The following is a 57,671-nucleotide window of genomic DNA, read 5'->3' on the forward strand; positions in this document are numbered from 1 at the left end:
TTCAATTTAGACGGCGATGGCTGCACGACCGATGCATTAGCGCAAAAGCTACAGCTTTTTGCCGATCACTATCTTCCGGTGGAAAGTGACGGGATCCCCTGCGGAGATCTTACCGACGTCAGCGGCTCTGGCATGGATTTTCGTAAGACCAAGACCTTGCAACAGGATCTGCTGAAAGATCGCTGCCAGCAGCGCGTGAAAGGTTACGATCACGCCTATCTGCTGCACAGCACCTGTCATCATGCACAACACCCTGCGGCGATCCTCACCTCAGCCGATGCTAAACTAGAGATGCAGGTTTTTACCGATGCCCCAGCCCTTCAGCTCTACAGCGGTAACTTTTTGGCCGGAACGCCCGATCGTCGCGGAGCACAATATGTCGCTTATGCCGGTGTGGCGTTAGAAAGTGAGTTTTTACCTGATACCCCGAATCATCCTGAATGGCCACAGCCGGATTGCTTTATTAAACCGGGTGAGGTTTATCAAGCCGCAACGACGTATTGGTTTGTGGTGAAGGGATAGCAGCCAAAATACAGGTATGGCGTAAATTACGTCCGCCCAAAATATTGAGTCTTGCATCTACACCGTGCAGGCGTCCGTGTTAGGGGGCCAATCGCCGCCCCCTAACAACCCGGCTTGGCACCGTTCTTCAGCCTGCTTCGCAGGTTCCCTCATCTCGTCATTCCGGCTTTAACGGAACGAACGGCAATCGCCATCCTGGCTCCTCCGTTCTTTCCTCTATTCGGCTGAAGAACAACGTGCCAGATAAGACAAAAGACGAAAGACAATAACTTTATCTGTTTTTTAGTTTAAGTATTGGGAGAAAGAGCAACGCTAACAGGATGTTAGCGTTAGGGGAGGAGGCGCCAAGGATGGCGCATGCCGACCCGGCGCGGAGATGGCGTCTCGGATAAAAGCGCGAGAGTGCAGAGACCACGCGCTGGTGGTCTCTGCCCGTATGCCTTCACCAATGCGGCAATGAAGCTCGGTATGAACTGGCAGACGGAATATTACGCGAATACACCATAAGCCATCGGCATACCGAATCTCATGCCTGCACCACAGAATCCTTAAAACCCATTCTTAATCCCTTTCATATCAGGCAGCTTATGCGCTATCCCTTTATGGCAGTCGATACAGGTTTTTCCGTCCTGAATGGCTTGGTCGTGCATTTTTCCTGCTACGGTTTTCTGTGCCGTGAAATCCATGTATTCAAAGTTGTGGCAGTTACGACACTCCTGAGAATCATTGGCTTTCATACGTGCCCATTCATTTTCAGCCATCACTAACCGGTGTGCTTCAAACTTTTGCGGCGTATCAATCAAGCCAAAAGCTTTAGCGTACAGCTCTTTACTGGCTTTGATTTTACGTACAATTTTAGGCACCCACTCATGTGGAACATGACAATCTGGGCAGGTTGCACGCACACCGCTGCGATTGGTGTAGTGAACGGTATCCATATATTCCTGATACACGTTGTCGCGCATTTCATGGCAGCTGATACAGAACTTTTCCGTATTCGCCATTTCCATACCGGTATTGAAACCGCCCCAGAAAATAATCCCGGCGACAAAACCCAGCAGCAACAGTGTGCCTAAAGCCAAACGGCTTGGACGGCGCCACCATTGCCACACGCGGCGAATCATGCCCGGTTTTTTCTGCTCGGTTGGCTTGTTGTCTACTTCTTTATTATCCAGCATAGCGGCTCCTGTTACTGCCCAAAGCCCGGTGCGGCCTGGAAGCTATTACCTACAATCGGTGGTGCATCACTTTGCGGTACGTGGCATTGCAGGCAGAAGTAACGGCGTGGCGCAACTTCTCCCAACACTTTGCCGTTAGCATCCATAAAGTGAGTTGGGCTAATGCGCGGCGCACCGGTGGTACGGTAATGTTCAACGCCGTGGCATTGCAGGCAGCGGTTGGTATTTTTGCTAATCTGATAGCCATCTACGCTATGCGGGATCATCGGCGGCTGATTGACATAGTTCAGCGCCATACGCTCTTGCTGCTTAGGCATTTTAATCTGCCCTTCTGCCGTTCCCGAAACTTCCGGTGATTGGCTCAAATCGACGTCGCTGGCCGCATATACAGCGCCAGCCACAGACAATGACAGCACGACGGCCTGTAACATTGCCCAAAGCGAAGCGTGCTTTTTCAGGACATTGCTCTTCATTCTTTAGCTCCCGAACGATGAAATCGGTTCTTAAATTCGAATACGTGCTCGGCACACACATCCATGCAACGCCCGCAGCTGATGCAATCTTTGCTCAGTACCAGCGGGCTATGATCGTTATTTAATACAGGCTCACGTAACACCTGAGACTCTGGACAAACGTGAAAACAGTCCATACAGCGCGTGCATTTCTCTCGATGTTCAGCGCTAACACGGATAACCGCTTTAGCGCCAATCACGCCATACAGCGCGCCCATTGGGCAAATATGGCCACACCAACCATGCTCCGTCACCAGCAGGTCAAACAGGAACACCGCAAGAATCAGCCAAAGTCCACCAAAAGCGCCGAAAATCAGGCTACGCCCAAGCAGCGCCACCGGATTCAACCATTCCCACAGCAAGGTGCCACTGATGGCACTTCCTGCCAGCACCGCCAGCAAAATGCCATAGCGTAGGCTTCGTGGCAGTGAGGCTGATTGGCGGATATTCAGCTTACGCCGCATCCACGCCGCGAGATCAGTGACCGGATTTAACGGACAAACCCATGCACAGAACGCGCGGCTGGCTATCAAGGAATAAGCCACCACAATGACCAATGTTCCAGCCAAGGCCGTGAGCGCAGGCCAATGCCCCGCAAACACACTTTCCAACATCATTAATGGATCGGTCAAAGGAACGGTTTCAAGCAGTAAACTGCCGCTGTAGTTTCCTTTTAAAATCCAAATTCCCCACCACGGCCCTGATAAAAACATCATCAAAACCGCCAGTTGGCTTAAACGGCGTAACAGCAGCCAGCGATGGCTGCGGATAATACCGTGACGTTGGCGTGCTTCAAGACCGGCCTGATTTGCACTGTTCGCCATCATTCACCTCCCTGCGGCATACGTGAAGGTAGCTGGGTGCCAGACGGAACTAATGAGTGTCCAGCCTTCGCTTTCTCTTCCCATCCCAAACGGTAATGCTGCCCAAGCTCTCCGCGTGCAATCGAGAGAGGCAACACTTTGATCGCCGCCTCATCCAGTACGCAGGCTTGTTCGCATTTTCCGCAGCCGGTGCAAGCATCACTGTGAACCGTCGGCAAGAACTTCGCATGCACGCCGGTTCGCTCGTTGCGATGTAGCTCCAGCGTGATAGCTTTATCAATCGATGGGCAAACGCGATAACACACATCACAGCGTAAGCCTTGCCAATTCAGGCAATTCTCATGATCGAGCAGCACCGCCAATCCCATCCGCGCATCATCGATGTCGGTCAATTTGGGATCGAGCGCCGCGCTCGGACAAGCCACCACGCAAGGAATGTCTTCACACATTTCACAAGGCGTTTGTCTCGCAACAAAATAAGGGGTGCCTGCCGAAGAAGGCGACAAAAGCGTCGCTAACTTCAGCGTGTCGTAAGGACAAGCCTGAACACACTGCCCGCAGCGAATGCAGGCGCGCTCAAACTCACCGTCCGGCAAGGCTCCCGGTGGACGTAACGCTAGGCCATCACGCGCCTGTGATTGCTTTTGCTGCAATCCCAGAACCAACGCCAGCCCGGCTAACCCACCCGCACTGCGCACCGCATCGCGTAAAAAGCGACGACGCGCAGGCCCTTTATCTCGTTGTTTCGTCATCAGGTAACGCTCCTTGCCTGATTAGGCAGTCACCTTTTCAACTTTTACCGCACATTTTTTGAAGTCAGTTTCTTTAGACAGCGGATCGGTTGCATCCAGCGTCAGGTTATTCACCAACTGAGCGGCATCAAAGAACGGCATATAAACCAGTCCTTGCGGCACACGGTTACGACCACGGGTTTCAACAATAGAAACCAGTTCGCCACGGCGAGAAATCACCTTCACTTTATCGCCACGACGCAGGCCGCGTTGTTTTGCATCCAAAGGATGAATAAACAGCACCGCTTCAGGGAACGCACGGTGCAGTTCAGGCACACGGCGCGTCATCGAACCGGTATGCCAATGCTCCAGCACGCGACCGGTAGAGAGCCACAGGTCGAATTCTTTATCTGGCACTTCAGCCGCTGGCTCAAATGGCAGTGCGAAAATTACCGCTTTGCCGTCTGGTTTGCCGTAGAAACGCACGCTTTCGCCTGCTTTAACAAACGGGTCAAACCCTTCGCGATAGCGCCACAGGGTTTCTTTACCGTTCACCACTGGCCAGCGGATACCGCGCGCTTTGTGATATTCATCGAACGGAGCCAGATCGTGACCATGACCACGGCCAAATGAGGCGTACTCTTCAAACAACCCTTTCTGCACGTAGAACCCAAAATCACGCGATTCATCGTTCAATTGATCGGCAGGGATCTCTTCTAGCTTGAATTTGTTCACGTTGCCGTTGGCATAAAGCACATCAAACAACGTTTTACCCTTCAGCTCTGGCTTACTGTTGATCAGTTCCGCAGGCCAAACCTCTTCTACTTTGAAGCGTTTGGAGAACTCCATCATCTGCCACAGGTCAGATTTCGCCTCACCTGGTGCTTTTACCTGCTGATGCCAGAACTGAGTGCGGCGCTCGGCGTTACCATAAGCCCCCTCTTTTTCCACCCACATGGCAGTTGGCAGAATCAGGTCGGCGGCCAAAGCGCTGACGGTTGGGTACGGATCGGAGACCACGATGAAGTTACGTGGATCACGCCAGCCCGGCATGCGGTCTGCGTTGATGTTTGGCCCAGCCTGCATGTTGTTGTTACACATCACCCAGTAAGCGTTGAGCGTGCCGTCTTTCAGCGCACGGTCTTGCGCCACGGCGTGCAGACCCACTTTTTCTGGAATGGTGCCCGCAGGCAGTTTCCAGGTATTTTCAGCGATCTGGCGATGCTTCTCGTTGGTCACTACCATGTCTGCCGGCAAGCGGTGGGAGAACGTCCCCACTTCACGCGCAGTACCACAGGCTGACGGCTGACCGGTCAGAGAGAATGGACCACAGCCCGGTTTGGAGATTTTGCCGGTCAACAGATGGATGTTGTAGCAGAGGTTATTCGCCCAAACACCGCGCGTGTGTTGGTTGAAGCCCATCGTCCAGTAGGAAACCACTTTGACTTTAGGATCGGCATACAGCTTAGCCAACGATTCCAGAGAATCCTTTGGCACACCGGTCATTTCAGCCGTTTTCTCCAGCGTGTACTCCGCCACGAATGCTTTGTAGTCTTCAAAGCTCATTGGCTCGGAGGCATCGCTGCCCGGATTTTTCGCGGCTTTTTCCAGCGGATCGGTTGGGCGTAAGCCGTAACCGATGTCTGTTGCGCCCTTACGAATATTCACGTGCTGCTTCATGAATTCCTGATCGACCGCATTATTCTGAATAATGTAGTTTGCGATGTAGTTCAGAATCACCAAGTCAGACTGCGGGGTGAAGATAATCGGGTTATCGGCCAGCTCAAAGCTGCGGTGTTCAAAGGTAGAAAGAACCGCCACTTTGACATTTTGGTCGGTCAAACGACGGTTGGTAATGCGCGACCAGAGGATCGGGTGCATTTCCGCCATGTTTGAGCCCCACAGGACGAAAGCATCCGCCTGTTCGATGTCATCGTAGCAGCCCATCGGCTCATCCATACCAAAGGTACGCATAAAGCCAACCACCGCAGACGCCATACAGTGACGCGCATTCGGGTCGATGTTGTTAGAGCGGAAACCTGCCTTGAACAGTTTGGAAGCAGCATAGCCTTCCCAAACGGTCCACTGGCCCGATCCAAACATGCCCACCGACGTTGGGCCTTTTTCTTTCAGAGAAGTTTTAAACTTCTCTTCCATCACGTCGAAGGCCTGATCCCAGGTCACCGGCGTGAATTCGCCCTCTTTGTTGTACTGACCATTCTTCATGCGCAATAAAGGCTGCGTTAGACGGTCTTTTCCGTACATGATTTTTGGCAGGAAATAACCTTTAATGCAGTTTAGGCCACGGTTAACCGGCGCATCTGGATCCCCTTGAGAAGCCACGATGCGACCATTTTGTGTTCCAACCAGCACACCACAACCAGTACCGCAAAAACGGCACGGCGCTTTATCCCACTTAATTTCATCAGCCCCACCGACAACCGCTTGCGCGACGGTCGGAATGGTCAGCCCCGCAGCTGCTGCTGCAGCGGCGACGGCGTTGGCTTTCATGAAGTCTCGACGACTGAGTTTCATGGCGTATCCTCACCTTGCTCATCCTGCTGGTGATAAACCAGCGACACCGCCAGCACACCTGCCACATTGCGCGCTGACTCAATTCTGTCTAGCAATGCGTTTGAATCTTCGCTTTGCATGACAACCACTAACTTGCCTTTTTCTTGTTCTGTCGCTGCCACTTCAGTTTCTGGCATGGCGGCCAGAGCTTCTGCGACGGCGGGTACGGCTTCCGGTTTGGCTTGAACAACCAATCCACATACGTGCCACATCTCATTGCTCATACTTCATTCCTTGCTACCGCGTCGCGCATTTCAGGCCGCGCCGCTGGCGTTATTCGAATAGCATCAATCGGGCAGCCACGAACGCATTCGCCGCAGCCGGTGCATTTATCTAAATCAACCGTGGGTTTTGCAATTCCGCTTAGATGAGGCGCAAAGCGGATAGCATAAGGCTCGCAGGCATCCTGACAGCTGCGGCACTCAATGCCTTTTTGCGTTAGGCAGTTCGTCTGAATTTCTGCCTGAATCGTCCATGGCTGTGTGCGTTCAAGTTCAAAAAGCGGTAACTCGCAGGCATCAGCGCAACGATGGCAGAATGTGCATTCAGCGCGGTGGAAATCGATAGCAGGGAACCCACCATCGCCTGCGATTAATACGCCGGTTTCACACTGTTCAATACAGGAATGGCAACGCGTGCAGCCTGCAATGAAAGCAGGCTCTGGGATTGTCCAAGGTGGACGCTGTGCGCTAGCGGGCTTTCGCCAACGAGCACTAAGTAGATTGCGCCGAGAAAGCGTAGTCATGGATACTCCGGTGACATTGCTCATCCATCCAGATGAAAAACACGTACCAATAAAAATGAAAGATATTGCTGGTCAGCGATATTGTTTTAACTTGTTGTTAGTAATAATTCTTATTTAACTTATGACCAGAAATAGAGGTTTTTTCTAAGCATAAAGTATGCGGATTAAAGGATGAGTTATAATCCCCCTAAATAGGTAATTGTGGGTATCGATTGCGCGAGATCAAACCTTTTGCTGAGTTTTCACGCACTGTATAGACCCTGCGACCATATTTCGTTATTTACTGATTTATATAACGATTGTTTGGGCCCTCTGTTATCAATAAAGAGAACGGTACTAATAACCCATTTATTAAGCACCTGCGCAAAAATGATGATGTCCTACCGCCCTTTTTATCGCTGTCATACGAAATAGGTATATTAGATTGCTCGTAAAACGTTCAGTTACCAGCACCTTGGCTAAAACACTGGCCGCGATTGTGATCCTCTCGGTTCTCTCAACCGGCATCGCACTTGTTACCGTAGCAAGCAGTTTAAACGATGCTGAGGCGGTGAATATCGCAGGCTCGCTGCGCATGCAAAGCTATCGTCTGGCCTATGATTTAACCAATCATCCTGATGATGTTGCTCTGCATCTCGCAGAGTACGAGCAATCGATGCAGGCTCCAGCGTTGAAAAAGCTCGACCGATTTTATGTTCCATCCTCTGTTCGTGAAGAGTATAGACACCTACTGGAAACTTGGCTTTTATTAGACCAGCAGCTTAAAGCGGGTAACAGTGACCAATATCTTGCTCATGTCGCTAGCCATGTCAGCCAAATCGATCATTTCGTCTTGGTACTTCAGCATTATTCTGAGCAAAAAATGCAGCAAGTGGCGGCGATCAGCTTGCTAGGCGTTTTGATGATCATCGGGCTGGTTTGGTTTGCGATCCGCACCACGCGCCGTGAGGTTGTATCTCCGCTGAATAAGCTGCTGAATGCCAGTCAACGTATGCAAAGCGGCTATTTCTCTCCGATGCAGTTGGACGTTAACCTTCCCAACGAAATTGGTGTGTTATCAAAAACTTTCATCAGAATGTCGAGCGAACTTGAAAAGCTTTATCGCTCTCTTGAGGACAAAGTTCAGGAGAAGACAGAGAGTCTGACACAGGCGAATAAATCATTGGGCGTGCTTTTTGATTGCTCTCAGGCACTGACCGTCAGCGAAATCACCCAGCCCAGCTTCGAAAAAGTGCTTAACATCGTGCGTACCAGTGAAGCTTTGGATTTTCTAGAATTAGAAGTTCATGACAGCGGTAATGGTCGTTGGCTATTACACAGTGGGCTACTGGATGACTCAGTTTCCACTTCAGCCATACCGCTGACGCTGGATGGGCATCGGTTAGGGGAATTACGCTGGCCTCAGCATCAGCATCCCCAGCAGCAGCTAATGCAAAATGTCGCTAACATGCTTAGCCGAGGGGTCTATTTCAACCGCGCGCAAAAGCAGCAGGTTCAGCTATTGTTAATGGAAGAACGGGCGACAATTGCGCGCGAGCTGCATGACTCGTTGGCCCAAGCGCTCTCGTTCCTGCGTATCCAGATAACGCTACTCAAACGTTCTATTCCCACCGAGAACACCCAAGCGCAGGCAATCATTCGTGATTTTGATCAAGCGTTGTCTGACGCCTATCGCCAACTGCGTGAATTATTGGCCACTTTTCGCTTAACTATTCAGGAAGCTGATTTGCGTGAGGCCTTACATCAGTTATTAGCGCCATTAAAATTGCAAACTGACGCCGTTATTACGCTAAACTGTGCCCTTTCTTCGCAGTCACTCAACGCTCAGCAGCAAGTTCACGTCTTGCAAATTGTGCGCGAAGCCGTACTCAACGCCATCAAACATGCTCAGGCAAAACACATCGAAATACGCTGTCACTACGGGCCAGAAGGCGAAAGCGTGATTAGTATTCAAGATGACGGCATTGGGATAGCCAGCCTTGAAGAGCCCGATGGACACTACGGTCTAACAATTATGGCCGAGCGAGCGACGCGACTGGGTGGTGAACTCACCATCCGTACGGTAGTTCCAGCAGGTACAGAGGTCTCGTTGATTTTTCACCACTGAAGATCAACGGCAACTCGTAATTAATTAAAATTTAAGGTAGTAGGCGACGGATAACTGCCATCTATTATTTATTTCGGAGCATTTTATGGGAAATGAAAGCTACGCAGTCATGATCGTGGACGATCATCCGCTTATGCGCCGCGGAATTAGTCAGTTACTTGAACTCGATCCAGCCTTTAATGTGGTTGCAGAAGCCAGCAGCGGCAGCGAAGCGATAGCATTAGCCAGTCGCGCACAACCCGACGTGATCTTATTAGATCTCAATATGAAAGGGCTATCAGGCTTAGATACGCTGAAAGCACTGCGTAACGAAGGCGTTGATGCACGCATCATTATTCTCACCGTTTCAGATTCACGCAGCGATGTCTATGCGTTGGTTGATGCCGGCGCTGATGGTTATTTACTGAAGGATAGCGAGCCAGAAACGCTGTTATCACAGATCCATCAGGCAGCAAGTGGTAAAAACGTCTTTAGTGACATCATCAGCGAATACTTAGCATCACGCACTGAGTTAACCGACCCATTTGCCGATCTGACTGAGCGCGAACTCGATGTACTGCAGGAAGTGGCGCGTGGTCTGTCTAATAAGCAAATCGCTTCACAGCTGCATATTTCCGAAGAGACGGTAAAAGTGCATATCCGCAACCTACTGCGCAAGCTCAACGTACGCTCGCGCGTGGCTGCAACCGTTTTGTACTTAGAGCACAAAAACCAATAATACCGACAATGAGCGATGACCAAAAGGTTGTCGCTCACCCTTCTCAACGAATCCATGAATTAAATCGCTGCCAGCAGTTGTTCAGCATGCTTTTTAACCCACATTTCGTTTAGCGGCCCCCAACTTTTTAACTGATAGTAACCGTCGTTGTTACGTACACCTTCTTGAACAAAATCCAGTTCAACGCCCATTCCCGGCAACGCTTTGATCACATCCTGTAAGGTTCTACGCGGCCAGCCTGTCACCTGTATAAGGTGAGGAACATTCGGCTTCTCCAGATGGCTAATCAGCCAACAGAGATATAAACGTCGCGCAAACACGGGGTTAAAGTCCATTTGTTCTCCTAATTTACCCACCAGTGGCAGAAGTTTGAGCCCTAGGTGATTAATGACACAGATATTGTAGGTAATTTCGCAAGAAAGAAAAGGAAGCAAGACAGAAATCAACGGTCTTGCGATGTAACGCTCCCGAAGAAATAGTGAAATACTAGGCTATTATTAATTACTCTGTAATATTGTTTATTATTTAAATCATATTTAATAGAAATTTATTTCCACGCAACTTAGCCAACCAAAAGATCAGTTCATTAAATACATTAATATCATTTCATTATAAAATATGATCGTTAATGATAAAAATCGCACGCTCGGTGCAAAAATAGACAATTATTCAATTGATATGAATATTTTTGCCTAAAAAATATTCATAAGCCATTGTTGCTATATTGTCCAAAATGAATTACAAAGAGCATCCAACAGCATTGCTTATATATTTAATAACTTCAGTTCCAAGTAAGCATTCATCATTAACTACATTGTACTAAAAACAGCTCTATTTTAATGAGAAAGGCGCACGCATACACGATAATAAAATTGATATATTTCACGATTTGATTGCATTATTTTTATTGATTTTAAATATGTCATTCAACTAACTTATTACGGAGAATAATATAGTGAAACGGAATCTAATTGTCGCCATTATGGCCCTCTCATCTACAACTGCATTTTCCGCAGAGATGAATGCGGGGAAAATACATTTTACCGGCGAAATCATTGAACCAAGCTGCACTATCGTAGGCGATAACGGGACAGACGCTACGGTTCCACTAGGAACCTACCCAACTTCGCTTTTCACTGACCCAGGGATAGAGACCGATCTCGTGCCTCTGACTATCACTCTCAAGAATTGTCCTTTAAAAAGTGATGGACTTCCCGACATTCAACTGACCTTTACGGGCACCACCTCATTAACAGGTTCTAATACCTTATTAGACGTCAGCAAAATAACCACCAACGGCACAACCGCTGCAACAGGTGTTGGGATTGCCCTGAGCCCCGATGGAGCGCCCACAACACATCTTAAATTTGATGGTTCTGAAGGACAGGTCTACATACCATTAGCGTCGAATACATCAGACACTATCAGTGCATCATTTAACGCTCGCTATATATCCTTCACTAAACCTGTCACCGCAGGCCCTGCGGATGCCGATTTAACGGTGAATATTCTTTATCGTTAATTTTTATTATTTCATCCGGCGTGTTACTAGCAGTTTCACTATTACACGCCGATAGATCAAATATAAGTAAATCAGATTCAGTGTGGGTTTTTACACGATGATTTTCACTTATTAAAGGGTTTTTATATGAGAATTATCGTGCTGAAGGTTTGCTCTGTTATTTTTGCTTTTAACACTTTTAGCCATGCAGCCGGAATTCAAATAGGGCGAACACGCGTTATTTATGACGCTAATAAGAAAGAGGTTGCTCTCTCTCTGACAAATACAGAAAAAGAGCTACCATGGCTCATTCAGTCATGGATTGATACCGGTGATGGAAAAACGCGCGGCCCCTTCATTGTGACCCCACCGCTTTTCAGGCTCGAGCCGCAAAAAGAGCAAAACCTACGTATCACGTGGTCCGGCCAAGCATTACCTACCGACCGAGAATCTTTGTTTTATATGAATGTGCGCACTATTCCCGCAATGAAAAAAAGTGACGATAAGAAGAATGTTCTTCGGTTGATATATAAAACACACTTGAAATTATTTTGGCGCCCATCAGGGCTAAATGGCACGCCTATTGACGCCTGTAAGAATCTAAAATTTAGCCGACAGGCAAACCAGTTGCATATTACCAACAATGGCAGCTACTACAGCGTTTTCGATATATTAAAATTGAATACAACATCAATAAAAAATGCCGAAATGGTGGCACCAAAATCAACTGCGCAATTTCTGCTTCCCGATACGGTTAATGGTTCGAACGTGACATGGCGCTGTATTACCGACTACGGCAATGCGTCAGATGAATTTACATCCAGTTTAACTCAGGACTAATGGTGCTTAATGGCTGCTAACGGATTGCGCCTGAACTTCCCCCGCTCTATTCGGCGATCCCATCCAATGTTAAGAACCTTAAGCGGTCTGCTTATGGTTGCCATGGGTAACGTCAACGCACAAGAATTTTACTTTGCGCCCTCCTCACTTGAGGGAGATGAATTATCACAGCAGGATATCGATTTATCGCTATTTTCAAAAGAAAATGGCCAGTTACCCGGCACCTATCAGACGAAAATAAATATTAATAAACAGAATGTCGATGAGGAATCAATCATCTACATTAGCAGCAAAAGTGGTGCACTACTGCCACAGCTGACCCCCCTACAGCTACGAAAATGGGGCGTGCGCGTAGATGCCTACCCAGAACTGACTAAACTCACCGAAAACGAACCACTGCACAAACCTATTGGCGACTACATTCCTTTTGCCTCGGCTGCGTTCGATTTTAATGCCATGACATTGCGCATCAGTATGCCGCAGGCGGCCATTGATGAGCATCATAATGAAAATATCGACCCTTCACGCTGGAATGACGGCGTGCCCGTAATGTTTGCCGACTATTCATTCTCTGGCTCACGGCGTGAAAATGCAGGAAGCGACAACAACAACGGCAGCAATAATAGCCAATACCTTAATCTACGCAGCGGAGCGAACCTCGGCGGATGGCGTCTACGTAACTATTCAACCTGGCGACAATCCGGCAATTCACAGTCTTGGCAGACGATTAATACTTGGCTCCAGCACGACATTCATCAACTAGAAGCGCAGTTTATTGCGGGTGAAAACAGTACGCGAGGTGATGTTTTTGATAGCTTACAGTTTCGTGGAATCAACGTTGCTTCTGACGATCAAATGCTGCCCTATAACCAGCGCGGCTTTGCGCCAATCATTCGTGGCATAGCCAGCTCTAACGCTGAAGTTTCAATACGGCAAAACGGCTACGTTATTTATCAAGCCAACGTGGCTCCGGGTGCTTTTGAAATTAGGGATTTGTACTCGACCACCAACAGCGCCGACCTTGAGATCACCGTCAAAGAAGCCGATGGAACCGAGCATCGTTTCACTCAGCCCTACTCCAGCGTGGCTGTTATGCAACGTCCGGGCAATATTCGCTACGAAATGACGCTCGCCCGCTACCGTGCGGATGATAATCAGGCATCTAATGAACCGTTATTTGCTCAAGGCAGCGCGATTTATGGCCTTAATAATTATTTCACTCTTTTCGGTGGCTCCACCCTCTCGTCAGACTATCAGGCTTTTGACGGCGGTATTGGCGTAGTTCTAGGCGACTTAGGTTCAGTGTCAACCGATGTAACGTGGGCGCGTGCACGCTTGGATAATGGCGAGCAGCACGATGGGCAGTCTTGGCGCTTGATGTATACCAAGAAGATAGAGACCACCGACACTAACTTTTCGCTGGCGAGCTATCGCTATTCCACAAGTGGTTACTATAACTTTGCCGATGCTAATGAAAAATATGATGACAGCGATGACAACATCGACTGGTCGCACCGTTACAATAAACGCAGTCGAGTTCAGTTAAATATTAATCAGACCGTACTAGATAGCAGTATATACATTTCTGCTTATCAACAAGATTATTGGCAGACCAGCCATAAGGAACGCAGCATTTCGTCAGGCATCAACCGGACAATAGGCGACATCAGCGTTAACCTTGCGTACACCTATAGCAAAACTAGCGATGACTCGACCGATCAGATGCTGTCGCTCAGCTTTAGCGTCCCGTTATCACGCTGGCTACCCAAAAGCTGGGCCAGCTATAATCTCAGCAGCAGCAAACAAGGCGACACCAGCCATAGCGTTGGGCTAAATGGCACCTTGCTGGATGATGACCGACTGAGCTACTCATTACAACAAAGTCATACCAATCATGGTGGTACTGACAATAGTAGTATCTATGGCAGCTATCGATCGCAATACGCTAATTTGAATGCGGGTTATTACTATGCCTCCGACAGCTCTCGACAGCTAACCTACGGCGTGAGCGGAGCCGTTGTCGCTCATCCTGCGGGTGTCACGCTCTCTCAACCGCTAGGCGATCAATTTGCAATTGTTAGCGCGAAAGGCGCATCCGGCGTACGTTTCACCAACCAGCGTGGCGTCCAAACCGACTACTTTGGCAATGCCATCATCCCTTCTCTAACGCCTTACCAAGAAAACACTATTTATATCGACACCACCAGCCTGCCAGACGATGTCGATACAGATGAAACGACGATGACGGTTATTCCCAGCCGTAGTGCTGCGGTCAGCACGCAATTTACAGCGCATGTGGGTTATCGCGCGCTGATCTCATTAACTCGACCTGATGGCCGCATTATTCCCTTTGGCGCAGTGGCCAGCGTCGACGGGTTAACGCTGGGTGGCATCGTGGATGACCGCGGCGTGTTATATCTCTCTGGCGTGAGTGAAAACGTGCCGTTAACGGTGACATGGGGCAGCTCAGCAGAACAGCGCTGCCACGCCAGTGCCACGCTATCCCCCTCTTCTGACTCGGCCCCTAACGGTATCCGCCAGACCAGCGCACTCTGCAAGCCGGAGGCAAATCATGCAGAATAAAACCCCAACTAGCCGCATGTACCTTGTGCGAATGAAGAACGTACTTGTGCTATTTGCACTTTTCCCTCTGTTTGCTCAGGCAGCAACCACCGTATTGCAAGGATGCTTCTCCACGCTTGCCGATTACGCCATTAACATCAACACCGAAATGCCGGCTGCGCAAAACCGGAATGGAAACACGATTAATATTAATGATCACCTCATTGGCGATGGGCCATCGGTAACCGCCAATTGTGCTTGTCCAAAGAACCTTTACTCTAACACTGTCATTTATGAAACTACGGCGGCTGGTAGCCCGCTCCCTCCAGGACGAAATGGCTATGGCTATTTAACCGATCATCTCGATGTCGACATTACAGGCTATACGAATTCAATAAATTCCCCCGACGGTAGCGGCCTGCAGCCCATTAGTATCAGTACTTACCCAACGCCATTCTCGAGTATGAGTAAAGTTAATGACCCATTTCTAAAACCGACAGAAGGTACTGACGACGTTTGCAGTGACTCAACCCGACCTACCAGTGGAAGTACAACGAAAAGAGGTTTCAAATGGAATATCATCGCCCTTAGCATTTACGTTAAAACGGCGATTTTAGGCGAAGAGATTATTCCATCCACTATTGTTGCCCAAAACTACTCGTGTCTCGCCATGGGAAACTATTGCTCTCTCAGTGATACCAAACAGGTCTCCAATATTAGAATCGCAGGCAAAATCACTGCACCACTCACCTGTACGATTAATGCAGGCAGCACGATTGAGGTTGAATTAGGCAATATTGTGACTTCCCAATTTGTTTCCCAAGGACAGCCACCGGCGAGCTACACGCTAAAAAACGTTGATATTTCTTACCACTGCGACGATCCTGCAGCCGCTAACTCAGGGAAAATCAAATTTAGCCTCAGCGCCGATCAAGGTGTTTTACCAGACAGCAATAACCTTATTGCCCGCATGCTTAATCGCAACGACGTTGGCGTGCGTATGTATGATAAAAGTGGTAATGATATTGTATTAGATGGTTCGCTTGATTTACCCGTTACACTAGACACACAGGGAAATGGCAAGATCAGCATGGACGCAGCACCGGTTAGTACCACCTCAAATCGCCCACAGCCTGGAAAATTTGAAGGCAACATGACGGTCAAAATGGAACTACGCTAAACGTCACCGTCCTGCTTCGGTAGGACGGCACTATATTTTTGTATGAATTTTACGCAAACATACAGTCAAAAAGGTCAACTGTACTAAATTCATACGGCGTGAAAAAATATTTACCATTTCTCCTTTTTTTCTCCACGTTTTGAACTCGCCAACAGGATAAAGTGCGTTAGCATGGATCGGTTTACGTCTAGACTTCCACTTTCAAGCATAAGAGTAAGCGTTATGAGGGTATTCACCCGTGGCTAATTTCTTTATCGATCGCCCAATTTTTGCCTGGGTTATCGCCATTATTATCAGCCTGACCGGGTTGTTAGCAATTAACTCACTGCCCGTTGAGCAGTACCCTAATCTTGCGCCACCGACGGTGCGTATCAGCGCATCGTATCCTGGTGCGTCAGCCCAAACGCTTGAAAATACCGTTACCCAGATCATTGAACAGAATATGACGGGATTGGACGGCTTGCTCTACATGTCCTCCCAAAGCAGTAGCACCGGCAGTGCCACAATCACGCTGACATTTCAGGCGGGCATAAACCCTAATGAAGCCATGCAGCAGGTTCAAAATCAGCTACAGGGCGCCACGCGTAAACTGCCGCAAGACGTACAGCAACAAGGGATCACGGTTTCAAAATCAGGTGATAACAGCCTGATGACCGTTGCGTTTGTATCAACCGACCACAGCATGACGCGACAGGATATTGCCGATTACGTTGCCAGCAACCTGCAGGATCCTATCAGCCGTATCGACGGCGTTGGCAGCGTTGATGCCTTCGGCTCTCAGTACGCAATGCGTATCTGGCTCGATCCGAACAAACTTAATAGCTATAACCTCACCAGCCAAAATGTGGTGAATGCGATTGAAACCCAGAACAACCAAATCGCCGTTGGGCAGGTTGGTGGCACACCGTCGGTGAATGGTCAGGCGCTGAACGCCACCATGAATGCTCAAGCCCAGTTGCAAACGCCGGAACAGTTCCGCGATATCACGCTCAGAGTCAACGCAGATGGTTCTTACGTTACCTTAGGTGACGTTGCTACCGTAGAACTCGGGGCTGAAAACTATGACTATTTGAGCCGTTACAACGGAATGCCCGCCTCAGGGATGAGCATCAAACTCGCTTCTGGCGCTAATGAATTAGCCACCGACAAGCTGGTTAAAGCTAAGCTCGGCGAGCTAGAACAGTATTTCCCTCATGGGTTAAAAGTCGAATACGCTTACGAAACCACACCGTTTGTACAAGCATCGATCAAAGACGTCGTGAAAACGCTGTTTGAAGCGATTTTCCTCGTCTTCTTGGTTATGTATCTGTTCCTGCAAAATTTCCGCGCTACCTTGATCCCAACCATCGCCGTCCCCGTCGTTTTACTGGGTACGTATGCGGTGCTTTACGCCTTTGGTTACAGTATCAATACGCTCACGATGTTTGCCATGGTGCTCGCCATCGGATTACTGGTTGATGATGCGATAGTCGTTGTCGAAAACGTCGAACGCGTCATGGCCGAAGAAGGCCTATCCCCTAGGGAAGCAACGCGAAAATCCATGGCACAGATCCAGAGTGCGCTGGTTGGTATTGCACTGGTGCTGTCTGCGGTATTTGTACCCATGGCCTTTTTTGGTGGCACCACTGGCGCTATTTACCGCCAGTTCTCCATCACCATCGTTTCCGCGATGGTTTTCTCTGTTTTAGTTGCGCTTATTCTTACTCCTGCACTGTGTTCGACGCTGCTTAAACCGATTAAACAAGGTCAAATTCATACCAAACGAGGCTTCTTTGGCTGGTTTAACCGCGTATTCGATCGCAGCACTCGTCAATATGAAAATGGTGTTGCTCGCGTCGTTCGCAACAGCGGTAAAACCATGCTGCTGTATCTACTGATTATTGTTGGTCTAGCGCTCGCCTTCACTCGCTTGCCAACGTCATTCTTACCGCTCGAGGACCGTGGGGTCTTCATGACCCAGATCCAGTTACCCGTGGGTTCAACCCAGCAGCAGACGCTCAAAGTGGTCGAAAAAGTTGAGAACTATCTGTTGCAGGATGAAAAGAAAAACGTTGTTTCCGTCTTCTCAATTATTGGCTCTGGGCCTGGGGGTAATGGTCAGAACGTGGCGCGTATGTTTGTGCGATTAAAGCATTGGGACGAGCGTACTGGGCCTGATGATACGTCGTTTGCCATTATTGATCGCGCAACAACGGCATTTGGTAAAATTAAAGAAGCAAGAGTGTTTGCCAGCAGCCCGCCAGCGATCTCCGGTTTAGGCAACTCTGCCGGTTTTGATATGGAACTGGAAGACCATGCGGGCCTCGGCCATGCAGAACTGATGAAGGCACGTGATACGCTGTTAGCTGCTGCTGCGAAAGAGCCCCTCTTGACGCGTGTACGTCACAACGGTTTGGATGACAGTCCGCAACTGCAGGTTAATATTGATCAACGTAAAGCGCAGGCGCTTGGCGTCGATATTGACGATATCAATAGCACCTTAAAAACGGCGTGGGGTTCGACCTACGTCAACGATTTCATCGACCGAGGCCGCGTTAAAAAAGTGTATGTTCAGGGGGCAGCACCTTATCGTATGCTGCCAGATGATATTTACCGTTGGTACGTGAATAACAGCAGTGGTGCAATGGTGCCATTCTCCGCTTTTGCCGACAGTAAATGGACATACGGTTCACCACGACTCGAACGCTATAACGGTAACGCAGCGCTGGAAATCGTTGGGGAAGCGGCTACAGGTGTGAGTACCGGTACGGCGATGGATATTATGGAGCGCCTTGTCAGCCAGTTGCCAAATGGTATCGGTTTGGAATGGACGGGGATGTCTTACCAGGAACGCCTCTCCGGCGCGCAAGCACCGGCGCTTTACGCCATTTCATTGCTGGTGGTATTCCTGTGTCTGGCTGCATTATACGAAAGTTGGTCGATTCCCTTCTCCGTTATGCTGGTGGTACCTTTGGGCGTATTGGGTGCGGTATGCGCGACGTGGATACGTGGTCTGGAGAACGATGTTTACTTCCAAGTCGGTTTACTTACCATCATTGGACTTTCAGCGAAAAACGCGATCTTAATTGTTGAATTCGCCAACGAGCTACATCGTTCCGGCAAAGATTTATTGGAAGCTACACTGGAAGCTTGTCGGCTGCGACTACGCCCAATTCTGATGACCTCATTAGCATTTATCTTTGGCGTATTGCCAATGGCAATCAGTCACGGCGCCGGTTCGGGGAGCCAGCATGCTGTCGGTACGGGCGTATTAGGAGGGATGTTCACCGCCACCTTCCTAGCCATTTTCTTCGTACCGGTATTCTTCATTTTGGTTCGTCGCCGTTTTCCAGGAAAAACCGCGTCAGCAATTGAACCCGAAGAAATCATCCCGCCGAATGAATAGCCACAAATGAGAAAAAGGCAGCCGCTTGGCTGCCTTTTTTATGGGTGATGACCCTTGGTGTTTGGCTTATCACAAAGTTATTAATGATATGGCTTAAAACGATCTCTTCATTGCCGACTGCTTCAAACTCACTACCGATAACTAGCTACTGCCCGACCAGTTTCAGAATTACTGGTGCTTGTTTTGCAACATGGCGTCAATAAACGCTTTCCAGTTGCTCAGTTCTGTATCAATCATATTTACGTCTTTTGTGGCCTACATAATTTAGTACCCGCCCATGATAACCTTTTAGAGACCAGCGGTGAATAATTGACCTATTCGATATTTCTATCAATTTGACGCCTAGCAGCCGCAATTAAGGTAAGCACACCGTTCAAATTGACATAGTCGGAGCACTCTTAGGGCTAACACTCTGGATCGAGAGCTCTTTTTCACGCATTATGTGTTAAATAATTTAACAACATCAGCGCATCCCGATCTGCATAGTCATAAAATAATTTGCCAGATCGTGAGCTAAAACACAGGGACTCTGCCGTATGACAGCACTCTCAGAAAATACGTCTCTTTACCTTTACGGTATTAAAAACTGCGATACGATCAAAAAAGCTAAAAAGTGGCTGGAAGAACAGCAGATTGCCTATCAATTCCACGATTACCGTGCCGACGGCCTAGATGAGGAACTGTTACGCACCTTTATTGAGCAGTTAGGTTGGGAGTCACTGCTTAATACCCGTGGCACAACATGGCGTAAACTCAATGAGTCTGTACGCCAAAGTATCAATAATGCTGATTCAGCTGCTGAATTAATGCTGGCTCAGCCCGCAATCATCAAGCGCCCACTGCTCGCCCATAATCACCGCATGCTGCTGGGATTTAATCCTGATCAATACACACAATTTTTAGCTGAGGAGAAAATACGATGACCTGCCCTGTTCTTGAGCTCACTCAGCAACTCATAAAATGCCGTTCCGTTAGCCCTGAAGATGCGGGCTGCCAAGATTTGTTAATTGACCGCCTCAAAGCGGTCGGTTTTACCATTGAAGACATGACCTTTGGCGACACCCGGAACTTCTGGGCCTACCGCGGCGGTAACGGCCCCACACTGGCCTTCGCCGGTCATACCGACGTGGTTCCAAGCGGCGATGAATCTAAATGGACGAATCCGCCCTATGAACCTACCTTACGCGACGGCATGATCTATGGTCGAGGCGCTGCTGACATGAAAGGTTCATTGGCAGCGATGGTGGTTGCAGCTGAGCGTTTTGTCGAAGCCAATCCAGATCATCAAGGCCGACTCGCCTTTTTGATCACTTCAGATGAAGAAGCCAGTGCGGTAAACGGCACGGTAAAAGTGGTTGAGCAACTGACAGCAAGAAAGGAAAAAGTCGAATATTGCTTGGTCGGCGAGCCATCCAGCACCGAAAGAGTGGGTGACGTCGTCAAAAATGGCCGTCGTGGCTCAATGACTGCGAACCTCTATATTCACGGCATTCAAGGTCATGTCGCCTACCCGCACCTAGCTGATAACCCGATTCATAAAGCCGCACCTATGCTTCACGAACTCGTGAATGAAATCTGGGATGAGGGCAACGAATTTTTCCCACCGACCAGCATGCAAATTGCCAATATGGCGGCAGGAACGGGAAGTAACAACGTGATCCCCGGTGAACTTTATGTACAGTTTAATTTCCGTTTCAGCACCGAATCGACGGTAGAATCAATTAAGGCTCGTGTAAAAGACCTGCTAGATCGCCATCAGTTAAATTATAAATTAGAATGGAATGTATCAGGGTTACCTTTCTTGACCCCACGTGGCCATCTGGTCGATGCCGTCATTAATGCCATTGAGCACTATGGGGAAATAACGCCTCAGTTGCTGACTACCGGCGGCACTTCTGATGGGCGCTTTATCGCGCAGATGGGCACTCAAGTGGTTGAACTGGGGCCAGTCAATGCCACTATTCATAAAATTGATGAATGTGTTCATGCCGCTGACCTACAATTACTCAGCCGTATGTACCAAAGAATCATGGAGCAACTCATCGTATGATGACGATGGCAATGCTGACCGGACAAAGCACAGAGCATCTTGCGGTGCTCTGTGGTCATCATCGTTTACAACCTGAGGCCATTGAGGCTTTTCAGGCATTACAACGTGCGGCAAAAAATGCGGGATTTAATTTACAGCCCGCAAGCACGTTTAGAGATTTCGCTCGCCAGCAGACTATTTGGAATGCCAAGTTTGAAGGTGAGCGTGCCGTTCTAGATGAAAATAGCCAGCCGATAGACATCAGTACGCTAACCAAAGGAGAGCTGTGCTGCGCCATTTTACGCTGGTCTGCGCTGCCCGGAGCTAGCCGGCACCATTGGGGAACCGATCTTGATATCTACGATCCCGATCTTCTACCTGAGGGTAAAAAACTTCAGCTAGAGCCATGGGAATATCTTGAGGGTGGATATTTCTCTGCCTTGAGCCAATGGCTAACAGATAATATGGAACAGTTTGGTTTCTATCGCCCATTTAGTGATGAAGAACAAGGCGTTGCAGTAGAGCCGTGGCATCTCAGTTATCGGCCACTATCAAGGTTAGCAGAACATCAACTTACTGAAGATGTACTTAAAAATGCCTGGCAAGGGCAGCATATTGCCGGTTCAGATTGGCTAATCCCTCATCTGTCCGACGTTTTTTCTCGTTTTATTACCGTAAAAGACAGGGGGCAACCATGCAATGGTTAGCCGCCACAAAAAAAGAATTAACTTATTTATCAATGATATGAAAACAAATTAGTTCAATAAACACACTACAATTCACCACAAAACACTACATTTCAGGTCAATATACATCAATAACTTAGATGCTCATTTTGACCTGAAATTCTCCACTCATCACATACACGGATTGTCATCGAACTCGCTCATCGACATGTCATTGACGACATACGTCACCACCCCGAATATCTCAAATCCTGTTTCTTCATCTGCGAACGTCACATCATCATAATTTTCCAGCTTCGCTAAGCAAGGCACAGGCATCGTTAGCAACCGACGCAATACGAACTCTCCGCAGAGTGCCGCAACTACCACACTTCCGTGGACTGGTCGTTTCGAGCTATCGATGACCAGTAGCGCATCTTTGAGCACACCGGCGCTCGGACAATGATCTGGACACTTCATGAAGTATGTTGCATGCGGTGTTTTAATATATAGCTCGTCAAGGCTTAAAGGTTTGTCTGTGTAGTCTGCTGCGGGGGATGGAAAGCCCATATGTCACCTATAAAAAACACTGTTTATGCATACAGTATATTTATGGTGTAGGCGGTTGTTAAGAGAGCAGACGTCAGATTAGTTCAGAAATCATCTTCGGTGCTTGCGTGTGATCTGATTCTGCCGTTCTATTCATTCAACAACACCACCTGATGATGTTATACTCCTCTAAACACTACAATTATTTTGATGACATGAAGATTACCCCCACTCAATCTCTATCACTAAGTTATGTGCAGGCAATAGGAATTTCTTTTGTTGTCATAGGGCACTTGTCGATAACTTTATTTGATCTATTCAAGCCATATGTTTTTCATATGCCACTGTTCTTTTTCCTCGGAGGAGTTCTTTATAAGGATAGAGCTGCATTCAAGTCAGTATTAAAAATATTAAAGAAACATATTCCTTATATAATTTACACATATATTATAATTTCAATTATAGCTATATATCTCAGTAACAAGTTTGGATTTTATGTTGGAACTATTTACGAACCAACAATAGGAGAAACAATAAAAACCATTTTTAAAAGAAACTTCAATAATAATAGCTTTTTCCTTGTTGCTTGGTTTTTATTTGCATACGTACTTGTTTCAGTTTTAATGACATTTATACTAAAGATTAAAAGCAATTCAATACTTTTTATTTTTTCATTATTATCTGGGTATTACGGAATGACATTCCTATCATTGGAATACATCCACAGTGATAATCAAGTATTTAATTTGGCGTCTCAGGTATCTGTTGGCAGTATGTACTATGTTTTAGGGCATTTATTCAAAGATGCATATCTAAAAATGAAGTCCCCTTACATAATCCTAATTTCATTTATTATTCTTGTATCAATAAATAATGTAACACCAATAATACCTATAGGTATGGCTTGGAGTAAATATGGAATGAGTTTCTATTTGCATCTAATTACATCAATGCTATGCATAACTACCATTTTTGTTATATCAAATATCGTGGCGGAATACTACAAAGAGCTGTCACTTGTTAAGTTAATAGGCGGTTACAGCAAGTCAATAATGAGTTATCATTTATTAGCTTTTTTATTGGTAGATTTTGTTTTTTATTATCTAGGAATGTATGATATAAAAAACAGTAGTGGTACAAAACATTATGCCAACAAGCAATTCTTCACGTTATATTTTATGGCTGGTTTGTTTATTCCGGTATTGGCAACATACATGATCAATAGTTCTATTAATAGAATGAAGATAAAATATCAAAGCACAATTGCGTCGTTCAATAGCCATCAGGATATTTGATTTATTATGGAATTAAAAAACCTTCAAATAATTAGAGGTATCGCTGCACTAATGGTTGTAACTAACCATTTCTTAAGTGGCACATATGCTGGTATTTTTAAGTTAAATGGTGGATTTGGTGTTGATATCTTTTTCGTGCTTAGTGGTTTTTTGATGATTCACACGCTAAGACCAGAAAAGACTCCATTAAATTTCTTTTTTTCAAGAGTTAGACGAATTTATCCATTGTATATAATTTTATCTCTACCACTAATACTAACGACCATAGCGCTTAAGGATAACTATTTTTTTATCGGTAACATATTGCTCCTTCCCGGTTTTGGCTTTGAAAAATATCACATGGCAAACGGCCCTGCATGGACTCTTGTTTATGAAATGATATTTTATTCCATTTTCACAATTGCACTTATATTTTCTAAAAATAAAATAATAACATGTGCATTCGTTTGCATTGTAATATTTATATGCGTTTACAGCATAAGCGGCCATGCTCGAATGGGTTGGGTAAATATTGGTTACATCCTAGGTGATGCGTTGATGATTAATTTTGCCCTAGGATGTATTTTAGGGTGTATATACCCTATGATGAAAGATAGAATAAGTATAAGGTTCATGGTTTTCTTTGCTATATTCATTCTCATATGCTATATAGCCCTCGATACACTATCATCTTACGATAGATTCTTTAAGTTTGGCATCCCCGCCCTTATAATAGTATTATTGGCTACCATAACTCAATCTGGTAGTGGTTTCGTTTATAATATATTCCACAAAATTGGTGACGCCTCATATAGTATATATTTGTCGCACATCTACATTACATTTATATATCATGATTTTGTAAAGGTTAACGGAAACAACTGGGTGATTTCTCAATATTCATCCATAGCATTTGCTGTTGCGTCAGTAATTTTCGGTTTATTCATACACTTAGCTATCGAAAAAACTATCGATTCAAGGTTGAGAATGATCAATAAAAATAATAACAGAGTAAGAATCCTGTCATGACCACTCGCTGGTATGCCGTCTATTAGACGGCGGCATGCCACACGATAGCGCCATACTAGTGATAACAATCGTTTAAAAGCTATTTTAATTGATACCAATTTTGCAATTGCTACGTTACAATAATTTATATTAATCATTCTCTGAGTAGATGTAATGGAAAGAGATAACAGCATTGACATCGCACGCGTAGTTTCATGTTTTTTGGTGGTAATGACACATGTAACTGCATACTGGAATTATAAATTTCAACCTGTCTGGGAAACGGTCAATTTTTATAATTCACTATCAAGATGCGCAGTTCCAATATTTGTTATGATATCAGGAATTTTGTTAATCAAAGATAATATTGATCCACTAACATTCTATAGAAAAAAACTACCGAAAGCTGTATGTGTACTTTTTTCATGGTCTTTATTTTATTACATATTTTATAACAAGGACATTTCATCTCTAGGCTTTATTGTCAAGATTTTCACAGGACAGGCAATGTATCACCTTTGGTACTTGTACTTCTTGATAGGGATGTATTTCATGACACCATTTATATCTTTTTCCTATTACAAAATGAATGAAAAACAAAGATTCTTTGTTTTCATGATCATATTAGCTTTATTTCAGTTGAATGTATTTAAGTCATTAACCGGTATAAGTATTCAGTCTAAATTCAATCTTGACTCCATGGTTTCTTTGACTTGGTATATGTTTGTTGGAAAATTAATTTATGACTCGAGAGAAAAAGTAGCTAAATCCACAATTCTTTTTTTGACCTTTCTTTCATCAGTATTTTCCACAGCTGCATTTACCAGCATATATTCAAATTATATAGGGAGACCAGAGCAGGCGTTTTTAGATAATTTTGCTTTAAACACTTTTATTGCAGCTTGTTCTTTGTTTCTACTATGCACGAAAATCAATAACAAGTTTATTGTTAACCTTTCAAACAAGATTAGCGGATATACATTTGCAATCTATTGCATACATCCTGCCATATTGATACCTCTGAAACAAAATGTATGGGAACTAAGTTGGACAAACCCTATGATTTACTTCCTTCCACTGGTATGCGTGTTTATGTTTACGTCATCGCTAATTGTAGCAGCAATATTGAAGAGGATACCTATTATTCGCTATGTTTGCTGATTAACTACGCCCTGTTTGAGGGCGCTAGTTATTTATAGCCTTCTTATTCTCCATCTCGGAGTTGTTGTAGATAAACCATTTAATGTGAATACACCATTCATGACATATGTAGTAGTTCCAAGCCTAGTGGCGTTGGAAACACTATGAGAAATCGTATATTCATAAGCATCCGTTGTATCATCATAACCATTTGAAGTAACTGTAAATGATGGATCTGATAGTAGAGATGAGTTATCTTTTGCTGATGAGTGCAATTTTACAACATACACTCCCGATCCAGCTTTAGATGACTCAGGCAAAGTTATAGCTATCATATACTTTTCTAAGCCTTGTATATAAGCCTCACTAATACTTTTAGTTAAAGCAGAAATTTCAAGCATCATTTGCCGAGGATTTTGCCCAACTGGAACGTAAACCTTAAAAACATCTACTGGGGAGGTGGAGATATGTGACTTATAATTTACATAAGAGGGAATTATAGAGTTCCAGTCGATTATTGACTGTGGCCTTGGGTCCAAATGTATAGCAGCACTATGCATGGCAGACCCATCCCACAACCCCGTCCTTCCATAATCAGCTCCGTCAGCAAAGCCACCTGCTATCTCACGGTAACGATGGAACCAAACTTTAGAATTATTGGCATTTAATGTGACGCTTGGAGAATTGGACCAACCACCATCGAAGTAGACTGTAATGTTTTTACCAAGGCTCCCTAGAGTACTACCCAGCCGTAACATGCAGTCTTTAACTGTGACACTTTGAGAGGTGCTTTGCCCTTCGATAAGGTATACACCACCAGTAGAAATATCGTTTTCGACATAGCAATTATCTATTAAAACATCATAAGGGATTATTGTGGTATAGAATTTTACTCTCGCCTCACCTATCGTTTCGAGTGATCCCCCTGTGAATTTAATAGCCTGAAGTCTGCAATATATCGCCAGAGAATGTTTTTGAGGTTCAGCGCACCACACACTGCTAAATTCAAGATTATTCACTTCTTCCGTTGGGTAATTGAAACCAAGACGTATGTGAGCCCCTTTAAGCACAACAGAAGATGAGCTTCGTCTAAACCTAATATTTCGATATACCGAGTACCAGCATTTATCGATATCCAGTCCGAAGTGGAAGTCCTCAAGGATACAGTTCAGTACACCGCCATTATCTGAATTATAATAGCTTGAAATACCCTTCATATTCTCGTTATCTTTATTTCCTTTCAGCGCGATAGTGTCTACTCGTGAACGGAACCCTGTCAGAGTGATCAGATATCCTGTATTAGTGTTTTCCGATGAATCAATTATGGTGAATAAGTCCTCGCCGATTAGAGACGTTCCGTTAGGCAAAGCGATCCCCGCCCCGTTGTAGATATATGTTCCATGAGGAAAATACAAACGGCGGAAATTGGTGATGAAGTTGCTACCGGTTAATGCAATACAGGCTGCATCAATGGCAGCTGTATCATCAGTTATACCATCACCCTTTGCTCCCCAGTCTTTAACGTTAACATAATCAGCATTGAGGGCATGCTGTGTTCTCGTGACTGTTTCAGAATAAGGCTGACGGACAGCAATTAGGCTATCTCCATTTCCTTCTGCATCACTCCTCAACTCTGTTCTCAGAACCGCATCACCAACACTCAGCCACGCTCCAGCACCGATGCCGCCTGTTGATTCTGGCGTTGATGCAGTTGGCACAGTTTTCGGGAACGCTCCATCCCATCTGTAATAATCACCGTCTCCATCCGGCAGTTTCCAGCGCAATACTTGGTTGGGTAGAGTTAGTGTTGCACCGGCTTGAAATGAGTCCATTGGCACCCATCCAAAGGCTGAAATAGCCTCTTGAGCAAGTTGGCGCAGACCTTCAATAGTGTAATGCTCGCCACCGAAGCGATCGACATATTTAAGAGCAAGTGAAGTTACGAAATCGTCAATTTTCCCAGCGTTAAACTTAAGGTCGCGAGGTGATTCACTTGATACTGGCAAATTGGTAGGTGTAGTGGCCATAATTTTTCCATAAAAAAACCCAGCTCGATGGCTGGGTTATTGAGAGTTGGTTTTGGTTAGACGTTATAGTCTGGTTTCGCGTCGAAATACTCGTCACACGTCAGTGAGAACGTACCGTCAGAGTTAGGTTTCTTGTCTGATACTCGCCAGCGCATGGCCTCCATTTCTTCCGTGGTGGCAATGACATAGCGGGATGGTGATTGAATGTTGTAGCCGTCGAAGATATTGAGCGTGATACTCGGCACCGCCGCGGTGAATCCAAACTTGGTGTCTGTGCGTGGGTATGCTCTGATTTTGTCTGTAGAGTTGCCAATCGAGTCTGTAACCCTGACATACATGTCGCCAGCAAAGTTAATCTGCTCACTCGTATCAAAGTCATTGCCGTTTCTAGCGACGATGTAACCGGCCTGCTGGTTTGTGTCGTAAGTATCGGCGACAACAATCATCTCACCAGGTGAAACATACTCACCGTCTGCCAGCGTCTTCATGTTCATCTTCATGCGTGAGCTGATCAGCCGGTTAACCTCAAGGAGCGCCCTATCTCTAGCTTGATACTCGTTGCGGCAACCGCTAAGCGATATCTTCAACGGTGATAAGGCAGCTTGCTCAACAATTCCCGTGTCAGTAATACGGTACCGGATGTAGGTTTTCTTGTTTGTCTTCGGGCTGACATACTCTATTTCTACACCGTCATATCCTCCTGGCATCGTCATGTCGTAACTGATTTTGTACTCATCAGCGACAATGTTGGCGCGGTTGAAGACAGCGGACGGGAACTCCTTGCGCTCATCCCTTGCGAACGTAAGCACACCATCATCCCAGTACGCGATTACTCGCGCCGCGTTGCAGATAGTCTCCACGCGGTTTCCGAGGGAAATATCCTCATCGTCAAACGTATAGTCGAAATATCCCAATAGCGGATCCGGCAATGACTGATAGATGCTGTAGAGTTCGTACAAATCTATCGTGTCTTCTGGCTGCTTCCCTATGACCAGCCACTCATGCGCGACTGCATCAGCAAAGCTGCGTGAAGGTCTAAGCGTATAATCAACTGTGCGAGTGTTGATGTCATAGCTGATTGTGTGACGCGTAACGAGTGCGTTGTATTTGCGATCACGTGAGCTGGTAGCTTGTTCCGTTGCGCGTACAGTGACTTTTACCAAAGTATCATTTGGATAAGTTACATTCGTCCGGCGTGTTACTGAGTGCGCCTCTGCTATTTGCAGAAGATTGCTGTCAGAACTGTTGTTAGTTTTTCGCAACTGGAACGCATATCGCGCTTTACCGTAAGGAGGTGTGAACTTGAATGTGCCATATATGTAATCAGCGCGATTGTAACTTGCGTTGAATACAAAGCTAGAATAGCTATAGGTCGGTGAAATTCTGTCATTATCGTCATTCACAGCCCAATATTCCAACAAGAAGTCAGCGCCCTCTCGCTTACCAAGCTGTGCTTGCAGGTGAACCCAAAGCTCATCGCCTTCAATTGCCGCGAAGTATGGACCCGAGATATTGCCTTTGTTTTCAGTCAGCGTGAATACCGTGTTATTGATTGTCGATCCAGATGGAATCTCGACAGGGCTGTTAATGGCTGATAGTTGGAATGTGAAGTATTTAACTGGGTCGACAACAGAGCCATCATCTGACTCAGTCGCAGTATCCAACGACGCAGAAAAGGTTACATTCTCCGTCACATCACCAGATGCTAAATGGCGCGTCACATTGACAGTAACCTGAACCGGCAGCGGCTTTGGAATGTCATAAAAGTAGTCAAAATCTGGTGATTGAACGATTTTAACCGCGGCAGATGTGCCAGTTATCGTTCCCGATACCACATCATTAGTCGTTGCAGTAGCTACTTGTTCGCTATTGCTCTCATTAGGCCCCAGCACCTCCTGGCCGTCTACATCGTCAAATTCGAATCCCTGAATGATTTCTGGGATGACGGAGCCAGGAGGATAAAACTGGTAACTTGCTCCGGCGATAGCTCCTAGGCTGGACTCTGAATATCTTACGCTCTCAACCGTGTATTGCCCGATCCCGAAGTTCATCCACTCTGTGACGTACTTGATGTTGCCAGTAAACTCGAACATAGACTGCTGAATCAAGTCTGGAAATGAGCGAACCTGCCCGTAAATGTCAGGACGCGCTTGATATGTGCGGGCGATATTTGTTTGACCGGTCAGCTTATTGTTTGGACTCTCTTTAGCGTTGTTATCTGCTGCTGACGAGAATGAAGGCTTTGGAGCTAAAAACGAAAACACTTTTGTGACGAGCTTGAAAACAGGACTCAGGATATCGCTGACGATGCTACGAGGCTGATTGAATATCTGGATGCGGTGAAGTTCTGTTAGTTCAAACGAAAGTTCTGTTTCATCATCTACCAGCACGCCGTTAATGACGATCGCAATATCCCTTTCAAACTCTTGCTGATCCAACCAATTATAAAAGTTAGAGCCATTGGCAAGCTCAATTCTCTCCTTCGGCACTCCGGGCAAGTGCTGTATTTCTAGAAGTGCCATACGAATAAAACTCCACTTTAGTGAATACCTTTTCCATTACGCGCAGCTTGTCGAGCCTCACAGAGCCGTTAAGTCCTCGGCTATGTAATGCCATGCCGTTGAGCACTAAACCCACATGCTCAGCTCTACGCCCCACGTAGCCAACAAAAATGCCATCCTCGACAGGTACTTTTTCCCGCTGCCAAAACACCACCTCTTCTCTGTAGCAGGTCAGGAAATCACGGTTACTTTCATACCCAGCTTTGTGATGCACTTCTTTGACGAGAACATACCTGTAATACAGCGCGACGAGGCCCCAGCAGTCACAAGCGTCCATGGAACAGGCGCGGTTAGCCCACGGAACGCCGATCATCCGTTTGATAAAGTCAGATTTAGTCATGGTTTATCCGATTTCGAGACCGGGCCATTCTGCTGGGTCATACAGCAAGGCCACGTTGGTATTGAGCGGGTTTGTCATTGATAGAGAGACGTTGACGTTATCAGCATCGAGAGAGCAGTCTTTGACGTACAACTGCCACTCTTTGATCGCAGTTGTCATGTCTTTAGAGTCAAAAAGCCGATAAGTCACAATTATGGGTTCAATTCGACTAAACGAACGCCAGACTTTCAACTGTTGCTTAAAGTCCTGCGCCAAACGACTGAACTTAATCGTTGAATCGATGATTGGTGTGCTGCTTTGCTGACTTTCCGAAAGCTCAAATCTGCATGGTTTATACTCCACGCCGCCGAGCGTCTTCGGGAAAACTTGGTTATTTACTAGATAGAAACTGCCGAAAGACACATGATGAAACTCAATAGTCTCGTAGATTATCCGGTTCGGGCGCTGAGCCCGATACTCTCTTAGCGTTGGCATTGTTATGGCACCCTCGGCAATGATTCCGGATCACGGTCATCAGGATAGCCAGTGACAATGATATCCAGCCAGCTAGCCCAAGGCGGCGGCAACTCGACAATGATGTCGTCAAACTCATCATCAGCGTTATTCAGCTTACGGCAGATGACATTCCCCGACCATGTGAAAATATTTCCCGTTTGGTTCCACGTTGGCCACGCAGTGAAGTGCAGTTCCTGCACCTCTAAACCTGTGTCTCCGGTGCCGTTGTTCAGGCGCATGGAGAACCACTGATTACAGTTATCTAGATAGTTCGGGCTGCGTAGCCACTGCATAAAGGCTCGGTGCTGTGTGAACGTGAATATCCACTTGAGAGAGAATGACGTTTTTAAATCGTCAGTTAATTTCTGGAAGATTGGCGCACCAACAAGTGGCTGATCTGTTCTAAATCCGGTATCCGTCGCCGGACTCTTGTCAGACTTCTGCGCAAGTGGCAGCCAATCAGGATATGGAATAGCCATCTTAGCCCCCTGTGGCGCGTGAAGCTGCTGTGGTATTACGGGTTATCGCAGAATGCATAGGCCCTTTGTTATCCATATCCATGACAAATGCCTGAATGGTGAGATTGTTTCCATCTTGCGATGTCTGAGCATCGAATGAATGGCTTCCAGACGTGTAATCATTGAATACGACTGATACTTGGATGCCGCCTCCACCACCGGTCTGTAGGTCAGCATTGCTAATCACTTTCCCGCCGTCACCGGGGATCATGTAGTTCTTGCCGCCAGATTGCAGAAGCTCTGGCGCACCGCCCTCACCAACCCTATACATAGAACCAGCAGATACTGGCCCACCATTTTTACGCTTTCCAGCCAGCGCCATAACCCCCGCCATTGCGCCAACACCAATAGCAACAGCCCCACCAAATGATGCTATAGATGACATGATTGCCGCTGGTGTCCATGCCGCCGTTGTTGCCACCGCCGCGGTAGTGGAAGCTGCGGTGGTTGTTGCTAAGCCTGTTGTTTGTGCAACAGTAGAAGCCGCTACCGCTCCCTCTGTTGCAGTTTGTCCCATGATTGCAGATTTAACCCAATCAATGCCCATTTGGACGAATGAGTTAACCACGCTATTTAGAACAGTAGAAGCCAATGAACGCATTGCATCTGATGCTGACATTGAACCAGTCAGTATTCCTGTTATGGCGTTAGAGGCCGTGCTTCCCATTGAATCAAGCGCATTGGCTAACACCTGAGTACCAGCATTCATCTGGCTAAACTCTTCCCACTGTGCCGCGAGTCTCTCCTGACGATACTTATCCTCAATCTGTTTTCGCATTGCCTCGATTTGTTCGATTTTCTGCGGATAGACGAGGGCATAGTTCTCAAGTTCGGTAAGTTGCTGCTGGAACTGGTTTTCTACGTTTTGCGTTGGCGATAGTGATCCGGAGAACGAGTCAGCCCTTTCTTTTGCTGCTTTTGCTGCTTCTTCTTCTTTCTCTTCTATAGCTTGGTATTGAGCAAGCCTGCGCTTGTTAGTCTCTATCTCTTTTTCTGCTTCTCGCTGAGCCTTAGCCGCCGCCGTCTCTCTTGCTTTTTGAGCTTTAGCCGCTGCCTTTGCCGCTTTCTCTGCATCTTTATCTGTCTGTCCAGAAGGAATGCTAAACGGCGCTGTTTCTGACTTCTGGCCTGCTTCCGCGGGTTTCTTTTGCTTTGACCTGATGTTAACCAGCTCTCCTTCTACTTGAAGGAGTTCTCGACGTTTTTCATTGAGTTTGGCTTGATATGTTAGTTGAGTTTCATACCACTGCTTTCCATCTTTCTGTAGGTCGTTTATCTCTTTCTGGAGATCGACTTGCTTCTTCATCAGGGGCTCAAGATTACTCAGTTCACCGTATGAGTTGAGCGCTAAAGTTAGGTTGTCTGCCACTGATGAGATAAGTGATGATAAAGTTCTGGTTAAGCCAATGGCCTGATCAATCTTCTGAATGGCTGTATCAAACGCGACATCTAACTTGTTTTTTGCTCGCTCAACAGATACCGGTAGCTTGGCAAATTCAGCATCAACTGATTCCGTTTGTTTCTGAATTGCATTGAGCGCATCTTCGGCTGTGAGCTTACCAGCTAGCATTTCCTGCCGTAGTTCGCCGAGAGACATTCCAAGCCCTTTGGCTATTTGCCGCCCAAGCTCAGGCATGTTTTCAAGGATTGAGTTGAACTCTTCAGCTCTAACCGTTCCGCCTGCGATTGACTGACCAAACTGGCGAAGCGCGTTACTCATCTCTTCAGCAGAAGAGCCACCAATAGTCCCAATTTTTTGCAGAGTTTCTGTAACACGAATAACCTGATCGTTAGTCGCTCCATACTCTTTCAGGCTGGCAGTTAATGTCTCCCACAACTTAGCTGTATCAGCGATGGATGAACCTGTCGTTGATGCAATAGCGGCCAACCGCTGCATGTTGTTGGCGCCGTCAGCGGCATCTACAGATAAACGGTTAATACGCGCCTGAAGAATTGCCATGCTATCGGCAATATTGATAACTTTCTGCGCAGTCTGGATAGTGAACGCGGCAGCAATCGCAACTCCAACCTTGCTCATTCCGGTTGAAAGCTTGTCCGCAGAGGAACCAACTTTCTTGAAGCCACCATCCATCTTATCTAAGCGTTCATTTACTTTGCGCTGAGCATCAAGGAGCTGAGCGACGTCCATCTGCACTTGATAGACGATATTACCTACCTGCTGGTTGCTCGCCATTCATGATCTCCGGGCAATAAAAAACCCGCCGAAGCGGGTCGTTTGAAATTATTTTATTATTTACAGTGAGAAGAAATATCACTCTTATCTGACTCAGAATCTTTACTCATGTCATATAAGTGCTTATCTTTAATTAATACCTTTTTTAAGCGCTCTGTTACTTGAATTACTGAAACTAGGTCTGCCTTTTTGTCGCCAAGTTCTACAGCTACATTCCCGCAAACATACCCACTTCTTGAGTATTCAGTATCATCTTGATCTGGAAAGAATTTAAAATCACTTAGCTTTGCTTTTTCAATGACGGATGGGTCTAACATCTCTTGCTTTATCACATCCTTTGCTTTTTCTATAAGAAAATCATCATTTGCAGTAAATGGAGCGGCGCTAGAAATAAATGGATAAAGCGCAAAAGACAAAATTAGATATGTGTAATTCTTTTTCATCACGGATCCTCGTAATCATTTGTGTGCATTTATGCTAGCAGAGGATGGAAGTAAAATAACGCAAAAATAAATCTGCTAATTAGCCATGCTTTTTCGCTTAGCTTCGGCCTCAGCTATGGCAATGCGACGCTTTTTGTTTTCAAGGTAAGAGTCCGCAATCTGGTTATATTCCTCACGCGTGAAACCTTTCTCTTCTGGATATTTGTTCTTAAGCATCATCTGGAACATCGTCATCGTTAGTTGTTCCGCATCGCCTCTTGATAGACCGAAATGCGATTGTGCACTTACGATGTGATCTGCTGCGCTGAACTCCGATGAATAATCAGACTTTGACTCATGGCGCTGTAGGCGTCTAATTTTTGCTTTGCCAGTCACACCATGGGCCAACAACTCTCTGGCGATGATAACTATCTCAGCGTCAGTAAGGCCACCGCGGCGCCGAACAACGCAATGCTTCCACCCTTTTAGCTCACCAATTAGTTCGGCTATGTCTTCTTCACAGCAAGCCTGCATCACATTCATAGCGGCATAAACCACCTCTGTGTTTCCTCGACGAATAGCCTCATTGACAACCAGAGGATGAACTGTGCCTAAGGCCATTTGCGCTCTATGAAGTAGGTTACTGATATCAAAACCAACTAACAGCGCATGTGTTCTGACAATTTCAGATGGTGACCCAATTCTAGTCATAGCTAGAAGTGACGGCCTAAAAAAGAAATCCTTCCCCGTTTTAGTGTCGGTAAGGACCATCTCTCCAATTTCCAACAATGGTGTCATAAGATATTCCTTGTGAGCATTATCGAGGGCATCCAAGAACACCCTCTGTAATGCTTACGCTGCCGCGACAGTAATATCCACAACCGCGACTTTCTGCCCGTCATCAGTAATCACAATCGCATTAGCAGTTCCTGCTGCAACAGGAACAACCGTTACCACTGGGCCAACGGCTGAAACAGTAGCGATAGCAATATCATCTGATTGAACAGTGAAATTCTTGTTGGTTGCACCGGAAGGGGTGAAGTTAACAGTAAACGTTCCGTTAGTTCCGACAGTCAGGCTTAATGTATCTGGAGCCACAGAGACGCCGGTTAAAGGAACATCATTGACGATATCAACCTTAACAGTGTCGGCATTAGCTACTTTAAATTCAGTTGAGAATGTCACGATGTCGTTTGTGCCACCATCAAACGGAGTCAGAGCAGTAATCAGCATATATGCCGAAAACTCGATAGGACCGGCCTGAATGCGAACCCACAGCGTAGGCTGTCGCATAGCATTCATTTCATCTGCAAAGTATTTTGTAAAGCGACCAATGCCATACTGATCTAGCTTATCGTTCTTGCCTACTTCACCTTCAATTGAAATGGTAGCATCGGCGGTAGTCAGGAGGTTCTCTACCCACCCCTTTGTATCATCAGCCTCAGAGTTGGTAGTGTTAGGTGCCATATCTAAAGCCTTTGATGTACAGGCTGCTAAAGACTTCCATTCAGCCTCTTCAGGTCGAACATCAGGACAGCCATCGGCAACCTCTACGACGATATTACGCCCCATCAGCTTGCCATTATCATTAGGGCAATTTGCCATAGTGATTCTTCCTCTTATAAATAAAAAAGGCCACCGAATGGCAGCCGTAAGATAGGTTTAACGCTGGTTATGAGACGCAGCGGAATCGTAGTCTGATGACCATGCGGTTATCTTCTGTAGGGATTGGAGTTGGGAGGCCGCCATCATTAAAAATGGCATTCAGGCATGAGTCATCTGAATGTTGCGATGCGTAATCCAGAATATCCTGCGCTCGTTGTATAAGAGGCTGAACATCATTCTCAGCACCGACGATGATCACTAATACATAGTCTTCAGCGCCAATATCATCGACACGCGATGTGCCATTATCAGGCTGGAATACCATGTACTTCATGTTTCCCGTGTCACTCTTCTGTTCTACCCACTGCGCCATCTGCACTTTGTATCCGTCAGTTAGCCCAACATCCTCCAACCATCCGCGAAACTTAATGAAAACTGGCGTGCTCATAGGCTCATTTCCTTTTTCATTACAGCATCAATCCTTGACCGAGATTCCTCAAATGACAGCTTTAGGAATTCCTTCTTAGCCGTGGAGCGCCTGAAATTTTGTTTAACGTTAGGGTCGTGTACGTACTGTGCGTAGCCAGCGGTATACCCAGCCTCGCCGATCAACTTAGTTCCCTTTACATCAACGAATGAATATCTGCTGTTTATCAGATTTGACGTGTTACCGATCGGCGTATAGAGCGCTGTTAGCTCCATTCCCACATAAAGGCCAGAGTACATCGCCCGAACAGCCTTTTTCCCCTGAATATCACCAATAAGCCTACTCATATTGGCTCTAGCTTTAGCTATCCCCTTCACCTTAACGGCCATATCAGACTCCGGTTATCAATGCATAATCATCAGCAACGCGATCAAATGTGTCCGCATAGCGAATGATGTGCTTAATCTCATCGGCACCGGCGTCGATAGGGTTGGCCACAGCAGAAACTCCTATCAGCAGGTAGTCGCCCTCTTTAGCTTCTGCGTACTCAGTCCAGACGGTATCTTTCACCACGAACTCGCGGCCAACATCAGCGTTACCGCGCTTAGAGTCGCCACCGTAGTCGCATGCAATAGTGATAGGTGTGGCAAATGATGGCTTATTCCACTCATCAGTTCCGAGGCTGCGCCAGATTGTGGCCTCAGCCGTATAGCTCCAGTTGGCCGTTGCTGTCATTCTCGCCACCCCACAATAGTCGGATTCTCAGCCGCAACCTTTGGGCAGTTGATCACCCAATCACCATTGCTCTTAACGTATGCCGTCACCTTTCTACCGCTGTCGGTAGTGGCCCACACAACAACGAATGGCTTAGGTAGACGCTGGTCTGCTGGTATCGATGGCATTAGCAACCTCCGACCACATCAAAAAAGCCAACAGTGCTACCGGCGGTAATCGGTAACGTGTTGGCACAGCCATTCGTATCAAGCGATGACAGAGAGCTTCTAAGCCATGATATTGCATCTTCGCCATACTCAAAGGAGCGACTAGCGCCAGAAGGCGCAGACTGAGATTTAATCTTTCTGGCACCGGATGAGGCGGACATAAGAGCGGCGGCATACATCAGGATTAGCTGCTGTGTGCAATCGTCATACCCTGCCTCATTCATGCAGTCGATGATTGAGTTAACCCGACAAAGGATCGGAGTTAATAGCGAGTCTGGGATGGAATAGCCCAACTCAGCGAGGAAGGCTTTAACATCATCAGCTGTAATTGGGTTTGCCATGGTTACTTAGCCTTTTTCGAGTTTGCTGGCTTCTCAGTCTGCTCGGTCTGCTCGGTCTGAGCATCAGCGCCCTCCGCAGGAGTTGCAACCTCAAAGGTCTGCTTCTCAAGAACTTCCACCAATCCGGACTTCTCCCATTTTTCTGCTGTTGAATTATCAACATTCACCTGTGAACCAACCGCCAATTTCTGGAGGTTGGCACCAGAGAACAGGTTATTGCTAACCACTTTAACTAGTGCCATTAGAAAGCCCTTTAGCTGTGTGCGTAGATAACGCCATGTTTCAGGTTGATGTCCTGCTTAACCATCAAGCCCATAGCGCCCCAAGTACGCCAGATATAATCTGAGTTGTAGAACGGACGTGGATCCGCAACGGTGCCGATTGCCTGACCAACAACCGGAGCAATAACACCAGCGCCCAATGGAACAATCAGGATCTGGTTCCCAGTAAGCTGAGCATCTTCTTTGATTGCCGCAATACCAGACAGTTTGAGCAATTCCTGAAGAATGGTGCCTGATTGGTAGTTATCGCTGAAGAAGCGCTCCAAGTTAGACATGATGTCACTGGATACATACCAAGTTTGCTGTGCATACATGCTGTTTGTGATTTTCAGCGTGTCGCGCAGCTTAATCGCAGCATTACGGATCTGCTCAGAAGTCGCAGTAGGAGAAGTAAAGTCAATGTTCAGGCCAGATGCGCCCAAATCAACCAGACCAACGCGATCATCATTCTTCAGGCCTTTCCATGTTTTGCCATCAAAGGTCACATAGTTACCTTCGGAGTCACGGAAGCCGTTGAACATGTAATCCACGTACTGGCGGCGAACATCCTCAACAGAACCTGTCTGAGCATCTGACAGAGAGGCCAGCGCAGAGCCTTTATTGAAGATTGGATCACGCCAATGGAACTTAAAACCAGAGTCATGCACTGGAACCATCGTTCCATCAAAGCTGTAGGCGCGGGCATCCAATGCGGCACCAATCTGACCAGACATCGAGGTATGAGCCCAACCACGGCCGCCGGTGCGAGCGTATTCGTACACGGACTCCTCCAAGCGGACAGAGCGCGACAGTGGGATCAGGTCATTCAGCAAAGTGAATTCAGTATTAGGCTCAAACTGCGCCAGAACTGTTTGGTCATAGGCACGGTATAGACGCTTAATGTCATCTACAGCATTGGCTGCATCTAAACGACCAGCATCTTCACGGATACCACGACTACGGCCAATAAAGTCTGCTGCTGCCTGTGCACCCTGCGCTCGGGCTGTCTTCAGTTCATTAAATTGAAGCTGGTTAACTTCGTAGTTGCCGGTCTCTTCACCCAGCTTTTTAGAGAATACAAACATTCAGGCTCTCCTTACTTAATCACGACACGCAGCAGATCACCCGCGGCAGTTGTGTATGCTTTGTCTTCTTCGACGAATGCGCGGATAGATTCACCGCTTGCGTGTGCTTTCACCTGCCCATTGGCAATTGAGAGCGGCTGGCCTTTTTTATACGTTCCAGCAGCGGCGCGGACGTTCAGGAACATCCCTTGCATTGGCTGGATGCCAACGACTAACTCACCAACAGGGATTGCGTCGTCGACTGTCTGGCAGCGCAGATAATCGTAATCAGCGACATAAAGGATCGCCTCTTCATTGCCATCTACTGACGCGGTGAACTTACCAGTAACGAATGCACCGATAGTGCCCGGCTTCGTGGCCGGCTGCCAGAGCGATTTAACGCAGCGATATGTCAGCATCAAACTTTCCACCGCGCTGAACATAGCGCCAAGCCACCTGAATTTCGCGATCTGCTTGTCAGCTTGCTAGGCGAAGTGCCTCGCATTGAGCTATTTGCACGTCAGCAGGCTGACGGTTGGCATTCGTGGGGTAACGAGGTCGGTTGCAATATCGAGTTCCAGCAAGGAGTGAAAGCGGCTTAATGGACTGGATTACTTTAATTGGTACGGTTGCTGGGCTCGCCTGCATTGCACGCATGATTTGGCTAAGCAATGAGATACGGAAAATATTCCTGAAAGGCATTGATAGAGGGCTTTGGTGATGATTTGGAGTTATTTCATGACATGACAGCAGAACAAGACAACGCGATCCGCAATGTGGCTCGGCGATGCAACGAAGCAATTAAATCTGCAATAAAGTCCGCGCCCAAAAAAACCAACATCGACACAATCACCCGCCCCATTCTTCTCAGCCACTACGAAACCATTAAACCTCTCGGAATTCCATTCGTTAGGTTCCTTTGGACTATTGGCGTTTTGAATGGGCAGTTTGAGGATAAATGATGCTAACACTTGAGCAATGGAACAAAACACTTCCCAAACCAAAGAATATGGAAACAATACGCCGCTGGGCTCGGAATGGTCAGATATGGCCGCCGCCAATATTTGATGGTCATCAATACTTTGTTCGCGAGGACGCAGAAAAACGCGTTAATGCTCAGCCAACAAAATCACCCGGCACTCTTCTGATGAGAATTAAAAATGGCACGGAACAGAAGTCACACTCGCCGCGATCTGCCTCCAAATCTGTACGTCAGAAATAACGGATATTACTGCTACCGAGACCCACGGACGGGTAAGGAATACGGACTTGGAAAGGTAAAGCGTGATGCAGTAAATCAGGCTATCGAGGCCAATCTTCAGCTAATGGATAGTGTATCAACTAGGCTTGTCGATAGGTTGTCAACTGAAGCGTCAATGCTCTTTCATGACTGGCTAGACCATTACTCTAAAGTTATAGACAGCCGAGGGCTAAAGCCCAAAACATTGAAAGAGTACAACGGAAAGATACGCATCTTACGAACTATCATCGATAACGTTCCAGTTGAGAGCATTACGACAAAGGACATTGCTTCCATACTGGCCTCATACTCAGCAGACGGAAAAACAACGACGGCTAAGTTAATGCGAATTGCGTTGCTAGACATTTTTAGAGAGGCAATTGCTGATGGCCACATTACCAACAACCCTGTAGAAGCGACGAGGAACCCCCGATCAGAGATTAAGAGGTCGCGCTTATCTCTTTCTGAGTACAAAGAAATCTACCACTGTTCTCTTGCCCTTCAGCCTTGGATCCCGCTTAGCATCGAATTAGCGCTAATGACGGGACAGCGAGTGAGTGATATCAGTAAGATAAAATGGAAAGATATTCGTGATGGGATGCTATGGATTGAGCAGAAAAAGACAGGGAATAAACTTGTCATTGACTTGAGCCTAACCCTCGATGCAACTGGAGTTAGCCTAAAGGATACGGTTGATCGCTGTAAGGTGCTGTTTGGCAGATTCGATAACATCATCTGTTCACAAACTGGGACTCAATTGACAACGACAACGATGGCGAGGGGATTTGCTAAAGCGAGAGAACTATCCGGCATCCAGTGGGAAAAAGAACCACCTAGTTTTCATGAATTACGAAGTCTGTCCGCAAGGCTGTATACTGAAGAGAAAGGGACGGAGTTTGCCCAACGGTTGCTAGGCCATAAGTCAGCAGTGATGACAGCAAAATATCAAGATAATCGTGGTAGTGAATGGGTTAAAGTCGCCACCTGATTATGATTTAATTTTGACTAATAATGACCTTTGCATTTTAACCAATTGATTAATAATGATTTTAAAAGGTGATAACTATGCAATGGTTAGCCGACTACTGGTGGATAATTCTACTAGTTTTGATTGGGATGGTCTGGAATGGGATGAAAGCTTTGCTCAAAGTTGACCACAAAAGTTTTTTGAGCAATAAACCTGAATTGCCTCCGCATCGTGATAATAACGCAGAATGGGACAAGGACGACGACTGGCCAAAAAAACAATAAGCCGCCGCTCTTCTCTTCATATAACAAAGGGCAACTTGCGTTGCCCTTTGTTGATCTACTAAATGATCATTTAAACGCAATCAGATCGCCGCGTTTCCCGCTTATAGCTTCATCCCAGTAGCGCTGGGGGATATATGCACGTAAACGGTCAAGCGCTAAATCCATCATATTTTGATCAATCGCATGACCAATCGTCTCGATATCCAAAGTAAAATCGGAGCCCTGCTCACGCATTTTTTCAGCCGCGTGTTGCGCATGCTCAATGGCAATCACCCGATCTTCGCTACCATGGATCATATGCACGACGGTATCGCCCAAATCTTTTTCCGGTAATGCTGCAAAGCGACCGCTAAACGACACGACCCTTCCCGCTAAATTAGGTACGGCTTTCACGGCTTCTAAAGCCATGATAGCGCCTTGCGAGAAGCCAACTAACGCAGTTGCAGCTGGATTCACATGAGCAACTCGCTGCCAATACCGCACAATATCAATAAACTGTGGCATCGCTTCATTAACGCGCTCAATGCGATTCTCTTCCGTCACACCGCTCACGGAAAACCACTGTAACCCTTGCCCACCTGGGGTCAAGTGAGGAGAGCCTATGCTGACAACCAGTGAATGTGGAAACGCTTGGGCAAAATACTCGCCAATGCTTCCCATTGAGACAGGGTTATCACCAACGCCATGAAACAGCAAAATCAGCTGCTCTGCCGGTGTTGCAGGGCTTTGGACAACATGATGTTCGTGTTTCATTAGAGACTCCTCGCTGGATAAAAAGATGTCATTCATCGACATCATCTGTTGAGGAATACTATACGCCTAAGAGTTCACAGGAAAATCGGGTTTCCCTGATGATGTTGTTCTATTTTTTTGCACAATCGTCTGATTCAACGACCAGAAAAAAATGCAAAAAAATGGCCTCACTAAAGAGGCCATTTCATTCATTGGAGTTCCCTCTGTAGCCTAAGCTACAGAGGGAGTTCATACCCGATAACTGCCCGAAATCCTTTCAGCACAAAAGTTATCACTTGGACGCTAGCAATAACCTCTGCATACAGCTATCTCCTAGTATGAATGGATTACCAGCTGTATTTCACGCCAGCGTTAAGAGCCCATGGTTGGTCAACATCGCTGCCGCCCAAGTAGCTGTAACCCGCGTAAGTGCTGAAGTTCTTAGTGAAGTTAAACTGTCCGCCTGCTCCGACGCGCACTGCAGAACCACCTTGACCGTTATCAATCTTGTCGCCATTGATTTTGCCGTGATTGCTACCAGCATCGTCATAAACGTAGGCCAGATTGAAGTACGGAGTCAGAGACTGCTCGTTCGCATAGTCAAAGCGGTAGTCAGCATTGATACCCGCTTCATAACGCATGCTGTCGTAGCTTTGATCGTTAACAGCCATGCCGTTGCTGGTACGATAACTATCGCTATCCATGAACAGGCCTGAAACGCTCGCATACGGACTCAGTTTACCTTGGGTATCAAGCGCAATGTCATAACCCAGTTTCAGACCGAAGCCCCAACCGTCGTTGCTGGTTGAACCTGAAGTATGGTCGCCGTTGCTCATATCAGCATCCAAATCGTTGCTGTAATGCGCGTAGCTCAATGATGAATCCAAGAAGATATTGTTATCAAACTTAGCTGAAGAGTAGATACGAGCAGATTGGCTATCCTGATCTACGCTACCGCTATGGTCGCTAACATCGCCTTTTGCAAAGCCTGCAGACATACCAATCAGCCAGTTTGCGTAGTTGCCGTCGATAACTTTATCAACACCAATCATAACGCCGTTGATATCCTGATCGTAGTTAACAGCGCCGCCGTCAGCGTTGACATGGCCACCGAAGTAGCTGACCCATGCACCACCAGCATCCCCCACGCTATCACGAGTCTGAGTCTGGCGACGTTCCAGAGTATCCTGCTCCATATGCCAGATATTGGCATTAGCAGAAGGAATGCTCAGCGCCATGTTAGCCGCATCAGTCAATTCACGCTGGTTCAGAACGACAGTATCGCCACGTTGCTGTGCTTCATAAGTATATGCCCCCAAATCAGCTTTGTTGCCCGCAGTGAAGGTTGCATGCGTGTCAGCATTATTGTCGTATACGCGGATAACTTCTTTATCTTTGTAATCAGCAATAGAGCCTTTGCCGGTTGCGTTATCAATACGCACGTTGTAGTTGCCGCTCACATCGCCGTTAACGGCTAAGTGACCGTCAGAGTTGATAGCCACAACACCGTGGTCATAACCCGTCGCATTTACGTCATTGGTAACATAACGCGCATTACCCATATCTGAATTCAAGACGTATTCACGGCTACCTACATTAAGAACACCGCCATCGCTTAATACCAGTTTATGAGTGTCGGTCTGGCCCAAACCTAAGTTCAGTTCACCACCGTTGGTGACAGTAATAGTATTGGCATACAGAGCCGCAGTTTCTTCAGTCAGTTTAACTTGGCTGCCGCTGTTGATGTTCAGTGAATCAGTAGCAACACCGTCGTTATAGCCAGTCGTGTCAGGGATGGTAGTCCCTGCGCTGTTGCTATCGCCGATCTGCATTGATGAACCGTTATTCAGTGTAATGCTGTCAGCCAACAGGCTCGAATTCACAACGTTAACCTGTGAACCATTATTGATGGTCAAAGTGTCAATATTGGAAGACTTACGAGTATCCCATTCAGAAGCATTATCCAGAGTTACGTTGAACAAACCGCTCTGATAAACAGATGCTGAAGTGAGATCGCCATCGGCATTGAATTCATCCGTTGGCCACAGGCTATTAGGGCTGTAGTCATACAGAGTATTAGTGCGTTCAACGTCAGACATTGCAGCACCAACCCACTTGCTGCCATTGGTTAATGTCAGGTTTAACGAATCTTGATCATCCCAGCCATTGGTGTCTTTAACGCCATCGCCATTAGAATCATGACCAACGGGATCAAAGTTATTATCAAACACGCTAGAGAACAGAACATCGCCAGTTAACGTTGAATGATCAAACGTTGCGGTGGTTTGCATAGCGTTATCAGAGTGGCTTGCAGTAACAATCAGTGCTGCGTCATCATTGCCAGCATCGTTTGTTCCAGCATAGTCACTTGGTTTGTTAGATTGACCATAAAAACCAGTATTTCCCAGTTCAGAGTACGCACCTGAAGTCACCACAGAATCTTTAACAGTTAAAGTATCTGTGAAGATTTCTGGATTATTGGTTACATCATCTGGCCAATAGTAGCCCTGCGTTAAGGTAATACCTGCAACATGAGAGTTATTCTGGATAACAACATTTGCTTCCTGATCCAGCGTAATTGCGTTGCCATACTTATATGTATCTACTACATCATGATCACGAACACCATCAGTGGTAACGTCATAATCATAATGCTCATAAGTATCATCAATTGTTGAATTATCAACGGTCAACTGCAATGTGTCTTGGTAATAATCGCGGACATAATCACCATCAGTACATTCAGAAGTCATACACTGTGACGTAATCATACCGTGGACTGTGCTGTTAGAAATATTCAGCGTGTTTGCCGTACCGTCAACACCATCATCAAGGTAGTAAGTTGAAATAACACCGTTAACGACTGATTTATTAATTACTGGGTAAATATTGCCGTTGTAGTATCCATCAGCATCGTGATCCCAACCAACATACCCGGTGTAGCCGACATGATTGCTATAAGCAATTGGATCATGAACATACGTTTCGTATGTAGTACCTGAAATATCATTTGTAGCAGCTACTGCAGCTTGCGCCGCGATAGCCATAGAGCAAGCCAATGCCAGACGCGATAAAGCCGTCTTTTTCTTCCAAGAAGACATCTGTTATTCCCTCATTATAGGCAACGTTAATCCATAACCCATCAGAGATGAATATAGTTATGAATTGTTGATACTTTTAAAATATATACTGCTATTTGAAAGTGTGTTCGCCAAGATTCAGCGGAATTAAATAATAATTAAGAGGTAAGTTTAATTCAACTAAAAAAACATTTTAAATAGATAACAAATTAAACGAACTAAAATAAAAAACCTTTCAGATTACCAGCGCCATAATATCAATTGCATTAATCATGAATTAAATAAAACAAAATCACTAAAAACAAAGAAATATAATAGAAACTCAACAGACTATATGTGACACTTAAATTATAAAAAAACAAACACAAACGCTATTTTTTGGAATGTTTTATAAAATCAGATATAAGATTCCGCAATACAGCTACCAGAGCCTTTTTACCTGAAATTTTGTATTTTTTACATAACAAATCAATGCCCATTTTTTCAGTTATAAAATCATTAAGAATGGAAATTCCTGCATTATCAGGAAATTTATCAGCACACCTAATGAGCGCATAAATAGAAACTTCAAGCGGGCGTGAAAAATATGCAAAACCGTGAAGTTCATCCCAGTCATCACTATTTAGAGATAGATCTTTTACCACCTCCAAGGGCAACTGAAGTTTGAGTTTTTGTTGGATAAAGTACCCATCGCGCCGTAAACGTAGGCGTAATTTTCCCAAAAGTGACCGCGAATGCGCATTGAAGGGCAGCATTGCCATCGCAGTATAGCAACCGCTACTTGCCTCAAGGTGGGTACCAAAACGCACGAGCTCAAAGCCACATTGATGCCAGAAATGGTAAAGCTCTGGCGTATACCCAAAACTAACAGAAACAAAGTCAAGTCCCTCTTCTCGAGCTTGTTGAATAGCAGAAACCACCAACGATTTCGCAACGCCTTGGCGTCGCCATGCTGGAAATACCGCAATTCGGCTTATTCGACGAGAACGCAATACCGCCGCCTGCCATTGACCACCGTGGGCGGCAAGAGATTGAGCAACTAAATTTCCTTTAGGCCGACGTTGACCGGCCCAAACAGCTTTAGCAAGTGATTCATCTAATCCCCCCTCATCAACAATCCACAGCGCAGCTGCAATAACATCGCCAGCAAAGCTGCCATACAAATGATTGCCGACGCCGTCCATTAAACGACGTAAATCCAGCGGCGTTGTTTTGTAGTGTGCACTGGTGAGGAACGTATAAAAATCACACATTTTATTTGGGCAAGACAGCCATTCGGACTGACTCAGCTTTTTCGATTTAAATTCAATAGCCTTTACTTGTGGCTCTTGCGGCTCTTCAAATAACAACAAAGACTTTAGCCAAGACTCAACGGGATCGCTGATTGCCCAACGCATAGGCTGTTCTAAGGAAAAGGTTCGACAAGAGGGCAGAGAAGCACAGAATTTTAGTAGAAAACCACGTCCAGTACCTTCGTACCCTTGTACGGTTGTGGTTAATAACACTTGGGGGAAAAACGCGATGAGCTCACGCAGCTGGGGAGCAGGGATCGCGGCGGCTTCATCAATCAGCAACCAATCAACATCTTCAGGCGCTTGTTGTCGGCATTGTTCTAGCAGTGCGTCTGGCGCATAGAATTCAACGCCTTCGCCTTGTTGTGACAACATTTGCGTTGCCATTTTACTTGGCCCAGTGACCCAGCATTTGCCTTTTACACGCTCAGCTAGCATACCTGCCAGCGTTGATTTTCCTCTACCACGCTCACCAATCACCGCGTTAATAGGCTGCTTATTGTTCAACAGCGCTTGCAAAATACGTGTCTGCTCGGCCGTGGGCAATCCATTTGGACGCAGCCACTCAGGGCGCAGTTTCAGCGTAGGGATTTTTTGCTCGCTATTTTGCTTCCAAATAGCAATTTCCGGCTGTTCTAGCGCCATCCGTTGAAAATGATGAACGAAATGAGGAGTGGCAATAGGTTCCGGCTGTTCGCTCCAACGCAGACTATCGAGATCTGGTTTGCTATCCCATTGTTCCCAGTCAGGAACTAAGACAATAAGCCAATGCCCTGCACTGATAGCGCCAGCCACCGCGGCTAGCGCTTCAGCGTGAAATCCTGCTGCTGCATTAAAAACCACATGCCCGAGTTCTTGCCCCAATAATCCTTTGGCAAGATGGGGAGCAATAGACCTTACCCCTTGCGGCGCGCTTTCACCAACCCACAGAACCGGTAAACACAACGTGGGCAAAATCTCTGCCATAACCTGCTGATGCCAATCAGCATCCCCGCTAACGATAAGTAAACGGCGAATACCTGCTCGCTGCATTGAGGGGATAGAAGAAGAAAGCGGCATAAGAGTCTGCGTAGTTAGCAAAGATATCAGGGGATTATACTCGAATTATTGGCATACGGCGGCGCTATCACGTTGATTCCATACCCTACACATTAATGTGCAGGGTATGAATACCTTGATCAGTTGGCTGATGCGAAGGTATTGCAGCTATTTGGATTCCCGCTGTCAAAACCGCGCTTAAACCATGTGTAGCGCTGTTCAGATGTTCCGTGAGTAAAACTGTCTGGGATCACTCGGCCTTGGCTCTGTTGTTGCAAACGGTCATCGCCAATCGCCTGAGCAGCATTCAGAGCCTCTTCCAAATCGCCCTGCTCCAGCACTTGCTGATTCTGCATGAAATGTCCCCACACGCCAGCGAAGCAGTCAGCCTGAAGTTCCATTTTCACCGAGAGGCGGTTTTGCTCAGCCTTGCTTGCCCCTTGCTGCATCTGCCGAATTTTCGGCTCAATGCCCAGCAAGTTTTGTACATGGTGCCCAACCTCATGCGCGACCACATAACCCTGAGCAAAATCACCGTCAGCACCCAGCTTATCTTTCATCTCTTGATAGAAAGAGAGATCGATATACACGGTTTTATCTGCTGGACAATAAAAAGGCCCCATTACCGACTGACCCGTGCCACACCCCGTGCGCGTAGCACCACGATAGAGCACCAGTTTAGGATCTTGATACTGTTTCCCCATTTTCTGGAACAACTGGCTCCAGGTGTCTTCAGTCGACGCCAAAATAACGGAAGTAAATTTAGCCATCTGGTTATCTTCTGGCGAATTAACCTGTTGGCTTTGGGTTTGAGTTTGACCAACGGGCGCTTCACCGTTAAGCAGCGGCGTTAAATCTACGCCGTAATATCCCGCAACCAGTACAACCACCAGCAGAATTAGTCCACCTTTACCACGCGGTACACGAAAACCACCGCCGCCTAAACCACCGGACGAACCCGTGGAATCTCCACGTCGATCTTCAACGTTGTCGCTTTCACGACGCCCTTGCCAGCGCATAGTTAAACCTCAGAAATTACATGATGCCTTAATGGTAGGAAATTGCTGGCGTGAATACCATAAAAAGGAGAAATCAGATAATGAAATACATCATTGCAGATAGAGATAGGTGGTATTTCAATTCATTGGCAGGTCATAAAAATGACAACAGAGGCTTTCACCTCTGCTGTTTTTTAGCGGCAAGCTTAATCGAGTTTGACGCCGATACGGTGCGCAACTTCTTCATAGGCTTCAATCAGGCCGCCCAAACTTTGACGGTAGCGGTCTTTATCCATCTTGTTCAGCGTTTCTTTATCCCACAGGCGGCTACCGTCTGGTGAGAACTCATCACCCAGAACAACTTGACCTTTAAATAAACCAAACTCAAGTTTGAAATCGACCAGAATCAGTCCTGCATCGCCAAAAATCTTGCTCAGCACATCGTTAACTTTGTAGCTCAGTGCTTTCATGGTGGCTAAGTTTTCTTCGCTTACCCAGCCAAAAGTACGGCAGTATGATTCATTCACCATCGGATCGTGCATAGCATCGTTTTTCAGGAACAGATCGAACAGTGGTGGATTAAGAGGCGTCCCCTCTTCAATTCCCAAGCGCTTCACCAGCGAGCCTGCGGCACGGTTGCGGATCACGCATTCAACCGGAACCATCTCCAGCTTTTTTACCAGCACTTCAGTATCAGAGAGTAAGCGCTCCATCTGAGTCGGGATCCCCGCCTCTTCCAGTTTGCTCATGATGAAATGGTTAAATTTGTTGTTAACCATGCCTTTACGATCAAACTGCTCAATGCGCTGGCCATCCAGTGCTGATGTATCATTTCGGAACTCAAGAATCAGCAAATCCGGGTTTTCAGTGGTGTACACGGTTTTTGCTTTGCCGCGATACAACTCAGCGAGCTTTTGCATTTTGCTTACTCCATAGGTTTAAGAACATAAAAAATGAAATCAGCGGCTTTAGGTCAAAGCGCATCAATTTAGGGGCATTATACGCCAGCCAAACGATTGCGCATTAAAAAAATGAAATAAAAAAGAGGCCGAAGCCCCTTTTTACATTTCTATGGTTTGTGCGATTACTGGCTAGCTTTTACTTTCGCAAACGCCGCTTGGAACACACTCACCAACGCATCGTTCTGCGACTGACTCAGTGGAGCCCCTTTGCTGTCGAGGAATTGCAGACTGGTACGGTTATCTAAATCGCCGACCTGAATCTTATAATCACCTTCTTTCAGCTCAGGGTCTTTCGCACCCAGATCGTCCCAGCTACTGCTGCTGATCGATTTGTAGGTCACGGAGATTGTACCCTGCGGACGGCTACGGTCGGTCACTTTCATGCCGATATGTTCAAGCGTTGCTGGTAAACGATCCCAAACCGCAGTGTATGGCGCACGCGCGATCAACACCGGTAAGCCCGTATCATCAGCGCCGCTCTGCACGTCAATATCACCCACCTGACGGTTGGCACGTGCGTTAGCCTGATCGGTTTGATATTTATCCAAACCGCTGACAATATCGTTCAGCACAGAAACCGCGTAACGCTGAGTCTGCGAATCCTCAGTGATCGCTGTGTCGCCCTGCTTCAAGCCTAAGGATTTAACCACAACCGCCGTTTGGTAGCCCTGTGGTTGCACAGATACCTGATAACGGCCTTGATACTGTACGTCTTCGTCGCCACGCTGGAAGTTAATCCAATCGGTCGTCAGCGTTTGTCCTGCATCGTTACGGCTGGCAATAGGATAATTTAACCCCTGTACTGCCTGCGCAACCTGAGACCACAGGCTACTTGCTCCCGGCGTGCTCTCAACCAAGACAATCGCTGCGCCATTAACAAACTGGCCACGAGAACCGTTCAGCAGAGCCAATGGCTGCGCCGGTGGTCGAATATCCAACGCTTTGCCTACGTTGCCCTGAGCTGCATTTAAACGCACATCATAAGCACCGTTTTGCACCGGCAGAATCATCCCTGCGGGCGTTTTCAATTCGGACAGCGTAGAAGCATCAAGATAAGCCTCATCGCCGCTCACCTGACGCTTATAGCGCTGATCGGTCGAACATGCAGACAGCATCATCACCAAAGAAATGCCAACGACAGTCGCTACCGCCGACTTTTGTACTAAGTAAGCCATTCAATCTCCCTAAGAGTTACAGCAAGCCGACGTGTTTAAGCGCTTGTTCTACGACAGGGCGAGCCTTATCGCTAATTGGCGTCATTGGTAAACGCATCGTGTCGGTTGCTATGAGTCCCAATACCTTACAGGCCCATTTCACCGGTATCGGGTTTGCTTCTACAAATAACTGTTGATGCAGCGCCATTAAACGCTGATTCAGCTTACGCGCTTTAGCGAAATCGCCTTCAGCAGCAAGCTTACAGAGTTCAGCCATTTCACGCGCAGCGACGTTTGCTGTGACAGAAATAACGCCCTGACCACCCAGTTGCATAAAGTCCAGAGCCGTTGCGTCATCGCCGCTTAGCAAAATAAAGCTATCGTCGTTGACCAGTTCTTGGATCTGACTAACACGACTTAAGTTCCCGGTCGCTTCTTTTACAGCAACAATATTTTTAATCTCTGCCAAACGAGCAATCGTTTCTGGCAGCATATCGCATCCCGTACGCGAAGGTACGTTATACAAAATCTGTGGTAAATCAGTATGTTCAGCGATAGCTTTAAAGTGCTGGAACAAACCTTCCTGCATTGGCTTATTGTAATACGGCGTGACCGTCAGACAACCAACGACGCCCGTATTATTGAAGCGCTCGGTCAAAGCAATCGCTTCCGTGGTAGCATTTGCTCCGGCGCCAGCAATCACAGGGATTCTGCCATCAGCAAGATCCAGCGTCTGTAGCACCACATCGACGTGCTCGTCGTGATTTAGCGTGGCAGATTCGCCGGTGGTTCCTACGGATACAATCGCAGACGTCCCGCTGGCCACATGATAATCAATCAATTTCTTCAAGCTAGCGCGATCGACCTGACCTTTGTCATCCATCGGCGTAACCAGCGCAACAATACTTCCCGTGAACATTGACAGTCCCTCCACAAACAGGTTCCTCATGGTACTTTTGAAAGCGATCGCAAAGCAAGTAAACATCTATGCGCTAACTGCTTGTCGAGGCGTTTTTTTTGTGTTTACCTTGGGACACCACCACAAAGTCAGGAAGAATGCTCTTGCCACAGCCCAATCAACACTATTTAGTCATTACAGCCTTAGGCGCAGATCGCCCCGGTATCGTCAATAACATCACCCGCCATGTAAGCAGCTGCGGGTGCAATATTGAAGATAGCCGTTTGGCAATGTTGGGCGAAGAGTTCACTTTTATCATGCTGCTATCCGGTAGCTGGAATGCCATTACCCTTATTGAATCCACTTTACCGCTTAAGGGCGTGGAGATGGATTTGCTGATCGTGATGAAACGCACAACGTGGCATGAACGCCCAACCATGCCAGCCACCGTGTGGGTGCAGGTTGAAGTCAAAGATTCCCCGCACATCATCGAACGCTTCACTGACTTATTTGATTCGCACCACATGAATATTGCCGAACTGGTTTCTAAAACCCAACTGAGCCAGGACTCGGCGGCGCCAAAATTGTATATTCAAATCACCGCACACAGCCCTGCCAGTCAGGATGCAGAAAGTATTGAGCAAGCTTTTGAGAAGCTCTGTACAGAACTCAGCGCGCAAGGCAGTATAAACGTCGTGAACTATTCCCTGCATGAAGATAAAGACGGAGAGCAGTAATGAGCCCATTGAAAGCCGGTAGCATCGCTCCTAAATTTACCCTGTTAGATCAAGATGGTGAGCAAATCAGCTTGGCCGACTTCCAAGGTCAGAAAGTTTTAGTCTATTTCTATCCAAAAGCCATGACTCCAGGCTGTACCGTTCAAGCCTGTGGACTGCGCGACAACATGGATGAATTGAAAAAACTGGGCGTAGAAGTGCTTGGTATCAGCACGGATAAACCCGAAAAACTTTCCCGCTTTGTAGAAAAAGAAGTCCTTAATTTCACCTTGCTATCTGATGAAGATCACAAAGTGTGCGAAGAGTTTGGCGTGTGGGGTGAAAAATCCTTCATGGGTAAAACCTACGACGGCATCCATCGCATCAGCTTCCTGATTGACGAAGAAGGCAAAGTTCAGCACGTATTCGACGATTTCAAAACCAGCAATCACCACGATATCGTTTTGGACTACGTCAAAAACAACGGGTAATAAACCTTTGCTTTAAAGCTTTAAAGCTTTAAAACGCCAACGCCCTGCATGCAGGGCGTTGTTTTTTCGGGAACGCTAACGACTAATCCGCTTCAGAAATAAACTCGTCAGGCCAAGCGTGGATCACCGCTTTTACCAGCGTCGCCAGTGGGATCGCAAAGAAAACGCCCCAGAATCCCCATAACCCACCAAAGATAATCACCGAAAGAATGATCACTAATGGATGCAGGTTCACCGCTTCAGAGAACAACAGCGGAACAAGCAGATTGCCATCTAACCCTTGAACAACCAGATAAGCGACAAACAACGTCCAGAAATCAGCGCCCAGCCCCCATTGGAACAGCGCCACAATAACCACCGGGATCGTCACCAACACCGCGCCGATATACGGAATCAGTACCGAGAACCCAACCAGCACGGCCAACAGCAAGGCATAGTGCAAATCCACGACCAGAAAGACCAGATAGGTCGCTACGCCCACCACTACCATTTCGAGCACTTTGCCGCGAATATAGTTCGTGATTTGCTGATTCATCTCGATCCAAACCTGTCCGGCCAATCCGCGATCGCGCGGCAGCACCCGCCGAACAGCATTCAGCATTTGCTCTTTGTCTTTGAGCAGGAAAAATACCATCAGCGGCACGAGAATAAGATAAATCGCCAGCGTAAGCAGCCCCACCAACGATGCCAGTGATAATTTCACCACCGACTCTCCCATCACCGCCAACTTGGCGCGGGTATTCTCTACCACCATATCAATAATGCCCGCATCCATCAGCGCCGGATAGCGTCTTGGCAGCGTTGCCGCGAATTCATAAAAACGGGTCACCATTTTCGGCATATCGGCCAACAGGTTGAATCCCTGCTGCCAAACCGCGGGTGCAATGACGAAAACGGACAGTAGAGTAATACCGCCAAATACAATCAGCACGGCAACCACGGCCCATACGCGTGAAAAACCAATCAGCTGAAGTTTATGCGTTGGCCATTCCAACAAATAGGCGAGAACAATCGCCACCAGCAACGGGGCTAAGATCCCATTAAAAAAATAAATGATACAAAAGCCGACGAGCAGGATAGTCAGTAATGCTATTGCCTGTGGATCGGTAAAGCGTCGTCGATACCACTGCATTAACATATCAAGCATGCGGGTCACTCCTTAAGCTGCACAAGCGTACAGTTTTTATCCTTGAAAAGAGCTGGCAAAAAGCCAATAACGTAAAATGATGATTTTGCTGTCATGGCGGCGTGGAGTCGATCCTACTATGATGGCAGAATGAGTGTAATAGAGAGTGGCGTAGTTAAGAAGAACTCTTACAGGCCTTTGCTGTCAAAAATGCCATTGTGGATAACCAAGCCATGCGTTATATCCTAATGATTCGTGTTTCTGCCAAGCAAAACGCCCCACATGGGTACAGATGAAACTGAATGGAACTGTCTCTTATGACTTCTCGGTTTAAAACATCGGTTATCGCGACGATAGTTGCTGGTTTATTGCTGACTGGCTCCATGCCTAGCCAAGCAGATCCAAACGATGACCAACTGCCTGACATTGGTACTACCGCAGGGAACACGCTCAGCATCAATCAAGAGCTGGCGATGGGTGATTTTTACGTACGCCAACTCCGTGCCAGTACGCCGCTTATCAACGATCCCTTATTGATGGAATATATCAACGGATTGGGTATGCGTTTGGTGTCTCATGCCCATTCAGTACGCACGCCGTTTCACTTCTATTTAGTGCGCAATGACGAAATCAACGCCTTCGCCTTCTTCGGCGGCAACGTGGTTTTGCACTCCGCGCTATTCCGCTATACCGATAACGAAAGCCAGTTGGCTTCGGTTATGGCGCATGAAATCTCTCACGTAACACAGCGCCATTTAGCGCGTGCGATGGAAGAGCAACAGCGTACCCAGCCGCTAACATGGGTAGGCGCACTCGGCTCCATCTTGCTTGCGATGGCCAGCCCTCAGGCGGGTATGGCGGCCTTGAGCGGTACTTTAGCCGGTAGCCAGCAAAATATGATCAGCTTCACTCAGCAAAATGAGCAAGAAGCTGACCGCATCGGCCTTCAAGTTCTCCAACGTTCCGGTTTTGATCCCCAAGCAATGCCAAGTTTCCTGCAAAAGCTGTCGGATCAATCACGCTATTCATCGAAGCCCCCTGAAATTTTACTGACTCACCCCCTACCAGACAGCCGCCTGTCCGACACGCGCAACCGCGCAAACCAGATGCCGCCGCATCCCGTTCAGTCATCACAAGACTATTTACTCGCAAAAGTACGTGCGCTAGGTATGTACAGCGGCGGTCAGGATGGAAACACGTTCCTGACTGAAGATATCCTCAAGGCGATGGAAAACGGCAACGTACGTGAACAAACTGCCGCGCGCTATGGCCGAGCTATCTTGTTCAGCCAAGCCAATAAATATGATGACGCGCGCAAAATGCTACAACCGTTGCTCGAAAGTCAGCCAGACAATATCTGGTTTATCGACCTGATGACCGATATCGATTTAGAGCAGAAGAAAGCACCCTCAGCTATCGCTCGTTTGGAGTCAGCGCTGGCTAAAAACCGCAACGAACCCGTATTACAAATTAACTTGGCGAATGCCTACGTTGAAGGCAATCAGCCAGCCAAAGCGTCACGTATTCTTTATCGCTATACCTTTGATCATCCAAACGATCCTAACGGTTGGGATATTCTCGCTCAGGCCAGCGCCGCACAGGGGATCCGTGATGAAGAGCTTTCCGCCCGCGCAGAGAGTTTGGCGCTGGTAGGACAATTGGATCAGGCGATTGGCTTACTCAGCAACGCCAGTGCCCTGATGCCGGTTGGCAGCCTTAAACAGGCGCGCTACGACGCGCGTATCGATCAACTACGCCAGCTACAACAAAGCTTCAAGCAGTATCAACGCGGAGGCCGCTAAGGAAAACCTATGCCACAACACGTCACGATTTATCACAATCCTCGCTGCTCAAAGAGCCGTGAAACACTCGCGCTGATTAAAGAACAAGGTATTGAGCCAACTATCATCCAGTATCTGGAAACGCCGCCCGATGCTGCAACGCTGAAAACGCTGCTGAAAGAACTCGGGTTCACTTCCGCTCGCCAACTGATGCGCCACAAAGAAGATCTGTACAAAGAACTTAATCTTGCTGATGAATCGTTAACTGAAGATCAGCTAATCGATGCCATGATCAATAATCCGAAATTGATCGAGCGCCCAATCGTGGTTAAAGGCAAAAAAGCCCGGATTGGTCGTCCACCAGAGCAGGTCTTAGAGATTCTTTAACGCGAGGTTTTCATATGGAACAGCCCGTCTTAAAAGGCAAACGTGTAGAGCTTCACCCGATGCAGGTTGAACATCGCCAGCCAATTATCGATGCCGCCTCAGACGGGCAGCTGTGGGAAATGACGCTAACGGTCATTCCAAGCCCGCAGTCCATTGATAAATATCTCACACACGCTTTCGAGCAGCGCGAAAACGGCAGTCAAATGCCGTTTGTTATCGTCGATGCCGACAGTCGCAAAGTGGTCGGCTGCACCCGATTTTGGAAAATTGATTCCGCCAACCGGAAACTCGAAATTGGTCATACGTGGCTGAGCCACTCCTTCCAACGTTCTGGCATCAATACCGAAGCCAAATACCTGCTGCTTAGCTATGCGTTTGAAGTGATGAACTGCGTTCGCGTACAGTTCACCACCGATGAAAACAACGCACGCTCCCGCGCGGCTATTTTACGCATTGGCGCTCAGCAAGAAGGCATTATCCGCCACGAACGGATCATGCCCGATGGACGAAAACGCAACTCGGTGCGGTTTAGTATTATTGATGATGAATGGGAAACGGTAAAAGCTGGGCTAGAAGGCAAAATGCTGAATTAGCCGCCAATCATTTGGTCACGTTAGGCATAAATTTTCACTCCAGTTCAGAATGCGCCATTCACGGCGCATCCTCTTAGGCGAAAACAAACAGGCCATAACTATGGCTTAGCTTTCTCCGTATACCACACGAAGTCCGCATTACTTTTGTCTACCTTAACGCCCTCTTCCGCTAGCATCACAACCGTTAACTCCGTCATCGGCGCAATATCTTCAATGTGAAGGGGAACTCCTAGCGCACGATTGGCGTGATAGCCACCGACGATGAGCTGCGCTGGCGTTGGTGCGGCAAGCAAGCTTTCTGCCATACGGCGATCGCGCTGCTGCTGAATAGCCAACATCGCTTCGGCCTGTTTAGGCTCTAATTTACCACCGTGTGACTCTTCGATCGTTTTCGTGATGGCTGCTTGCACCGACGGCTGAGTGCTTAGCGCACCGGTAACCGGAAGTGGATGCTCGTAGAATTTTTTGATTTCGCTGCGATCAAGATTGGCTGACAGCAACGGGTATGGCCCTTGCAGGGCCTCGGTGGCAACGCCGGAGTAGAGATCCCATTTCCACCCTTTCTGCCAAGCTGTTTGTTCTGTAATCTGCTGACCGGTCAACGTTTCCCCTTGCTTGAACCGATCTTTCACCGCGTTCACTTTTTCTTGTTGGTTCGGCGTTATCATTTCCATTAATACGCTGCCCTGCGTG

General features: G+C 46.9%; 58 protein-coding genes and 1 pseudogene (2 of these 59 only partly in view). 24 read left to right on the forward strand and 35 right to left on the reverse strand.

The window, feature by feature from the left end; genetic code table 11:
* Positions 1-522, forward strand: the 3' end of a protein-coding gene (galM, locus tag CPY98_RS14335) for a galactose-1-epimerase (RefSeq protein WP_096388185.1). It extends 534 nt beyond the left edge of the window; the window shows 522 of its 1,056 coding nt (coding positions 535-1,056); the start codon falls outside the window, past its left edge; the stop codon is at positions 520-522.
* A gap of 548 nt (positions 523-1,070) precedes the next feature.
* Here galM and napC read toward each other — a convergent pair.
* From napC to napF, 7 genes are read right to left on the reverse strand one after another with little or no spacing between them, the layout of a single operon-like run.
* Positions 1,071-1,700, reverse strand: a complete 630-nt coding sequence (napC, locus tag CPY98_RS14340; RefSeq protein ID WP_025797496.1) for a cytochrome c-type protein NapC — start codon at positions 1,698-1,700, stop codon at positions 1,071-1,073.
* A gap of 11 nt (positions 1,701-1,711) precedes the next feature.
* A complete protein-coding gene (napB, locus tag CPY98_RS14345) occupies positions 1,712-2,131 on the reverse strand; it encodes a nitrate reductase cytochrome c-type subunit (protein ID WP_230599750.1) in 420 nt (139 codons plus the stop codon).
* Positions 2,132-2,169: 38 nt separating this feature from the next.
* Positions 2,170-3,036, reverse strand: a complete 867-nt coding sequence (gene napH, locus CPY98_RS14350; RefSeq protein ID WP_046450239.1) for a quinol dehydrogenase ferredoxin subunit NapH — start codon at positions 3,034-3,036, stop codon at positions 2,170-2,172.
* Positions 3,036-3,788: a ferredoxin-type protein NapG gene (gene napG / locus CPY98_RS14355; RefSeq protein ID WP_025797491.1), complete on the reverse strand. Its 753-nt coding sequence runs from the start codon at positions 3,786-3,788 to the stop codon at positions 3,036-3,038. The genes napH and napG overlap by 1 nt, the downstream gene beginning before the upstream one ends.
* Positions 3,789-3,809: 21 nt before the next feature.
* Positions 3,810-6,302: a nitrate reductase catalytic subunit NapA gene (gene napA / locus CPY98_RS14360; RefSeq protein ID WP_043494532.1), complete on the reverse strand. Its 2,493-nt coding sequence runs from the start codon at positions 6,300-6,302 to the stop codon at positions 3,810-3,812.
* The gene (gene napD / locus CPY98_RS14365; protein WP_025797488.1) at positions 6,299-6,565 is read right to left on the reverse strand and encodes a chaperone NapD; all 267 of its coding nucleotides are present in this window, start codon (positions 6,563-6,565) and stop codon (positions 6,299-6,301) included. The genes napA and napD overlap by 4 nt, the downstream gene beginning before the upstream one ends.
* On the reverse strand, positions 6,562-7,086 hold the full coding sequence (gene napF / locus CPY98_RS14370; protein ID WP_096388186.1) for a ferredoxin-type protein NapF: 525 nt from the start codon (positions 7,084-7,086) through the stop codon (positions 6,562-6,564). Before napF ends, napD begins: the two co-directional genes overlap by 4 nt.
* Positions 7,087-7,510: 424 nt before the next feature.
* Between napF and narQ the strand changes: the two genes are divergently transcribed.
* Positions 7,511-9,193, forward strand: coding sequence for a nitrate/nitrite two-component system sensor histidine kinase NarQ (narQ, locus tag CPY98_RS14375; RefSeq protein ID WP_096388187.1), 1,683 nt, complete (start codon positions 7,511-7,513; stop codon positions 9,191-9,193).
* An 85-nt stretch (positions 9,194-9,278) separates the two neighbouring features.
* Entirely contained in the window at positions 9,279-9,911 is a 633-nt protein-coding gene (gene narP, locus CPY98_RS14380; RefSeq protein WP_046450236.1) for a nitrate/nitrite response regulator protein NarP, read from the forward strand.
* A 59-nt stretch (positions 9,912-9,970) separates the two neighbouring features.
* Here the strand turns inward: narP and CPY98_RS14385 are convergent, their stop codons facing one another.
* A complete protein-coding gene (locus CPY98_RS14385; protein WP_025797480.1) occupies positions 9,971-10,246 on the reverse strand; it encodes a helix-turn-helix domain-containing protein in 276 nt (91 codons plus the stop codon).
* Between the two features lie 620 nt (positions 10,247-10,866).
* Between CPY98_RS14385 and CPY98_RS14390 the strand changes: the two genes are divergently transcribed.
* The 8 genes from CPY98_RS14390 to CPY98_RS14425 all read left to right on the forward strand — a co-directional run bounded on the left by CPY98_RS14390 (position 10,867) and on the right by CPY98_RS14425 (position 22,115).
* Entirely contained in the window at positions 10,867-11,433 is a 567-nt protein-coding gene (locus tag CPY98_RS14390) for a fimbrial protein (RefSeq protein ID WP_043494541.1), read from the forward strand.
* Between the two features lie 126 nt (positions 11,434-11,559).
* Positions 11,560-12,252, forward strand: a complete 693-nt coding sequence (locus tag CPY98_RS14395) for a molecular chaperone (RefSeq protein WP_043494543.1) — start codon at positions 11,560-11,562, stop codon at positions 12,250-12,252.
* Positions 12,253-12,318: 66 nt separating this feature from the next.
* Positions 12,319-14,835, forward strand: coding sequence for a fimbria/pilus outer membrane usher protein (locus CPY98_RS14400; protein WP_227743314.1), 2,517 nt, complete (start codon positions 12,319-12,321; stop codon positions 14,833-14,835).
* The gene (locus tag CPY98_RS14405) at positions 14,825-15,994 is read left to right on the forward strand and encodes a fimbrial protein (protein ID WP_043494548.1); all 1,170 of its coding nucleotides are present in this window, start codon (positions 14,825-14,827) and stop codon (positions 15,992-15,994) included. Before CPY98_RS14400 ends, CPY98_RS14405 begins: the two co-directional genes overlap by 11 nt.
* A gap of 238 nt (positions 15,995-16,232) precedes the next feature.
* A complete protein-coding gene (acrD, locus tag CPY98_RS14410; RefSeq protein WP_096388188.1) occupies positions 16,233-19,379 on the forward strand; it encodes a multidrug efflux RND transporter permease AcrD in 3,147 nt (1,048 codons plus the stop codon).
* A gap of 536 nt (positions 19,380-19,915) precedes the next feature.
* The gene (locus CPY98_RS14415; RefSeq protein ID WP_096388189.1) at positions 19,916-20,302 is read left to right on the forward strand and encodes an ArsC family reductase; all 387 of its coding nucleotides are present in this window, start codon (positions 19,916-19,918) and stop codon (positions 20,300-20,302) included.
* Complete coding sequence (gene dapE / locus CPY98_RS14420) at positions 20,299-21,429, forward strand: succinyl-diaminopimelate desuccinylase (RefSeq protein ID WP_043494557.1); 1,131 nt, start codon at positions 20,299-20,301, stop codon at positions 21,427-21,429. The genes CPY98_RS14415 and dapE overlap by 4 nt, the downstream gene beginning before the upstream one ends.
* The gene (locus CPY98_RS14425) at positions 21,426-22,115 is read left to right on the forward strand and encodes a M15 family metallopeptidase (protein ID WP_096388190.1); all 690 of its coding nucleotides are present in this window, start codon (positions 21,426-21,428) and stop codon (positions 22,113-22,115) included. Before dapE ends, CPY98_RS14425 begins: the two co-directional genes overlap by 4 nt.
* Positions 22,116-22,265: 150 nt before the next feature.
* Here the strand turns inward: CPY98_RS14425 and CPY98_RS14430 are convergent, their stop codons facing one another.
* Positions 22,266-22,643 (reverse strand): S24 family peptidase, encoded by a 378-nt coding sequence (locus CPY98_RS14430; RefSeq protein ID WP_096388191.1) that lies wholly within the window; start codon positions 22,641-22,643, stop codon positions 22,266-22,268.
* Between the two features lie 194 nt (positions 22,644-22,837).
* On the opposite strand from CPY98_RS14430, the gene CPY98_RS14435 reads away from it, so the two are divergent.
* The 3 genes from CPY98_RS14435 (at position 22,838) to CPY98_RS21135 (ending at position 26,065) form a co-directional block, all read left to right on the forward strand.
* Complete coding sequence (locus tag CPY98_RS14435) at positions 22,838-23,917, forward strand: acyltransferase family protein (protein WP_231899469.1); 1,080 nt, start codon at positions 22,838-22,840, stop codon at positions 23,915-23,917.
* Between the two features lie 6 nt (positions 23,918-23,923).
* Positions 23,924-24,925, forward strand: a complete 1,002-nt coding sequence (locus CPY98_RS14440; RefSeq protein ID WP_096388193.1) for an acyltransferase — start codon at positions 23,924-23,926, stop codon at positions 24,923-24,925.
* A gap of 153 nt (positions 24,926-25,078) precedes the next feature.
* Positions 25,079-26,065: an acyltransferase family protein gene (locus tag CPY98_RS21135; protein ID WP_096388194.1), complete on the forward strand. Its 987-nt coding sequence runs from the start codon at positions 25,079-25,081 to the stop codon at positions 26,063-26,065.
* A gap of 32 nt (positions 26,066-26,097) precedes the next feature.
* Here the strand turns inward: CPY98_RS21135 and CPY98_RS14450 are convergent, their stop codons facing one another.
* The 17 genes from CPY98_RS14450 to CPY98_RS14525 all read right to left on the reverse strand — a co-directional run bounded on the left by CPY98_RS14450 (position 26,098) and on the right by CPY98_RS14525 (position 39,658).
* Positions 26,098-28,071 (reverse strand): glycosyl hydrolase family 28-related protein, encoded by a 1,974-nt coding sequence (locus CPY98_RS14450; protein WP_096388195.1) that lies wholly within the window; start codon positions 28,069-28,071, stop codon positions 26,098-26,100.
* Positions 28,072-28,127: 56 nt separating this feature from the next.
* Positions 28,128-30,593, reverse strand: a complete 2,466-nt coding sequence (locus tag CPY98_RS14455; protein WP_096388196.1) for a host specificity factor TipJ family phage tail protein — start codon at positions 30,591-30,593, stop codon at positions 28,128-28,130.
* On the reverse strand, positions 30,541-30,972 hold the full coding sequence (locus CPY98_RS14460) for a hypothetical protein (RefSeq protein WP_096388197.1): 432 nt from the start codon (positions 30,970-30,972) through the stop codon (positions 30,541-30,543). The genes CPY98_RS14455 and CPY98_RS14460 overlap by 53 nt, the downstream gene beginning before the upstream one ends.
* Positions 30,973-30,975: 3 nt before the next feature.
* Positions 30,976-31,446, reverse strand: coding sequence for a DUF1833 family protein (locus tag CPY98_RS14465; RefSeq protein ID WP_096388198.1), 471 nt, complete (start codon positions 31,444-31,446; stop codon positions 30,976-30,978).
* Positions 31,447-31,448: 2 nt separating this feature from the next.
* Positions 31,449-31,946 carry a hypothetical protein gene (locus tag CPY98_RS14470; RefSeq protein WP_096388199.1) on the reverse strand — a complete coding sequence of 166 codons (498 nt, stop codon included), beginning with the start codon at positions 31,944-31,946 and terminating at the stop codon, positions 31,449-31,451.
* 1 nt (position 31,947) lies between these two features.
* The gene (locus CPY98_RS14475) at positions 31,948-34,179 is read right to left on the reverse strand and encodes a tape measure protein (RefSeq protein ID WP_096388200.1); all 2,232 of its coding nucleotides are present in this window, start codon (positions 34,177-34,179) and stop codon (positions 31,948-31,950) included.
* A 56-nt stretch (positions 34,180-34,235) separates the two neighbouring features.
* Positions 34,236-34,622: a hypothetical protein gene (locus tag CPY98_RS14480; protein WP_096388201.1), complete on the reverse strand. Its 387-nt coding sequence runs from the start codon at positions 34,620-34,622 to the stop codon at positions 34,236-34,238.
* A gap of 75 nt (positions 34,623-34,697) precedes the next feature.
* Entirely contained in the window at positions 34,698-35,399 is a 702-nt protein-coding gene (locus CPY98_RS14485; protein ID WP_096388202.1) for a DUF6246 family protein, read from the reverse strand.
* 54 nt (positions 35,400-35,453) lie between these two features.
* Positions 35,454-36,206 (reverse strand): Ig-like domain-containing protein, encoded by a 753-nt coding sequence (locus CPY98_RS14490; RefSeq protein ID WP_096388203.1) that lies wholly within the window; start codon positions 36,204-36,206, stop codon positions 35,454-35,456.
* 67 nt (positions 36,207-36,273) lie between these two features.
* Positions 36,274-36,654: a hypothetical protein gene (locus CPY98_RS14495; protein ID WP_096388204.1), complete on the reverse strand. Its 381-nt coding sequence runs from the start codon at positions 36,652-36,654 to the stop codon at positions 36,274-36,276.
* On the reverse strand, positions 36,651-37,022 hold the full coding sequence (locus tag CPY98_RS14500; RefSeq protein ID WP_096388205.1) for a hypothetical protein: 372 nt from the start codon (positions 37,020-37,022) through the stop codon (positions 36,651-36,653). Before CPY98_RS14500 ends, CPY98_RS14495 begins: the two co-directional genes overlap by 4 nt.
* Before the next feature lies 1 nt (position 37,023).
* Positions 37,024-37,368: a hypothetical protein gene (locus CPY98_RS14505; RefSeq protein WP_096388206.1), complete on the reverse strand. Its 345-nt coding sequence runs from the start codon at positions 37,366-37,368 to the stop codon at positions 37,024-37,026.
* Positions 37,365-37,535, reverse strand: a complete 171-nt coding sequence (locus tag CPY98_RS20915; RefSeq protein ID WP_172863849.1) for a hypothetical protein — start codon at positions 37,533-37,535, stop codon at positions 37,365-37,367. Before CPY98_RS20915 ends, CPY98_RS14505 begins: the two co-directional genes overlap by 4 nt.
* Positions 37,535-37,915, reverse strand: coding sequence for a hypothetical protein (locus CPY98_RS14510; protein WP_096388207.1), 381 nt, complete (start codon positions 37,913-37,915; stop codon positions 37,535-37,537). The genes CPY98_RS20915 and CPY98_RS14510 overlap by 1 nt, the downstream gene beginning before the upstream one ends.
* Before the next feature lie 2 nt (positions 37,916-37,917).
* Positions 37,918-38,157, reverse strand: a complete 240-nt coding sequence (locus CPY98_RS14515; protein ID WP_096388208.1) for a hypothetical protein — start codon at positions 38,155-38,157, stop codon at positions 37,918-37,920.
* Between the two features lie 11 nt (positions 38,158-38,168).
* On the reverse strand, positions 38,169-39,260 hold the full coding sequence (locus CPY98_RS14520) for a major capsid protein (protein ID WP_096388209.1): 1,092 nt from the start codon (positions 39,258-39,260) through the stop codon (positions 38,169-38,171).
* 11 nt (positions 39,261-39,271) lie between these two features.
* Entirely contained in the window at positions 39,272-39,658 is a 387-nt protein-coding gene (locus CPY98_RS14525; protein ID WP_231899470.1) for a hypothetical protein, read from the reverse strand.
* Between CPY98_RS14525 and CPY98_RS14530 the strand changes: the two are divergent.
* From CPY98_RS14530 to CPY98_RS14550, 5 genes and pseudogenes are all read left to right on the forward strand, one after another.
* Positions 39,611-39,841, forward strand: a pseudogene (locus CPY98_RS14530) (MT-A70 family methyltransferase); the annotation flags it as partial. The gene CPY98_RS14525 and the pseudogene CPY98_RS14530 overlap by 48 nt on opposite strands.
* A 141-nt stretch (positions 39,842-39,982) precedes the next feature.
* Positions 39,983-40,201, forward strand: coding sequence for a hypothetical protein (locus CPY98_RS14535; RefSeq protein ID WP_096388210.1), 219 nt, complete (start codon positions 39,983-39,985; stop codon positions 40,199-40,201).
* A gap of 47 nt (positions 40,202-40,248) precedes the next feature.
* On the forward strand, positions 40,249-40,461 hold the full coding sequence (locus CPY98_RS21140) for an excisionase (protein ID WP_367882898.1): 213 nt from the start codon (positions 40,249-40,251) through the stop codon (positions 40,459-40,461).
* The gene (locus CPY98_RS14545; protein ID WP_096388211.1) at positions 40,400-41,467 is read left to right on the forward strand and encodes a tyrosine-type recombinase/integrase; all 1,068 of its coding nucleotides are present in this window, start codon (positions 40,400-40,402) and stop codon (positions 41,465-41,467) included. Before CPY98_RS21140 ends, CPY98_RS14545 begins: the two co-directional genes overlap by 62 nt.
* A gap of 77 nt (positions 41,468-41,544) precedes the next feature.
* On the forward strand, positions 41,545-41,730 hold the full coding sequence (locus CPY98_RS14550) for a YpfN family protein (RefSeq protein WP_025797467.1): 186 nt from the start codon (positions 41,545-41,547) through the stop codon (positions 41,728-41,730).
* Between the two features lie 66 nt (positions 41,731-41,796).
* Here CPY98_RS14550 and ypfH read toward each other — a convergent pair whose 3' ends face one another.
* The 7 genes from ypfH to dapA all read right to left on the reverse strand — a co-directional run bounded on the left by ypfH (position 41,797) and on the right by dapA (position 51,905).
* On the reverse strand, positions 41,797-42,483 hold the full coding sequence (gene ypfH / locus CPY98_RS14555; protein WP_096388212.1) for an esterase: 687 nt from the start codon (positions 42,481-42,483) through the stop codon (positions 41,797-41,799).
* A 326-nt stretch (positions 42,484-42,809) separates the two neighbouring features.
* Positions 42,810-45,563 (reverse strand): autotransporter outer membrane beta-barrel domain-containing protein, encoded by a 2,754-nt coding sequence (locus CPY98_RS14560; RefSeq protein WP_043494731.1) that lies wholly within the window; start codon positions 45,561-45,563, stop codon positions 42,810-42,812.
* A gap of 350 nt (positions 45,564-45,913) precedes the next feature.
* Positions 45,914-47,893, reverse strand: coding sequence for a tRNA(Met) cytidine acetyltransferase TmcA (locus CPY98_RS14565; protein ID WP_231899418.1), 1,980 nt, complete (start codon positions 47,891-47,893; stop codon positions 45,914-45,916).
* Positions 47,894-48,012: 119 nt separating this feature from the next.
* The gene (locus CPY98_RS14570) at positions 48,013-48,891 is read right to left on the reverse strand and encodes a neutral zinc metallopeptidase (protein ID WP_043494736.1); all 879 of its coding nucleotides are present in this window, start codon (positions 48,889-48,891) and stop codon (positions 48,013-48,015) included.
* Between the two features lie 185 nt (positions 48,892-49,076).
* A complete protein-coding gene (gene purC, locus CPY98_RS14575) occupies positions 49,077-49,790 on the reverse strand; it encodes a phosphoribosylaminoimidazolesuccinocarboxamide synthase (RefSeq protein WP_025797460.1) in 714 nt (237 codons plus the stop codon).
* 164 nt (positions 49,791-49,954) lie between these two features.
* Positions 49,955-51,007, reverse strand: coding sequence for an outer membrane protein assembly factor BamC (gene bamC, locus CPY98_RS14580; protein ID WP_040045467.1), 1,053 nt, complete (start codon positions 51,005-51,007; stop codon positions 49,955-49,957).
* Between the two features lie 16 nt (positions 51,008-51,023).
* The gene (gene dapA, locus CPY98_RS14585) at positions 51,024-51,905 is read right to left on the reverse strand and encodes a 4-hydroxy-tetrahydrodipicolinate synthase (protein ID WP_025797458.1); all 882 of its coding nucleotides are present in this window, start codon (positions 51,903-51,905) and stop codon (positions 51,024-51,026) included.
* Between the two features lie 137 nt (positions 51,906-52,042).
* Here dapA and CPY98_RS14590 point away from each other — a divergent pair, with 137 nt between their 5' ends.
* Both CPY98_RS14590 and bcp read left to right on the forward strand, forming a co-directional pair.
* Positions 52,043-52,621, forward strand: coding sequence for a glycine cleavage system transcriptional repressor (locus tag CPY98_RS14590; RefSeq protein ID WP_004091990.1), 579 nt, complete (start codon positions 52,043-52,045; stop codon positions 52,619-52,621).
* The gene (bcp, locus tag CPY98_RS14595; RefSeq protein WP_025797455.1) at positions 52,621-53,091 is read left to right on the forward strand and encodes a thioredoxin-dependent thiol peroxidase; all 471 of its coding nucleotides are present in this window, start codon (positions 52,621-52,623) and stop codon (positions 53,089-53,091) included. The genes CPY98_RS14590 and bcp overlap by 1 nt, the downstream gene beginning before the upstream one ends.
* A gap of 82 nt (positions 53,092-53,173) precedes the next feature.
* Here bcp and CPY98_RS14600 read toward each other — a convergent pair whose 3' ends face one another.
* On the reverse strand, positions 53,174-54,238 hold the full coding sequence (locus tag CPY98_RS14600) for an AI-2E family transporter (protein ID WP_025797454.1): 1,065 nt from the start codon (positions 54,236-54,238) through the stop codon (positions 53,174-53,176).
* A gap of 296 nt (positions 54,239-54,534) precedes the next feature.
* Here CPY98_RS14600 and CPY98_RS14605 point away from each other — a divergent pair, with 296 nt between their 5' ends.
* The 3 genes from CPY98_RS14605 to CPY98_RS14615 are packed head-to-tail and all read left to right on the forward strand — an operon-like array spanning position 54,535 to position 56,978.
* Positions 54,535-56,019 (forward strand): M48 family metallopeptidase, encoded by a 1,485-nt coding sequence (locus CPY98_RS14605; RefSeq protein ID WP_096388214.1) that lies wholly within the window; start codon positions 54,535-54,537, stop codon positions 56,017-56,019.
* A 9-nt stretch (positions 56,020-56,028) separates the two neighbouring features.
* Positions 56,029-56,385: an arsenate reductase (glutaredoxin) gene (gene arsC, locus CPY98_RS14610; RefSeq protein ID WP_043494740.1), complete on the forward strand. Its 357-nt coding sequence runs from the start codon at positions 56,029-56,031 to the stop codon at positions 56,383-56,385.
* A 14-nt stretch (positions 56,386-56,399) separates the two neighbouring features.
* A complete protein-coding gene (locus tag CPY98_RS14615; protein ID WP_043494743.1) occupies positions 56,400-56,978 on the forward strand; it encodes a GNAT family N-acetyltransferase in 579 nt (192 codons plus the stop codon).
* 98 nt (positions 56,979-57,076) lie between these two features.
* Here the strand turns inward: CPY98_RS14615 and CPY98_RS14620 are convergent, their stop codons facing one another.
* A protein-coding gene (locus CPY98_RS14620; protein WP_096388216.1) for a ChaN family lipoprotein crosses the window boundary here: on the reverse strand, positions 57,077-57,671 show its 3' portion. The gene runs 248 nt beyond the window's last position; only the last 595 of its 843 coding nucleotides appear in the window; the start codon falls outside the window, past its right edge — the gene reads right to left on this strand; it ends in the stop codon at positions 57,077-57,079.

This window comes from Hafnia sp. CBA7124, from assembly GCF_002355555.1.
Lineage (GTDB): Bacteria > Pseudomonadota > Gammaproteobacteria > Enterobacterales > Enterobacteriaceae > Hafnia > Hafnia alvei.

What these genes read in the sequence shown, in the direction of transcription:
- napC (WP_025797496.1), bottom strand. Translation starts at nt 1,700, where the DNA reads ATGCTGGATAATAAAGAAGTAGACAACAAGCCAACCGAGCAGAAAAAA.
- napB (WP_230599750.1), bottom strand. Translation starts at nt 2,131, where the DNA reads ATGTTACAGGCCGTCGTGCTGTCATTGTCTGTGGCTGGCGCTGTATAT.
- napH (WP_046450239.1), bottom strand. Translation starts at nt 3,036, where the DNA reads ATGGCGAACAGTGCAAATCAGGCCGGTCTTGAAGCACGCCAACGTCAC.
- napG (WP_025797491.1), bottom strand. Translation starts at nt 3,788, where the DNA reads ATGACGAAACAACGAGATAAAGGGCCTGCGCGTCGTCGCTTTTTACGC.
- napA (WP_043494532.1), bottom strand. Translation starts at nt 6,302, where the DNA reads ATGAAACTCAGTCGTCGAGACTTCATGAAAGCCAACGCCGTCGCCGCT.
- napD (WP_025797488.1), bottom strand. Translation starts at nt 6,565, where the DNA reads ATGAGCAATGAGATGTGGCACGTATGTGGATTGGTTGTTCAAGCCAAA.
- napF (WP_096388186.1), bottom strand. Translation starts at nt 7,086, where the DNA reads ATGACTACGCTTTCTCGGCGCAATCTACTTAGTGCTCGTTGGCGAAAG.
- narP (WP_046450236.1), top strand. Translation starts at nt 9,279, where the DNA reads ATGGGAAATGAAAGCTACGCAGTCATGATCGTGGACGATCATCCGCTT.
- CPY98_RS14385 (WP_025797480.1), bottom strand. Translation starts at nt 10,246, where the DNA reads ATGGACTTTAACCCCGTGTTTGCGCGACGTTTATATCTCTGTTGGCTG.
- CPY98_RS14395 (WP_043494543.1), top strand. Translation starts at nt 11,560, where the DNA reads ATGAGAATTATCGTGCTGAAGGTTTGCTCTGTTATTTTTGCTTTTAAC.
- CPY98_RS14400 (WP_227743314.1), top strand. Translation starts at nt 12,319, where the DNA reads ATGTTAAGAACCTTAAGCGGTCTGCTTATGGTTGCCATGGGTAACGTC.
- CPY98_RS14405 (WP_043494548.1), top strand. Translation starts at nt 14,825, where the DNA reads ATGCAGAATAAAACCCCAACTAGCCGCATGTACCTTGTGCGAATGAAG.
- CPY98_RS14415 (WP_096388189.1), top strand. Translation starts at nt 19,916, where the DNA reads ATGACAGCACTCTCAGAAAATACGTCTCTTTACCTTTACGGTATTAAA.
- dapE (WP_043494557.1), top strand. Translation starts at nt 20,299, where the DNA reads ATGACCTGCCCTGTTCTTGAGCTCACTCAGCAACTCATAAAATGCCGT.
- CPY98_RS14425 (WP_096388190.1), top strand. Translation starts at nt 21,426, where the DNA reads ATGATGACGATGGCAATGCTGACCGGACAAAGCACAGAGCATCTTGCG.
- CPY98_RS14430 (WP_096388191.1), bottom strand. Translation starts at nt 22,643, where the DNA reads ATGGGCTTTCCATCCCCCGCAGCAGACTACACAGACAAACCTTTAAGC.
- CPY98_RS14435 (WP_231899469.1), top strand. Translation starts at nt 22,838, where the DNA reads ATGAAGATTACCCCCACTCAATCTCTATCACTAAGTTATGTGCAGGCA.
- CPY98_RS14440 (WP_096388193.1), top strand. Translation starts at nt 23,924, where the DNA reads ATGGAATTAAAAAACCTTCAAATAATTAGAGGTATCGCTGCACTAATG.
- CPY98_RS21135 (WP_096388194.1), top strand. Translation starts at nt 25,079, where the DNA reads ATGGAAAGAGATAACAGCATTGACATCGCACGCGTAGTTTCATGTTTT.
- CPY98_RS14450 (WP_096388195.1), bottom strand. Translation starts at nt 28,071, where the DNA reads ATGGCCACTACACCTACCAATTTGCCAGTATCAAGTGAATCACCTCGC.
- CPY98_RS14455 (WP_096388196.1), bottom strand. Translation starts at nt 30,593, where the DNA reads ATGGCACTTCTAGAAATACAGCACTTGCCCGGAGTGCCGAAGGAGAGA.
- CPY98_RS14460 (WP_096388197.1), bottom strand. Translation starts at nt 30,972, where the DNA reads ATGACTAAATCTGACTTTATCAAACGGATGATCGGCGTTCCGTGGGCT.
- CPY98_RS14465 (WP_096388198.1), bottom strand. Translation starts at nt 31,446, where the DNA reads ATGCCAACGCTAAGAGAGTATCGGGCTCAGCGCCCGAACCGGATAATC.
- CPY98_RS14470 (WP_096388199.1), bottom strand. Translation starts at nt 31,946, where the DNA reads ATGGCTATTCCATATCCTGATTGGCTGCCACTTGCGCAGAAGTCTGAC.
- CPY98_RS14475 (WP_096388200.1), bottom strand. Translation starts at nt 34,179, where the DNA reads ATGGCGAGCAACCAGCAGGTAGGTAATATCGTCTATCAAGTGCAGATG.
- CPY98_RS14480 (WP_096388201.1), bottom strand. Translation starts at nt 34,622, where the DNA reads ATGAAAAAGAATTACACATATCTAATTTTGTCTTTTGCGCTTTATCCA.
- CPY98_RS14485 (WP_096388202.1), bottom strand. Translation starts at nt 35,399, where the DNA reads ATGACACCATTGTTGGAAATTGGAGAGATGGTCCTTACCGACACTAAA.
- CPY98_RS14490 (WP_096388203.1), bottom strand. Translation starts at nt 36,206, where the DNA reads ATGGCAAATTGCCCTAATGATAATGGCAAGCTGATGGGGCGTAATATC.
- CPY98_RS14495 (WP_096388204.1), bottom strand. Translation starts at nt 36,654, where the DNA reads ATGAGCACGCCAGTTTTCATTAAGTTTCGCGGATGGTTGGAGGATGTT.
- CPY98_RS14500 (WP_096388205.1), bottom strand. Translation starts at nt 37,022, where the DNA reads ATGGCCGTTAAGGTGAAGGGGATAGCTAAAGCTAGAGCCAATATGAGT.
- CPY98_RS14505 (WP_096388206.1), bottom strand. Translation starts at nt 37,368, where the DNA reads ATGACAGCAACGGCCAACTGGAGCTATACGGCTGAGGCCACAATCTGG.
- CPY98_RS20915 (WP_172863849.1), bottom strand. Translation starts at nt 37,535, where the DNA reads ATGCCATCGATACCAGCAGACCAGCGTCTACCTAAGCCATTCGTTGTT.
- CPY98_RS14510 (WP_096388207.1), bottom strand. Translation starts at nt 37,915, where the DNA reads ATGGCAAACCCAATTACAGCTGATGATGTTAAAGCCTTCCTCGCTGAG.
- CPY98_RS14515 (WP_096388208.1), bottom strand. Translation starts at nt 38,157, where the DNA reads ATGGCACTAGTTAAAGTGGTTAGCAATAACCTGTTCTCTGGTGCCAAC.
- CPY98_RS14520 (WP_096388209.1), bottom strand. Translation starts at nt 39,260, where the DNA reads ATGTTTGTATTCTCTAAAAAGCTGGGTGAAGAGACCGGCAACTACGAA.
- CPY98_RS14525 (WP_231899470.1), bottom strand. Translation starts at nt 39,658, where the DNA reads ATGCTGACATATCGCTGCGTTAAATCGCTCTGGCAGCCGGCCACGAAG.
- CPY98_RS14535 (WP_096388210.1), top strand. Translation starts at nt 39,983, where the DNA reads ATGACAGCAGAACAAGACAACGCGATCCGCAATGTGGCTCGGCGATGC.
- CPY98_RS21140 (WP_367882898.1), top strand. Translation starts at nt 40,249, where the DNA reads ATGGAAACAATACGCCGCTGGGCTCGGAATGGTCAGATATGGCCGCCG.
- CPY98_RS14545 (WP_096388211.1), top strand. Translation starts at nt 40,400, where the DNA reads ATGGCACGGAACAGAAGTCACACTCGCCGCGATCTGCCTCCAAATCTG.
- CPY98_RS14550 (WP_025797467.1), top strand. Translation starts at nt 41,545, where the DNA reads ATGCAATGGTTAGCCGACTACTGGTGGATAATTCTACTAGTTTTGATT.
- ypfH (WP_096388212.1), bottom strand. Translation starts at nt 42,483, where the DNA reads ATGAAACACGAACATCATGTTGTCCAAAGCCCTGCAACACCGGCAGAG.
- CPY98_RS14560 (WP_043494731.1), bottom strand. Translation starts at nt 45,563, where the DNA reads ATGTCTTCTTGGAAGAAAAAGACGGCTTTATCGCGTCTGGCATTGGCT.
- CPY98_RS14565 (WP_231899418.1), bottom strand. Translation starts at nt 47,893, where the DNA reads ATGCCGCTTTCTTCTTCTATCCCCTCAATGCAGCGAGCAGGTATTCGC.
- CPY98_RS14570 (WP_043494736.1), bottom strand. Translation starts at nt 48,891, where the DNA reads ATGCGCTGGCAAGGGCGTCGTGAAAGCGACAACGTTGAAGATCGACGT.
- purC (WP_025797460.1), bottom strand. Translation starts at nt 49,790, where the DNA reads ATGCAAAAGCTCGCTGAGTTGTATCGCGGCAAAGCAAAAACCGTGTAC.
- bamC (WP_040045467.1), bottom strand. Translation starts at nt 51,007, where the DNA reads ATGGCTTACTTAGTACAAAAGTCGGCGGTAGCGACTGTCGTTGGCATT.
- dapA (WP_025797458.1), bottom strand. Translation starts at nt 51,905, where the DNA reads ATGTTCACGGGAAGTATTGTTGCGCTGGTTACGCCGATGGATGACAAA.
- CPY98_RS14590 (WP_004091990.1), top strand. Translation starts at nt 52,043, where the DNA reads ATGCTCTTGCCACAGCCCAATCAACACTATTTAGTCATTACAGCCTTA.
- bcp (WP_025797455.1), top strand. Translation starts at nt 52,621, where the DNA reads ATGAGCCCATTGAAAGCCGGTAGCATCGCTCCTAAATTTACCCTGTTA.
- CPY98_RS14600 (WP_025797454.1), bottom strand. Translation starts at nt 54,238, where the DNA reads ATGCTTGATATGTTAATGCAGTGGTATCGACGACGCTTTACCGATCCA.
- CPY98_RS14605 (WP_096388214.1), top strand. Translation starts at nt 54,535, where the DNA reads ATGACTTCTCGGTTTAAAACATCGGTTATCGCGACGATAGTTGCTGGT.
- arsC (WP_043494740.1), top strand. Translation starts at nt 56,029, where the DNA reads ATGCCACAACACGTCACGATTTATCACAATCCTCGCTGCTCAAAGAGC.
- CPY98_RS14615 (WP_043494743.1), top strand. Translation starts at nt 56,400, where the DNA reads ATGGAACAGCCCGTCTTAAAAGGCAAACGTGTAGAGCTTCACCCGATG.